Origin of the sequence: Shumkonia mesophila (assembly GCF_026163695.1) — a bacterium.
GTDB classification, from domain to species: domain Bacteria; phylum Pseudomonadota; class Alphaproteobacteria; order Rhodospirillales; family Shumkoniaceae; genus Shumkonia; species Shumkonia mesophila.
This window is the reverse complement of the sequence record NZ_JAOTID010000004.1, coordinates 284,095-340,126: the sequence shown is the minus strand read 5'-3', so window position 1 is coordinate 340,126 and position 56,032 is coordinate 284,095. Positions and strand designations below refer to the sequence as shown.

The 56,032-nt window shown below is 65.9% G+C and carries 54 protein-coding genes and 1 pseudogene (1 of these 55 cut by a window edge); 31 read left to right on the top strand and 24 right to left on the bottom strand.

Translation table 11 applies throughout. The annotated features are described in order from the left end of the window. The 6 genes from ODR01_RS09830 to rpsF form a co-directional block, all read right to left on the bottom strand. A protein-coding gene (locus tag ODR01_RS09830) for a replicative DNA helicase (RefSeq protein WP_394356818.1) crosses the window boundary here: on the bottom strand, nt 1–308 show its beginning. 1,198 nt of this gene lie to the left of the window's left edge; 308 of the gene's 1,506 nt are visible here — the first part of the coding sequence; its start codon is at nt 306–308; its stop codon lies off the left edge, out of view. 99 nt (nt 309–407) lie between these two features. Continuing rightward, nucleotides 408–1,646 (bottom strand): cyclopropane-fatty-acyl-phospholipid synthase family protein, encoded by a 1,239-nt coding sequence (locus tag ODR01_RS09825; RefSeq protein WP_316977459.1) that lies wholly within the window; start codon nt 1,644–1,646, stop codon nt 408–410. A 210-nt stretch (nt 1,647–1,856) separates the two neighbouring features. Next, on the bottom strand, nt 1,857–2,462 hold the full coding sequence (gene rplI / locus ODR01_RS09820) for a 50S ribosomal protein L9 (RefSeq protein WP_316977471.1): 606 nt from the start codon (nt 2,460–2,462) through the stop codon (nt 1,857–1,859). Next, the gene (locus ODR01_RS09815; protein ID WP_316977458.1) at nt 2,462–3,400 is read right to left on the bottom strand and encodes a DUF2232 domain-containing protein; all 939 of its coding nucleotides are present in this window, start codon (nt 3,398–3,400) and stop codon (nt 2,462–2,464) included. Before ODR01_RS09815 ends, rplI begins: the two co-directional genes overlap by 1 nt. 104 nt (nt 3,401–3,504) lie before the next feature. Continuing rightward, entirely contained in the window at nt 3,505–3,786 is a 282-nt protein-coding gene (rpsR, locus tag ODR01_RS09810; protein WP_316977470.1) for a 30S ribosomal protein S18, read from the bottom strand. Nucleotides 3,787–3,788: 2 nt separating this feature from the next. After that, nucleotides 3,789–4,247, bottom strand: coding sequence for a 30S ribosomal protein S6 (rpsF, locus tag ODR01_RS09805; protein ID WP_316977469.1), 459 nt, complete (start codon nt 4,245–4,247; stop codon nt 3,789–3,791). 288 nt (nt 4,248–4,535) lie between these two features. Between rpsF and fabD the strand changes: the two genes are divergently transcribed. The 5 genes from fabD to mltG all read left to right on the top strand — a co-directional run bounded on the left by fabD (nt 4,536) and on the right by mltG (nt 8,984). Further along, on the top strand, nt 4,536–5,477 hold the full coding sequence (gene fabD, locus ODR01_RS09800) for an ACP S-malonyltransferase (protein WP_316977457.1): 942 nt from the start codon (nt 4,536–4,538) through the stop codon (nt 5,475–5,477). 26 nt (nt 5,478–5,503) lie between these two features. Then, nucleotides 5,504–6,241 (top strand): 3-oxoacyl-[acyl-carrier-protein] reductase, encoded by a 738-nt coding sequence (gene fabG / locus ODR01_RS09795; RefSeq protein WP_316977456.1) that lies wholly within the window; start codon nt 5,504–5,506, stop codon nt 6,239–6,241. A 147-nt stretch (nt 6,242–6,388) separates the two neighbouring features. Next, nucleotides 6,389–6,622 (top strand): acyl carrier protein, encoded by a 234-nt coding sequence (locus ODR01_RS09790; RefSeq protein ID WP_316977455.1) that lies wholly within the window; start codon nt 6,389–6,391, stop codon nt 6,620–6,622. A gap of 84 nt (nt 6,623–6,706) precedes the next feature. Beyond that, nucleotides 6,707–7,969: a beta-ketoacyl-ACP synthase II gene (fabF, locus tag ODR01_RS09785; RefSeq protein ID WP_316977454.1), complete on the top strand. Its 1,263-nt coding sequence runs from the start codon at nt 6,707–6,709 to the stop codon at nt 7,967–7,969. Nucleotides 7,970–7,982: 13 nt separating this feature from the next. Further along, complete coding sequence (gene mltG / locus ODR01_RS09780) at nt 7,983–8,984, top strand: endolytic transglycosylase MltG (protein WP_316977453.1); 1,002 nt, start codon at nt 7,983–7,985, stop codon at nt 8,982–8,984. A 198-nt stretch (nt 8,985–9,182) separates the two neighbouring features. On the opposite strand, the gene ODR01_RS09775 is transcribed toward mltG, so the two are convergent. Further along, a complete protein-coding gene (locus tag ODR01_RS09775) occupies nt 9,183–9,956 on the bottom strand; it encodes an SDR family NAD(P)-dependent oxidoreductase (protein WP_316977452.1) in 774 nt (257 codons plus the stop codon). A gap of 213 nt (nt 9,957–10,169) precedes the next feature. Between ODR01_RS09775 and ODR01_RS09770 the strand changes: the two genes are divergently transcribed. The 10 genes from ODR01_RS09770 to ODR01_RS09725 all read left to right on the top strand — a co-directional run bounded on the left by ODR01_RS09770 (nt 10,170) and on the right by ODR01_RS09725 (nt 20,276). After that, on the top strand, nt 10,170–11,756 hold the full coding sequence (locus ODR01_RS09770; RefSeq protein WP_316977451.1) for a sensor histidine kinase: 1,587 nt from the start codon (nt 10,170–10,172) through the stop codon (nt 11,754–11,756). Nucleotides 11,757–11,811: 55 nt separating this feature from the next. After that, on the top strand, nt 11,812–12,702 hold the full coding sequence (locus tag ODR01_RS09765; protein WP_316977450.1) for a YicC/YloC family endoribonuclease: 891 nt from the start codon (nt 11,812–11,814) through the stop codon (nt 12,700–12,702). Nucleotides 12,703–12,745: 43 nt separating this feature from the next. After that, nucleotides 12,746–13,369, top strand: a complete 624-nt coding sequence (gmk, locus tag ODR01_RS09760) for a guanylate kinase (protein WP_316977449.1) — start codon at nt 12,746–12,748, stop codon at nt 13,367–13,369. A gap of 45 nt (nt 13,370–13,414) precedes the next feature. Next, a complete protein-coding gene (locus ODR01_RS09755; RefSeq protein WP_316977448.1) occupies nt 13,415–14,320 on the top strand; it encodes a LysR family transcriptional regulator in 906 nt (301 codons plus the stop codon). Between the two features lie 100 nt (nt 14,321–14,420). Further along, a complete protein-coding gene (locus ODR01_RS09750) occupies nt 14,421–15,749 on the top strand; it encodes an extracellular solute-binding protein (RefSeq protein ID WP_316977447.1) in 1,329 nt (442 codons plus the stop codon). A 32-nt stretch (nt 15,750–15,781) separates the two neighbouring features. Beyond that, entirely contained in the window at nt 15,782–16,723 is a 942-nt protein-coding gene (locus tag ODR01_RS09745; protein WP_316977446.1) for a carbohydrate ABC transporter permease, read from the top strand. Further along, the gene (locus ODR01_RS09740; RefSeq protein WP_316977445.1) at nt 16,720–17,547 is read left to right on the top strand and encodes a carbohydrate ABC transporter permease; all 828 of its coding nucleotides are present in this window, start codon (nt 16,720–16,722) and stop codon (nt 17,545–17,547) included. The genes ODR01_RS09745 and ODR01_RS09740 overlap by 4 nt, the downstream gene beginning before the upstream one ends. 16 nt (nt 17,548–17,563) lie before the next feature. Further along, nucleotides 17,564–19,093 carry a sulfatase-like hydrolase/transferase gene (locus ODR01_RS09735; RefSeq protein ID WP_316977444.1) on the top strand — a complete coding sequence of 510 codons (1,530 nt, stop codon included), beginning with the start codon at nt 17,564–17,566 and terminating at the stop codon, nt 19,091–19,093. 62 nt (nt 19,094–19,155) lie between these two features. After that, on the top strand, nt 19,156–20,097 hold the full coding sequence (locus ODR01_RS09730; RefSeq protein ID WP_316977443.1) for a DUF4432 family protein: 942 nt from the start codon (nt 19,156–19,158) through the stop codon (nt 20,095–20,097). Then, complete coding sequence (locus tag ODR01_RS09725; RefSeq protein ID WP_316977442.1) at nt 20,094–20,276, top strand: hypothetical protein; 183 nt, start codon at nt 20,094–20,096, stop codon at nt 20,274–20,276. Before ODR01_RS09730 ends, ODR01_RS09725 begins: the two co-directional genes overlap by 4 nt. A 10-nt stretch (nt 20,277–20,286) precedes the next feature. Here the strand turns inward: ODR01_RS09725 and ODR01_RS09720 are convergent, their stop codons facing one another. Then, entirely contained in the window at nt 20,287–21,060 is a 774-nt protein-coding gene (locus tag ODR01_RS09720) for a LamB/YcsF family protein (RefSeq protein ID WP_316977441.1), read from the bottom strand. A 145-nt stretch (nt 21,061–21,205) separates the two neighbouring features. On the opposite strand from ODR01_RS09720, the gene pxpB reads away from it, so the two are divergent. Continuing rightward, nucleotides 21,206–21,961: a 5-oxoprolinase subunit PxpB gene (gene pxpB, locus ODR01_RS09715; protein WP_316977440.1), complete on the top strand. Its 756-nt coding sequence runs from the start codon at nt 21,206–21,208 to the stop codon at nt 21,959–21,961. After that, entirely contained in the window at nt 21,961–22,992 is a 1,032-nt protein-coding gene (locus ODR01_RS09710; RefSeq protein ID WP_316977439.1) for a 5-oxoprolinase subunit C family protein, read from the top strand. The genes pxpB and ODR01_RS09710 overlap by 1 nt, the downstream gene beginning before the upstream one ends. Nucleotides 22,993–23,052: 60 nt before the next feature. Here ODR01_RS09710 and rsmA read toward each other — a convergent pair whose 3' ends face one another. From rsmA to ODR01_RS09665, 9 genes and pseudogenes are all read right to left on the bottom strand, one after another. Beyond that, entirely contained in the window at nt 23,053–23,889 is an 837-nt protein-coding gene (gene rsmA, locus ODR01_RS09705) for a 16S rRNA (adenine(1518)-N(6)/adenine(1519)-N(6))-dimethyltransferase RsmA (protein ID WP_316977438.1), read from the bottom strand. After that, a complete protein-coding gene (pdxA, locus tag ODR01_RS09700) occupies nt 23,886–24,917 on the bottom strand; it encodes a 4-hydroxythreonine-4-phosphate dehydrogenase PdxA (RefSeq protein ID WP_316977437.1) in 1,032 nt (343 codons plus the stop codon). The genes rsmA and pdxA overlap by 4 nt, the downstream gene beginning before the upstream one ends. Further along, nucleotides 24,917–26,179, bottom strand: coding sequence for a peptidylprolyl isomerase (locus ODR01_RS09695; RefSeq protein ID WP_316977436.1), 1,263 nt, complete (start codon nt 26,177–26,179; stop codon nt 24,917–24,919). The genes pdxA and ODR01_RS09695 overlap by 1 nt, the downstream gene beginning before the upstream one ends. Nucleotides 26,180–26,292: 113 nt before the next feature. Continuing rightward, nucleotides 26,293–28,443: an LPS-assembly protein LptD gene (locus ODR01_RS09690; protein WP_316977435.1), complete on the bottom strand. Its 2,151-nt coding sequence runs from the start codon at nt 28,441–28,443 to the stop codon at nt 26,293–26,295. Between the two features lie 3 nt (nt 28,444–28,446). Beyond that, nucleotides 28,447–29,553 (bottom strand): LPS export ABC transporter permease LptG, encoded by a 1,107-nt coding sequence (gene lptG / locus ODR01_RS09685; protein ID WP_316977434.1) that lies wholly within the window; start codon nt 29,551–29,553, stop codon nt 28,447–28,449. A 14-nt stretch (nt 29,554–29,567) separates the two neighbouring features. After that, nucleotides 29,568–30,692 carry an LPS export ABC transporter permease LptF gene (gene lptF / locus ODR01_RS09680; protein WP_316977433.1) on the bottom strand — a complete coding sequence of 375 codons (1,125 nt, stop codon included), beginning with the start codon at nt 30,690–30,692 and terminating at the stop codon, nt 29,568–29,570. A 424-nt stretch (nt 30,693–31,116) separates the two neighbouring features. Beyond that, nucleotides 31,117–32,541: an FAD-binding oxidoreductase gene (locus ODR01_RS09675; protein WP_316977432.1), complete on the bottom strand. Its 1,425-nt coding sequence runs from the start codon at nt 32,539–32,541 to the stop codon at nt 31,117–31,119. Further along, complete coding sequence (locus tag ODR01_RS09670; RefSeq protein ID WP_316977431.1) at nt 32,538–33,521, bottom strand: L-threonylcarbamoyladenylate synthase; 984 nt, start codon at nt 33,519–33,521, stop codon at nt 32,538–32,540. Before ODR01_RS09670 ends, ODR01_RS09675 begins: the two co-directional genes overlap by 4 nt. Before the next feature lie 249 nt (nt 33,522–33,770). Beyond that, nucleotides 33,771–33,977 (bottom strand): annotated as a pseudogene (locus tag ODR01_RS09665) (inositol monophosphatase family protein); the annotation flags it as partial. A gap of 341 nt (nt 33,978–34,318) precedes the next feature. On the opposite strand from ODR01_RS09665, the gene ODR01_RS09660 reads away from it, so the two are divergent. The 7 genes from ODR01_RS09660 to ODR01_RS09630 all read left to right on the top strand — a co-directional run bounded on the left by ODR01_RS09660 (nt 34,319) and on the right by ODR01_RS09630 (nt 41,017). Further along, the gene (locus ODR01_RS09660; RefSeq protein WP_316977430.1) at nt 34,319–35,029 is read left to right on the top strand and encodes a GntR family transcriptional regulator; all 711 of its coding nucleotides are present in this window, start codon (nt 34,319–34,321) and stop codon (nt 35,027–35,029) included. 117 nt (nt 35,030–35,146) lie between these two features. Further along, nucleotides 35,147–36,100 carry a uroporphyrinogen decarboxylase family protein gene (locus tag ODR01_RS09655; RefSeq protein ID WP_316977429.1) on the top strand — a complete coding sequence of 318 codons (954 nt, stop codon included), beginning with the start codon at nt 35,147–35,149 and terminating at the stop codon, nt 36,098–36,100. Between the two features lie 79 nt (nt 36,101–36,179). Next, complete coding sequence (locus ODR01_RS09650; RefSeq protein ID WP_316977428.1) at nt 36,180–37,175, top strand: TRAP transporter substrate-binding protein; 996 nt, start codon at nt 36,180–36,182, stop codon at nt 37,173–37,175. Between the two features lie 116 nt (nt 37,176–37,291). Further along, complete coding sequence (locus ODR01_RS09645; protein ID WP_316977427.1) at nt 37,292–37,777, top strand: TRAP transporter small permease; 486 nt, start codon at nt 37,292–37,294, stop codon at nt 37,775–37,777. 3 nt (nt 37,778–37,780) lie between these two features. Continuing rightward, nucleotides 37,781–39,073, top strand: coding sequence for a TRAP transporter large permease (locus tag ODR01_RS09640; protein ID WP_316977426.1), 1,293 nt, complete (start codon nt 37,781–37,783; stop codon nt 39,071–39,073). Between the two features lie 275 nt (nt 39,074–39,348). Beyond that, complete coding sequence (locus tag ODR01_RS09635) at nt 39,349–40,608, top strand: L-serine ammonia-lyase, iron-sulfur-dependent, subunit alpha (RefSeq protein WP_316977425.1); 1,260 nt, start codon at nt 39,349–39,351, stop codon at nt 40,606–40,608. A 19-nt stretch (nt 40,609–40,627) separates the two neighbouring features. Beyond that, a complete protein-coding gene (locus ODR01_RS09630; RefSeq protein ID WP_316977424.1) occupies nt 40,628–41,017 on the top strand; it encodes a Rid family detoxifying hydrolase in 390 nt (129 codons plus the stop codon). Between the two features lie 160 nt (nt 41,018–41,177). Here ODR01_RS09630 and cysQ read toward each other — a convergent pair whose 3' ends face one another. Together cysQ and amrB are read right to left on the bottom strand one after the other, a co-directional pair. Next, a complete protein-coding gene (cysQ, locus tag ODR01_RS09625; protein ID WP_316977423.1) occupies nt 41,178–41,954 on the bottom strand; it encodes a 3'(2'),5'-bisphosphate nucleotidase CysQ in 777 nt (258 codons plus the stop codon). Between the two features lie 203 nt (nt 41,955–42,157). Next, entirely contained in the window at nt 42,158–43,630 is a 1,473-nt protein-coding gene (gene amrB, locus ODR01_RS09620) for an AmmeMemoRadiSam system protein B (protein WP_316977422.1), read from the bottom strand. Between the two features lie 228 nt (nt 43,631–43,858). On the opposite strand from amrB, the gene amrS reads away from it, so the two are divergent. The 4 genes from amrS (at nt 43,859) to ODR01_RS09600 (ending at nt 48,349) form a co-directional block, all read left to right on the top strand. Next, nucleotides 43,859–44,968, top strand: coding sequence for an AmmeMemoRadiSam system radical SAM enzyme (amrS, locus tag ODR01_RS09615; RefSeq protein WP_316977421.1), 1,110 nt, complete (start codon nt 43,859–43,861; stop codon nt 44,966–44,968). A gap of 247 nt (nt 44,969–45,215) precedes the next feature. Beyond that, a complete protein-coding gene (locus tag ODR01_RS09610) occupies nt 45,216–46,211 on the top strand; it encodes a lysylphosphatidylglycerol synthase transmembrane domain-containing protein (RefSeq protein WP_316977420.1) in 996 nt (331 codons plus the stop codon). A 130-nt stretch (nt 46,212–46,341) separates the two neighbouring features. Further along, nucleotides 46,342–47,868: a leucyl aminopeptidase gene (locus ODR01_RS09605; protein ID WP_316977419.1), complete on the top strand. Its 1,527-nt coding sequence runs from the start codon at nt 46,342–46,344 to the stop codon at nt 47,866–47,868. Nucleotides 47,869–47,902: 34 nt separating this feature from the next. Next, a complete protein-coding gene (locus tag ODR01_RS09600; protein WP_316977418.1) occupies nt 47,903–48,349 on the top strand; it encodes a DNA polymerase III subunit chi in 447 nt (148 codons plus the stop codon). Between the two features lie 145 nt (nt 48,350–48,494). On the opposite strand, the gene ODR01_RS09595 is transcribed toward ODR01_RS09600, so the two are convergent. After that, nucleotides 48,495–49,667 (bottom strand): 3-phenylpropionate MFS transporter, encoded by a 1,173-nt coding sequence (locus ODR01_RS09595; RefSeq protein WP_316977417.1) that lies wholly within the window; start codon nt 49,665–49,667, stop codon nt 48,495–48,497. Between the two features lie 117 nt (nt 49,668–49,784). On the opposite strand from ODR01_RS09595, the gene ODR01_RS09590 reads away from it, so the two are divergent. Further along, the gene (locus ODR01_RS09590) at nt 49,785–50,639 is read left to right on the top strand and encodes a carbohydrate kinase family protein (RefSeq protein ID WP_316977416.1); all 855 of its coding nucleotides are present in this window, start codon (nt 49,785–49,787) and stop codon (nt 50,637–50,639) included. Nucleotides 50,640–50,645: 6 nt separating this feature from the next. Here ODR01_RS09590 and ODR01_RS09585 read toward each other — a convergent pair whose 3' ends face one another. Beyond that, entirely contained in the window at nt 50,646–51,245 is a 600-nt protein-coding gene (locus tag ODR01_RS09585; protein WP_316977415.1) for a hypothetical protein, read from the bottom strand. A gap of 85 nt (nt 51,246–51,330) precedes the next feature. On the opposite strand from ODR01_RS09585, the gene ODR01_RS09580 reads away from it, so the two are divergent. Next, nucleotides 51,331–52,020, top strand: a complete 690-nt coding sequence (locus tag ODR01_RS09580; protein ID WP_316977414.1) for a hypothetical protein — start codon at nt 51,331–51,333, stop codon at nt 52,018–52,020. A gap of 87 nt (nt 52,021–52,107) precedes the next feature. Further along, on the top strand, nt 52,108–52,761 hold the full coding sequence (upp, locus tag ODR01_RS09575) for a uracil phosphoribosyltransferase (RefSeq protein WP_316977413.1): 654 nt from the start codon (nt 52,108–52,110) through the stop codon (nt 52,759–52,761). Nucleotides 52,762–52,987: 226 nt separating this feature from the next. On the opposite strand, the gene ODR01_RS09570 is transcribed toward upp, so the two are convergent. The 3 genes from ODR01_RS09570 to ODR01_RS09560 form a co-directional block, all read right to left on the bottom strand. Continuing rightward, the gene (locus ODR01_RS09570) at nt 52,988–54,301 is read right to left on the bottom strand and encodes a uracil-xanthine permease family protein (RefSeq protein WP_316977412.1); all 1,314 of its coding nucleotides are present in this window, start codon (nt 54,299–54,301) and stop codon (nt 52,988–52,990) included. 242 nt (nt 54,302–54,543) lie between these two features. Beyond that, on the bottom strand, nt 54,544–55,695 hold the full coding sequence (locus tag ODR01_RS09565) for a metallophosphoesterase (protein WP_316977468.1): 1,152 nt from the start codon (nt 55,693–55,695) through the stop codon (nt 54,544–54,546). Between the two features lie 204 nt (nt 55,696–55,899). After that, nucleotides 55,900–56,025 carry a hypothetical protein gene (locus tag ODR01_RS09560; RefSeq protein WP_316977411.1) on the bottom strand — a complete coding sequence of 42 codons (126 nt, stop codon included), beginning with the start codon at nt 56,023–56,025 and terminating at the stop codon, nt 55,900–55,902. Nucleotides 56,026–56,032: the final 7 nt, after the last annotated feature.

Here is a 56,032-nt window from a genome sequence, read left to right as displayed (position 1 = left end):
GCCGGGCCGCCGACCTCGGCCAGCGACTGGTCCTGCTCGAAGAAGTTCTTGAGCGTCACCGGGTCGGCAATCTGGCCGCGCTCCACCAGCTTGGCGCAGGCTTCGAAGATGCGGCCGTTCTGCCCGATGGCGAAATGGTCGGACCTCAGGAACTCGGAAACCGCCTCGTAGGCGCGGTTGTTGGCGAAGATGGCGCCCAGCAGCGCTTTCTCGGCGTCGATATTGTGGGGCGGCGTGCGAAAGGCCGACAGCCGGGCGTCGGCATCGGCGAGTTGTTGGGGCAGCGAGGTGGAGACTTGCATCGTCATGGGACGCCAACCTAGTGGCTCGGCACCACTCTGCAAAGAGGGGACGTTTCCCACCCCCCTGTGTAAAAGTGGATGACACGTGGATGACCGGTGGAAAACCTACGCCGCGACTTGGCGGCCGGCGCCGGGCTGCCGTTCCATCCGGCGACTTTCGTCGGTCAGGTAGGTCCGGGTCAGTGGCACGGCGTCCTGGCGACGGGCCAACTGGACCTGGAAGACGACCAGGCCCAGGTGGCGGAAGGCCACCTCGCTGGCCGCCAGATAGAATTCCCACATCCGGCAGAACCGCTCGTCATAAATGGTCTTGGCTTCGTCCCAGTTGGCGACGAACCGCTCCCGCCAGTGACGCAGGGTTTCGGCGTAGTGAAGCCGGAGCACCTCGACGTCGGTGATGAAAAGCCGGCTGCGTTCGATGGCCGCCGTCACTTCCGAGAGGGCCGGGATATAGCCGCCGGGGAAGATGTACTTGCGAATCCACGGGCTGGTGGCGCCGGGGCCGTCGGCGCGGCCGATGGTATGGATGAGCGCCACGCCGTCGTCGGTCAGCAGGTCGTGGATCTTGCCGAAGAAGGTCTTGTAGTAGCCGACCCCGACGTGCTCGAACATGCCCACCGAAACGATGCGATCGAAGCGGCCCTGCTGATGGCGATAGTCGCGCAGGTGGAAGTGGACCCGCTTGGCCAGCCCGGCTTCCTCGGCCCGCTGGCCGGCCAGGTGGAACTGTTCGGTGGAAAGCGTCATGCCGGTCACCTCGACCTTGGCCCGCCGGGCCAGGGTGAGCGCCAGGCCGCCCCAGCCGCATCCGATGTCCAGCACCTTCTGCCCTTCGCGCAGCAGCAGTTTGGCGGCGATATGGTTTTTCTTGTTCTCCTGGGCGGTTTCCAGGTCGTCGTCCGGCCGCACGAAATAGGCGCACGAATACTGGCGGTCGGCATCGAGGAAGAGGTCGTAGATGGCGCCGGAAATGTCGTAATGATGGGCCACGTTGGCCTGCGCCCGGGGGAGGATGTTGAACTGGTGCAGACGCCGGAGGGCGCGTTGCAGCAAGTTGCCAAGGGCGAAGAACGGATGGCGCTCCAGCGACGGCAGATTGATCGCCGCCAGGTTCAGCAGGTCGAAGACGGAGCCGTCCTCGACCGTCAGCGTTCCGTCCATGTAGGCTTCGCCGGCCGTCAGTTGCACGTTGAGCGGCAGGCGCCAGTGAAGGGCCTTGTCGTGCAGGCGAACCCTGACCTCGGGCCCGGGCTCACCGCGGTACACACGGGTCCGGCCTTCGGCATCGACGAGTGTCAGGGTGCCAACCCTAACCAGGCGTGTCAGCAGCCAATCCAGCAACATCGCGCCATTCCCGAAACGGCGCCATAACGGCGCCTATGACTGAGCATCCCGTTATGCGGGTGCCCCCTCCTGGGACTCCCGAGAAAAAGCGTACCACAGAAATGGGATGTTTGGGTAGGCGCGACAAGAGGAGGCCGTTGGCGGCGCAGCAAAAAAGGCGCGCCGGCAACCCGGCGCGCCTTTTCGATCGGATCGCGGCGACAACCCGTCTTAAGCGTCTTCCTCGTCGGCGGGCTTCGCCTCGTCGCCGGCTTCGGCCTCGGCCTCGGCCTCGGCCTCCTCCTCGGGGGCTTCCTCCTCGGCGATCAGGACCGGCCGCTCTTCCTCGCGGACGACGGCCTCGCCGGTCTTGGCCTGGATTTCGGCCTCCTCGGGCGAGCGGGCGATATTGGCCTTGACTGTCACCGCCACCTCGGCGTGAAGGTCGACCCGTACGTCATGGATGCCGACCGTCTTGATCGGCGGCGCCAGCTTGACCTGCTTGCGGCTGACCTCGAAGCCGGCCGCCAGCATGGCGTCGGCGATGTCGCGGGCGCCGACCGAGCCATACAGCTGGCCGGCTTCGCCGGCCTGGCGGATCAGCGTCACGGACAGGCCCGTCATCTTGGCGGCGACCGCCTGGGCCTCCTCGCGGCGTTCGAGGTTGACGGCCTCGAGCTGGACCCGCTGCTTGGCGAAATAGCGACGGTTTTCTTCGGTCGCCCGCATCGCCTTCTTCTCGGGCAACAGATAGTTCCGGGCGTAGCCGGGTTTGACGTTGACCACGTCGCCCATCTGCCCCAACTTTTCGATCCGCTCCAACAAAATCACTTGCATCATTCGTCCTCCCGCACCGGGTCCGGTCCAGCGACACGGCGCCGCACGCCAACCCACTGCTCGATCAACCCAAGTCCGACCACGGCCATGCGGGCCCAACCGGACATGAACAAAACCACATAGAACACCACCAGAAGCGGCTGACGGGCGCGAACCCGGCGGGCCAGTCCATGAACCACGGCCGTTCCCAGAATGAAGAAGGGCACCGCCATGATCATGACCAGGTTACGCCCGATATACTCCACGTCGCCCGATCCCAGCAAGGACACGACGGCGGCCGCCACCATCAGCCACGACACCCAGTCCGGCAACACCATGTCCTTGGCCGTCGGGCCCGGACGCACGTTGCGCCCCGAGCGGGTCAGGATGGCCAGGGCCAGCAGCCCGTTGCCGACGACGACCGCGAGCCACATGACCGCGGCGGCACCCGGAAAGAAGGGGACCATTTCGGCGAGGATCTCGTTTCGATCCGTCTCGGCCAGCACCGGCCAGACGACCCGCAGCACCATCTCCAGATAGGAAGATACCGATTGCCGGAGACCTTCGCCTTGTTCGTACCTGACCAGGGCCACCACCACCAGAAGGGCGCCGGCAAAGGCGGCCAACCAGCAGAGGACGGCCCCCAGCGGATACCATGTCGCCTGGCCCTTGTCGTCGGTTCGCTGCAACAGGGCCTGGCGGAAGGCCAGCCCGCTGGGCAGGGCATGAACCAACCCGTACATGCCGGCGGCCACCAGGCCGCCCATCCCCGCCGACAGGGTCAACCCGACGGCTCCCGCCAGGAATCCCGCCTTGGCCCCATAGCCGAGGCCGACCAGGAACAGCGGCAAAGGCGCGAGATTGGCCAGCATGATCATGCTGGGCTTTCCCGTCGCGAAAGCGATCGACAGGACCGCGCTCGCGATTCCGCCCAGGGCGATGAAGAGGTGCCTGGACATGGGTTCTCGGGCCTCTATTCCTGGGGCTGCACGGAGCGCCGACCGGCGGCACCATCCCCTCGACGTCGAGGGGCGGGGCCGGCGGTTCGGCTTCCGGGGCGTCCCTACTTCAGCACGTAGGGCAGCAACGCCAGGTAACGGGCCCGCTTGATGGCCCGCGACAACTCGCGCTGCTTCTTGGCGGAGACGGCGGTGATCCGGCTCGGCACCATCTTGCCGCGCTCGGACACATAGCGCGTCAGCAGCCGGATGTCCTTGTAGTCGATCTTCGGCGCGCCGCGGCCGGAGAACGGACACGTCTTGCGCCGACGGACAAACGGCCGGCGTCCGCCGCCAGCGGCCCCGCGGGCGCCACCGGTTCTCTCTCTCTTGTCGTCGTCATCCATCATCATCGGGCGTCTCCCTCGATCACGTCGCCGCTAACCTCGACCTCGGCCGCCGGAGCATCGGCATCGACGGCGTCGTCGTCGCCAAAGCGCGGCGAGGAGCCGCGATCGCCACGACGGTGCCGCTCTTCACGGCCGCCGCGGCCCTGGACCATGGCCGACGGGCCTTCTTCCAACTCGTCGACGCGAATCGTCAGGTAACGCAGGATGTCTTCGTTGATCCGCATCAGCCGCTCCATCTCGTGGACGGCCTCGGCGGGGGCGTCCAGGTTGAGCAGCACGTAGTGGCCTTTGCGATTCTTCTTCACCTTGTACGCCAGGTTGCGCAGCCCCCAGTACTCGCGCTTGGCGACCTTGCCGCCCAGACCTTCGATGGTGGCGGTAAAGGCGTCGGCGAGGGAATCGACCTGGGTGGCAGAGATGTCCTGACGTGCGATAAACACGTTTTCGTAATACGGCATCTTCTTCTCCGTCTGGCTTTTCTCAACCCATCGGCCGGTGGTTTTCGCGGATCCGACGAGCATAGCCGGGCCCTTCCCGGCACAGAGATATGAGGCGCGGCACTATACACATTTGAAATCCATGTGCAAGCGCGCTTGACACCTACGGCCGAGACGCTATCACTGGCCGCCATTTCCGTTGCTATTTCGGTGACAGTGCACTTAATTCGGCGCGACGCGGGCGGCAGCCGGGGGAGCGGAGTGAATTAAGTGCACTGTCACCGAAATTAAATCCGAAGGAACGACCGCATGACCCGCGCTTTCGTTTTTCCCGGCCAGGGTTCGCAAGCCGTTGGCATGGGCCGAGAACTCGCCGCCGCTTTTCCCGCCGCGCGCCACCTCTTCCAGGAGGTGGACGACGCTTTGGGCCAGCACCTGGCCAAGCTGATGTTCGAAGGTCCGGCCGACGAGCTGACCCTGACGGAGAACGCGCAACCGGCGCTGATGGCGGTCAGCCTGGCGGTCATCCGGGTGTTGCGCCAGGAAGGCGGCATGGACGTGGCGAAGGCCTGCGCCTTCGTCGCCGGCCATTCGCTGGGCGAATATTCGGCGCTGGCCGCCGCCGAGGCGCTCAGCGTGCCGGTGGCGGCCCGGCTGCTCAGGACGCGCGGCCGCGCCATGCAACAGGCCGTGCCGGTCGGCGTCGGCGGCATGGCGGCCCTGATCGGCGTCGACTTCGCGGCGGCGCAGGCGATCGCCAAGGAGGCCTCGGAGGTGGGCGTGTGCGAGACGGCCAACGACAACGCCCCCGGGCAGGTCGTGGTCAGCGGCGCCTTGGCCGCCGTCGAGCGGGCCGTCGCCATCGCCGGCGGGAAGGGCGCCCGCAAGTGCGTGATGCTGCCGGTCAGCGCGCCGTTCCATTGCTCGCTGCTGGCGCCGGCCGCCGAGATCATGGAAGAGGCCCTGGCGGGGGCCGACATCGAATCCCCGGTGGTGCCGCTGATCGCCAACGTCACCGCCGCGCCGGTCGAGGAAGCCGCCGAGATCCGCCGCCTGCTGGTCAAGCAGGTGACGTCGACGGTGCGCTGGCGCGAGAGCGTTCTGGCCATGAAGGCGCTGGGCGTGGATACTCTGGTCGAGGTGGGGGCGGGCAGGGTGCTGAGCGGGCTGGCCCGGCGCATCGACCGCGATCTGGCGGCGATGGCGGTCGGCACGCCCGAGGACATCGAGACACTGGTCAAGACCCTGTGACGAACGGACGAGGGGAGAGGGAAGCCATGTTCGACTTTTCCGGAAAATGCGCGTTGATCACCGGGGCCTCCGGCGGCATCGGCGGGGCCATCGCCCGCCTGCTGCACGGGCAGGGGGCGACGCTGGGCCTGACCGACATGCGCCGCGAGGGCATGGAGGCGCTGGCCAAGGAGTTGGGCGGACGGACCCATCTGTTCGAGGCGAACCTAAGCGATCCCGAGGCCCCGGCCAAGCTGGTGGCCGACGCCGAAAAGGCGATGGGGCGCATCGACATCCTTATCAACAACGCCGGCCTGACCCGCGACAACCTGGCCATGCGCATGAAGGACGAGGACTGGCAACTGGTGCTCGACGTCAACCTGACGGCGGCGTTCCGGCTGTCGCGGGCCTGCCTTCGCCCGATGATGAAGCAGCGCTCGGGGCGCATCGTCGGCATCGCCTCCATCGTTGGGGTGACGGGCAACGCCGGCCAGGTCAACTACGCGGCCTCGAAGGGCGGCATGATCGCCATGTCGAAGTCGATGGCCCAGGAAGTGGCCTCGCGCGGCATCACGGTCAACTGCGTGGCCCCCGGCTTCATTGCCACCCCGATGACCGATGCCCTGTCCGACGAGCAGAAGCAGCGTTTGGTGGCCAGCATCCCGGGCGGCCGTCTGGGCACGCCCCAGGATGTCGCCGCCGCCGTGGCGTTCCTGGCCAGCGACGAGGCCGCCTACGTCACCGGGCAAACCGTGCATGTCAACGGCGGCATGGCCATGATCTAGGAATACCGCGCCTTTGCTGGGTGTTGGCAAAGGCGGAAAAAGTGTGTTACGAGAGGGGCCGTCGCCGGCGCCCAAGGGGTCTGTGGGGACTTTGCGGGAAGCGGCCGGGTCATTGCATTCAATGAGGAACAGGCAAGGAATTTACCGATGAGTGATGTTGGTGATCGCGTGAAGAAAATCGTCGTGGAGCATCTCGGGGTCGAAGAGACGAAGGTGACCGAGAATGCCAGCTTCATCGATGATCTCGGGGCCGACAGCCTGGACACGGTTGAGCTCGTCATGGCGTTCGAGGAGGAATTCAACTGCGAAATCCCCGACGACGCCGCCGAAAAGATCCTGACCATCAAGGACGCCATCGACTTCATCGAGGCGCACAAGTAGATCCTTCCTAGGGAGGCGCGAAGCCCGGCCTTGCCGGGCATGTCCTTTTCGCCACTCCCCCACAATAACGGAACCGCAACCGTCATGAGACGTGTCGTCGTCACCGGAATTGGGCTCCTGACATCCCTTGGGTGCGGGGTGAAACCCTGTTGGGATCGTTTGCTTCAAGGGCAGTCGGGCATTCGGACCATCGAGAATTTCGACGTTTCGGACCTTCCGGCCAAGGTCGCCGGCCAGGTTCCCGAGGGACCGACGGCCGAGGGCCTGTTCACCTCCGACGACTGGATGGAGCCAAAGGACGCCCGCCGGGTCGACAAGTTCATCCTCTATGGGATGGCGGCGGCGACGCAGGCGATCGAGGATTCCGGGTGGAAGCCCGAAACCGACGAGGACCGCTGTCGAACCGGCGTGTCGATCGGCTCGGGGATCGGCGGCCTGGCCGAGATCGCCAAGGGGGCGGTCATCGTCGAGAGCAACGTCCGGCGGTTGAGCCCGTTCTTCATCCCGGCCAGCCTGATCAACCTGGTGTCCGGGCAGGTTTCGATCAAATACGGCCTCAAGGGGCCGAACCACGCGGTCGTCACCGCCTGTTCGACCGGCGCCCATTCGATCGGCGATGCGGCCCGCATGATCATGTGGGAAGACGCCGACGTCATGATCGCCGGCGGGGCGGAAGCCGCCATCTGCCGCCTGGGCGTGGCCGGCTTCTCGCGGGCCAACGCGTTGTCGACCCATTTCAACGACGCGCCAACGCGCGCCTCGCGGCCGTGGGACCGCGACCGCGACGGTTTCGTGATGGGGGACGGCGCCGGCGTCGTCGTTCTCGAGGAACTCGAGCACGCCAAGAAGCGGGGCGCCAACATCTATGCCGAGTTCGTCGGCTACGGCCTGACCGGCGACGCCCACCACATCACGGCGCCGGCCGAGGACGGCAACGGCGCCTATCGGTGCATGGCCATGGCCTTGAAAAGGGCCGGCATGACGCCCGACGACATCGATTACGTCAACGCCCACGGGACCTCGACGCCATTGGGCGACGAAATCGAGCTGGGCGCCGCCAAGCGCCTGTTCGGCGAGGCCATGAAGAAGGTTTCCATGTCGTCGACGAAATCGGCGGTCGGCCACTGCCTGGGCGCGGCGGGATCGGTCGAGGCGATCTTCTCGATCCTCGCCATGCGCGACAGCATCGCGCCGCCGACGCTGAACCTCGACAATCCCAGCGACGCCGCTGCCGGAGTCGACCTGGTGCCCCACAAGGCCCGGGAACGCAAGATCAACGCCGTGCTGTCCAATTCCTTCGGCTTCGGCGGAACCAATGCGTCGATCATCTTCAAGGCATTCAGCTAGAATGTAAGGCGGCATGCGCCGCATCGCGTTCCTCCTGGTTTCCCTGGTTCTTCTGGCCTTGCTGGCCGGCGGCGGCGTGCTCGCCTGGGGCTATGCCCAGTTCGTGCGGCCGGGACCGCTGGCGGCGCCGGCCACGCTGGTGATCCCGAAAGGGGCCGGCCTCGGCGCCATCGCCGCCCAATTGGCCGCAGCCGGCGTCATCAGACACCCCACGGTCTTCGAGGCGGGGGCCAACATCACCGGTGCCGACGGCCGCCTCAAGGCCGGCGAATACGCGTTTCCGGCGGCGATCAGCGTTCGCGACGCCATCGCGCTCCTTGAAAGCGGTCGAACGGTGGTGCGGCGCCTGACCCTGGTCGAAGGGGCGACGGTGGCCCAGGTGGCGGCGCAACTGACTGCCGCCGACGGTCTCGTCGGCGACATCGCCGGGGCACTTGCCGAGGGAACGCTGTTGCCCGAGACGTATCACTATTCCCATGGCGACAGCCGCCAGGAGATGGTCGGACGCATGGCCCGCGCCATGGACGACATCCTGGCCCGCGCGTGGGTGGAACGCCGGCCGGACCTGCCGCTTTCCTCGCCGCGCGAGGCGGTCATCCTGGCTTCCATCATCGAAAAGGAAACCGCCGTGCCGGCAGAACGTTCGCGGGTGGCGGCGGTCTTCGTCAACCGCCTGAAGAAGGGTATGCGGCTGCAGTCCGACCCGACGGTAGTCTACGCGCTCACCGGCGGCAAAGAGGCCCTGGGGCGCCCCCTGATGCGCCAGGACCTGAAGACGCCCTCTCCGTTCAACACCTATGCGCAAGACGGCCTGCCGCCGGCGCCGATCTGCAATCCGGGCCGGGCCTCGGTGGTGGCCGCCCTCAATCCGGCCGACACCGACGACCTTTATTTCGTGGCCGACGGCAACGGCGGGCACGCGTTCGCCAGGACACTGGACGAACACAACCGCAACGTCGCCCGCTGGCGCAAACTGCGCGACCAGGAAACGCCCGGGCCGGCCGATCCCCGCTGACGCGGCTCAGGGGCTGCGCGGCAGGCGCCGGCGGGTATTTCGGGGGTATTTCGGCGGGTATTTTGGGGACACCATACTTAATTCGCGAAAAGACATTGCCATTCCGGGCAATGAGCGGTGAAATCGAATTAAGTATGGTGTCCCCAAAATACGAAGTATGGTGTCCCCAAAATACGAGATGCCGAAATACACCCGGTTTTACGGGTTGCGCGGCAGGCGCCGGAACAGCGGATCGGTCCAGGCCGGGGGCAGGACACTCATCAGCCAGACGACGACGTACATCGGCCACGGAAAGGCGATGCGGGCCTTGTCGCGGGCAAGGCCACGCCGGATGATGCCGGCCGCCTTGTCGGCCCCCATGATGAACGGCATGCGAAAGGGATTCACCGCCGTCATGCCGGAAACGACGAAGCCCGGGCAGATGACCGACACCCCGATGCCGTCCTCCCACAGCGAGCCCCGCAGGCCTTCGCCGTAGCTTCTGACGGCGGCCTTGCTGGCGGCGTAGGCGGTGGTGCCGGGCAGGCCGCGGAAACCGGCAATGGAACTGACCACGGCCAATTGTCCCCGGCGGCGCGGGCGCATGCGGGCGATGGCGGGATCGAGGGTGTTGAGCAGCCCGTCCACGTTGACCGCGAAGATCTCGCGGACCTTTTCCACGGGGTCGGTCGAGCGCGCGGTTCCGGCCGAAATTCCGGCATTGGCGATGACGAGGTCCAGCGGATGAGCGTCGTCGACGCCCTCGATCCAGGCGGCCATGGCGGCACGATCGACCACCTCGATGGCCTTGACCGCCACATCCGTGCCCCGCTCCCGGCACTGCCGGGCCACCGCCTCCAGGCGGTCGGCGTTGCGTCCGGCGAGCGCCAGGAAGACGCCGGGGGCGGCGTAGCCGGTGGCCAGCGCGGCGCCGATGCCATTCGAGGCGCCGGTGATCAGGATGGATCGCGGAGACGAAAAATTTCTCACCATGGCCCTTTCGTTGCGGCGGGGATGCCGTCAGGATAAAAGATCCGGGGGCCGGAAACGACGAAGAAAACATCGACAAGGGGCGGCCGAAGGCGGACCGGTATCGACAGTGGGGAAAATCCGGGGTGTCGGCCGGCGCACGGTCGGGGATAGGATGTCGCGCTTGCGAACGGCAAGACCCGGCGGTTCAACCCTGCCGGCAACGGAATAAGGTGAATGATCGTTCGCCTCCATACGCGCGTCACGATGGCGATCATCGGCCTGATCGCCGCCCTGGTTGTTGTGCTGTCGGCTTTGCTCTTCGTGCAGTTCCGCCAAACGATGGACGAGACGCGCGAGTCGAACTCGGCGGCGATGGCGGCGGCGCTGTTGAAGCAGGCCGAACGGCGCGCCCAGGGCGTGGCCGTCTTCCTTTCGGAATCCCTGACCGACCCCCTTTCCCGCCAGCAATGGGATGCCGTGCGCGATCTCGTTCTGTCCGCCCGCGGCCGGCGGGGCGTCGACCATGTCCGCGTTTTCAACGCCTCCCGGGGCATCGTCGTGGATGGCTCAGACACGGTCGTCGCCGATTTCCCGGGGGTGCCCGACAATAAGATGACCGCGGTGCTGTCCTTCGGCCACAGCGTCACCTTGATCGAGGGCGACCGCCTCAGCGTCTCGGTCCCCGTCGCGGAGGGTGCGCGGATTCTGGGCGGTGTGACCGTCGGCCTTTTATTGACCGACGTGCAATCGGACATTGCGACGACCCAAGCCTTGGTCGAAGGAATTCATCAAAAAGGAACGACCCGGCTGCTGACGGTCAGCGGCATCGCGGCATTTGTCTTCGCCGCCTTGGGGATTCTGTTCAGCGTGGCGGTGGCACGTGGAATCAGCGGCCCGATCGAGAAGCTGGTGGTGCTGACCCGCCAGATCGGTCGCGGCGCCTTCGACGTGTCGTTGCCGGAACAGCGCGGCGACGAAATCGGCGAGCTCGGCATCGCCCTGGTGACCATGGCGCGCCAACGCCGCGAGGCGGACGAAAAAGCGCGGCGGTTGCAGGCGGAACTCGCCCACGTTTCCAGGGTCAGCACGATGGGGGAGATGGCGACCGGCCTTGCCCACGAGCTGAACCAGCCGCTGACCGCCATTTCCAACTACGTGCGGGGGAGCATCGCGCGGCTCAGGAAAACCAATACGGTGACCCAGGAGGTGCTGGACGCCATGGAGAGGGCGGCGGCCGAGGCACTTCGCGCCGGCGAGGTCATCCGCCGGGTTCGCTCCTTCGTCCAGAAGGTGGAACCCGAGAAGGCGCCGGTCGACATCAACGCCACCATTCGCGAGACGGTCGATCTTCTGCAGGCCGAGGCGCAATGCCATGGCGTCGCCGTCGCTCTCGATCTGGCGACAGCGCTTGACCCGGTGACCGCCGACAAGATCCAGATCCAGCAGGTCATTCTCAACCTCGCGCGCAATGGCGTCGAGGCGGCCCGGGAAAACGCGCCATCGTCCCGCCGGGTGATCATCTCGACCGCCCGGTGCGGCGACGATCTGGTACGGGTGACCGTTCGCGATTCCGGACGCGGGGTTCCGTCCGACCTCCGCCAGTCCATCTTCGAGCCGTTCGTCACCACCAAGGGCGACGGGCTCGGCATGGGATTGGCCATTTGCCGGTCCATCGTCGAGGCCCACAACGGCCGTCTGGAATTGGTCGAGGGCGTGGACGCGGGCACCGCCTTCCAATTCACCCTTGCGGTCTCGGGAGAGACCGGGAACAAGGCCGACGAGGCCCATCCCGCCCCCGCCGTTCCCACGGCCGCTTGTTGATCCCGGTGGCGGACGATATAACGGGGGCCGCAGGGGCCGGTGCTGGAGAGGTTGTGTGGCCATTTCATCGATGACGGGCTTCGCCCGCGCCCAAGGGCAGAACGACCGCTGCTCGTGGATCTGGGAAGTCAAAAGCGTCAACGGCCGCGGCCTCGATGTGCGAAGCCGGCTGCCGAATGGTTTCGACCGCCTCGACCCGCCCATTCGCGAGCGGGTCGTCGCCCGTTTCCGCCGGGGCAACGTCTCGCTGTCGTTGTCGCTGCAATGGAACGTCCGCGGCGCGGGGTTCCGCATCAACCACACCGCCCTGGACGAGGTCATCGGCCTTCTCGCCGAGGTTCAGCGGCGGATTCCCAACGCCGCGCCGCCCCGTCCGGAAGGGGTTCTCGCGTTGCGCGGCGTCATCGAGACGGCCGAGGAGGAGGTGGACGAGCAGGCCCAGCAGGCGATGGATGCCGAACTTCTGGCCTCCCTCGACGCCGCGCTCGATTCGCTGCACGCGGCCCGTCGCGACGAGGGTCGCCACCTGGCCGAGATCGTCGGCGGCCAGTTCGACGAGGTCGAGGCGCTGTGCCGCGAAGCCGAGGCGGTGGTTGCCGCCCAGCCCAAAGCCATCCGCGAACGCCTGGTCAGCCAGGTGAAGGCCCTTCTGGAGGATCTGCCCGCCCTTTCCGAGGAGCGGCTGGCGCAGGAGGCGGCACTGTTGATGACCAAGGCCGATCCGCGCGAGGAACTGGACCGGCTGAGGGGGCATCTGGCGGCCGGCCGGTCGCTCTTGCGCGAGACGGACGCGGTGGGGCGGCGGCTGGACTTCCTGTGCCAGGAATTCAACCGCGAGACCAACACGCTGTGCTCGAAGTCTCCGGACATGGATCTCAGCCGCTGCGGGCTGGCCTTGAAGGCGGTCATCGACCAGATGCGCGAACAGGTGCAAAACATTGAATAGCCCCAGCCCCGCCGGTCTCGGCGACGCGGCGCCGAAAGAGCCCATGGCCCGGCGCGGCCTGATGCTGGTGCTGTCCTCGCCCTCCGGCGCCGGCAAAACCACGATCTCGCGCCTGTTGCTGGAGCGCGAGGGCAACCTGATCCTGTCGATTTCGGCGACCACGCGCTCGCCGCGTCCGGGAGAGGTCGACGGGCGCGACTACATTTTTGTTTCCGACAGCCGGTTCGAAGAGATGGTCGAGGCCGGCGAGTTCCTGGAATACGCCGAGGTCTTCGACCACCGCTACGGCACGCCCAGGGCCCCGGTCGAGAGGGCGCTCCGCGAGGGAACGGACGTGCTGTTCGACGTCGATTGGCAGGGCGCCCAGCAGTTGGCCCACAATGCCGGTACCGACCTCGTCAGTGTGTTCATCCTGCCGCCGTCGCACGCCGAGCTCGAAAAACGGCTCAAGACCCGGGCCCAGGATTCCGACGAGGTGGTGCGCCGGAGGATGGCCAAGGCGGCCTCCGAAATGAGCCACTGGGAAGCCTACGACTACATCGTCATCAATCGGGTGGTGGAAGAGAGCGTGGCCGGCGTGCAGGCCATCCTGGCCGCCGAACGGCTGCGGCGCAAACGCCAGTTGGACCTGCCGGCCTTCGTTTCGCATCTGTGCCGCGACGCCTGAGTTCGCTCCGATCCGTCGCGGTCTCAGGACGATGGGGGGACTCGGATGAACCTTCGTCAGCTCGAGTATTTCCTGGCGGTCGCCAAATCGCTCAACATCACGGGCGCGGCCGCCGATCTTGGCGTCGCCCAGCCCACCCTGACGAAGAGCATCCGGGCACTCGAAGAGGAGCTTGGCGTGCAGCTGTTCGACCGGCTGCCGCGCGGGGTCCAGTTGACCGAATTCGGCCAGAGCCTGCTTCGGCATGCCGAGACGGTGAACGTCCAGGTGCAGGACGCCATGAGCGAGATCGACTGGCTGCGCCGCGGCGCCGTCGGCACGGTGTCGATCGGCGCCGGGCCGGCCTGGCTGCGCCGTCATCTGCCGGTCAGCCTCGCGCGCACGGTCATGGCCAATCCGGCGGTCCGGGCCCGCGTCGTCGGCGGATATGACGACGTCCTGCTGCGGGCGCTGCGCCGCGGCGAACTGGACTTCGTCGTCGCAGAACTGCCGTTGCGGGAGCTCTCCCAGGACCTGGCGATCGAGCGGCTGACGGCCGACGAGTTGGGCCCTTGTTGCCGGGCGGACCATCCGCTGGCCCGGCAGAACGAGCCGGAGCCCTGCCAGCTGCTCGAGTTTCCCTGGATCCTGCCGCCCCGGAACACCCGGTCCCACCGCCGGCTGCAGGCGCTTTTCGTGGCCCTCGACCTGCCGCTGCCGCAGATCGTCGTCGAGACGGAATCCATGGCCTTCATCCTGAACATGCTCCGCGAGTCCGACGCGCTCAGCTTCCTGGGCTCGACGACCATGCAGTGGAGCGAGGGGCAAGACATTGCGATGCTCAAGGTGCCAAGGATCTCCGCGGTAAGGGAGGCGGGGCTCATCAGCCGCAAGGATGGCTGGCTGTCGCCGGCCGCGACGGCGATCATCGCCGAGTTGCGGATCGTCTGCGCCGCGCGTCCCAAGAATTGATGCCATAACTTTCAGCTATCGCAATTACCAAACAAATCATTTGAATGCATGGCAAAAGGGTGCCACGTCTTCTCCCAAAAATGCACCAGGGAGAATTCACATGGACACCTTCAGATTGACGCGCCGCCAGACGCTTGCGGGTGCCGGCGCCACCGCCATGGCCTTCGCCTGCCGTCCGCTGTGGGCCGCTTCCGCCGCTCCCATCACCATCGTCATCAACCAGTCCCCGTGGTTCGACAGCTTCCGCAAGACGGTCGTGCGCTACGAGGCGGAGACCGGCAACAAGGTCGAACTGGACGTCAACCCGTTTGCCGGATCGCTGGAAAAGCAGCGCAATTCGGTACGCGCCACCACCGGCTCGTACGACCTTCTGATCATGAACTCCGGCTGGTTCGCCGAAATGTATGCGGGCGGTTTCGTCGAGGCGATTTCCGACATCGACCCCGGCTTCAAGCTGGACCCCGACGTCTACACGCTTGGCAACACCATCTATTTCGATCCCAAGACCCGGGCCATGACGCCGGCCGGCAAGCTGATGTCCATTCCGGTCCAGCCGAACGTGCCCATGCTCTACTACCGGGGCGACCTGTACAAGGAGGCCGGCCTGAAGGAGCCGGAGACCTTCGCCGAGCTGGAGGCCAACGCCAAGGCCCTGCACCGTCCGCCCAGCCGCTATGGCATGGTGCAGCGCGGGGCACGCGGCACGCACACGGTGTCCTACGACTTCTATCCGTACCTTTACGGCCACGGCGGCGACATCTTCCGCGACCAGAACGCCGGCGACTACACGGTCACGCTGGCCAATGACGTTGGTGTCGCGGCGTTGGAATACTACATCCATCTCGCCAAGGAGGCGGGGCACCCGCAGACGGCGTCTATGGATCAGGCGGAAGTCATCCAGAACGTGCTGACCGGCAAAGCCGCCCACGTCATGGTGGTGATCGCCGCGGCTTCGCAGATGGACGACAAGAACAAGTCTGCGGTGGTCGACAAGATCGAGTTCGCGCCGCCGCCCCATCTGCCGGGACTGCCGACCGCGCCAGCCCTCGGCCACTGGTTGGGCGGCGTCTCGAAGAACGTGACCGACGACCGCAAGCGCGCCACCGTCGAGTTCCTGCGCTGGTTCCAGACCAAGGATGCCCAGCTTCACTACGCCAAGTCCGGTGGCATTCCGATCAGCGCCGCGCCTTATAGCGACCCCATGGCCGAAGAGCGCGTCAACCGCTGGATGAAGCCGCTGTCCAAGGCCTTGCCCCACGCGGTGAACATCTACCAGTTCCCGGAAGCCAGCGAGGTGATCGCCGTGCTTGACCTCGGGCTGAACCGGGCGATCAGCGGCGAAGTCGCGCCGGCCGCAGCGTTGAACGGCATGGCGGACGAGATTCAGGCGATCATGGCCAAGCACGGCTACAAGACCGGCCGGGCTTGAATCAGGCCATCGCGGCCGATGGAACGCGAGCCATGAAGGCAACGACGATGCCGATCGGCGAGCCGCGTGCGGTGGCGAGGAGCGGGAAGCGCGGCTCGCTTCTCGACGATCGGGCGTGGCGCTGGGCGACCTTCGCGCCCGCCCTGCTGTTCATGCTGGGCTTAAGCGTGTTGCCGCTGGTGAACCTGGTGGCGACGAGTTTCCACGAAGTCAGCTGGGTCGGTGCGTCGGCCGTCTGGCAGCCGGTCGGAACGGACCACTACGAGGCGCTTCCGAATGATCCGCTGTTTCGGGCCGGGCTCGTCAACACCATCATCTTCGCGGTCTCGGCGGTGGCCGGCCAGATGGTGCTGGGCTTCGCCCTCGCGCTTTTGTGCAGCCGCCTCGGCAGCGGCCGGGTCGTCTACCGTACCATCTTCATCCTGCCGATCCTGATCCCCGGCATCGTCATCGGGGCCATCTGGAAGCTGATGCTGAACTTCGACTTCGGCCCGGTGAACCAGCTCATCGGGATGTTCGGCCTCATGCCGCACGACTGGCTGGGGTCGTCGGCCACGGCACTTCTGTCGGTCATCGTCGTCGACATCTGGCACTGGACGCCGTTCTGTTTCCTGCTGTTCCTGGCCGGCCTGGAATCGCTGCCGCAGGACGTCTACGAGGCCGCCCAGATCGACGGCGCCAGCCGCTGGCAGGAATTGCGCTACGTCACCATCCCGCTGATGGTGCCGACCATCGTGGTCACGTTCGCGTTTCGCCTGGTGCTGGCCTTCAAGGTGTTCGACGAGGTCTACCTCTTGACCGGCGGCGGGCCCGGCACGGCGACCGAGGTCATCAGCTTCACGCTCTACCAGCGCTTCTTCACCGAAGACCGCGTCGGCTACGGCTCGGCGATGGGGGTGGCCGTCATCTTCCTGGTCTCGCTGCTGCTTGTGGTGGCGCTGAATGCCCGCCGGAAGCGGGAGGGCATGGCATGAGGCGCCTGAGCCTTCCCCGGCTGACCGGTCACGCGGTACTGGTGGCCGCCGCCGTCGTCGTGCTGTTCCCGGTGGCCTGGGTGGTGGCGGCGGGCTTCCGCACCCAGATTTCGCTGCTGATGGGCGAATTCGCCTTTTCCCCGGTGTTGATGAACTTCACCGAGGTGCTGTTTTCCAAGACCTCGGACTTCCTGCTGAACTACCGCAACTCCCTGCTGGTGGGGATCGTCTCGACGGCGCTTTGCCTGCTGATCGGCACCACGGCCGCGTGGTCGTTGTACCGCATGCGTTGGCATCCGTGGGTGCTGCATTCCTTCCTAGGCTGGACGATCGTCTTCCACATGATTCCGCCGATCGCGCTGGCCGGCGCCTGGTACACGATGGCGCGCAGCGTCGGCCTGGACAACACCTTCACCGGCCTGATCCTCGCCCACACCACGCTCAACCTGCCGATGGCCCTATGGCTGATGGGCGTCTTCGTACGCGACGTGCCCCAGGAGCTGATCGAGGCGGCCCGCATCGACGGCGCCTCGACGCCGGTCGTGCTCAGCAGGATCGTGGTGCCGATCATCCGTCCCGGGCTGGCCGCCACCGGCGTGCTGACGTTCGTGTTCTCGTGGAATGAATTCGCCGTCGCCCTGAACTTGACCATGAAGCAGACGGCCACCGTCCCGGTCGCCATCGCCAAGTTCGCCCAGGAGTACGAGATCCAGTACACGCAAATGGCTGCCAGCGCCGCGCTGTCGATCGTCCCGGCCCTGGTGCTGCTGGTGATCGGGCAGCGGTTCATCGTCTCGGGCCTGACCAAAGGCGCCATCAAATAGGAGCGGGGTTGCCTTCATGAAAGCCGTCTTCGTCCTGTTCGATTCCCTCAACCGACATCTGCTGGGCTGTTACGGCGGCGGGCGCGTGCCGACACCGAATTTCGACCGCCTGTCGCAGCGCTCGGTGGCTTTCGAGCGCCATTACGTCGGCAGCCTGCCCTGCATGCCGGCCCGCCGCGACATGCTGACCGGCCGCCTCAATTTCCTGCACCGCAGCTGGGGGCCGCTGGAGCCGTTCGACGACGCCTTCCCCGCACTGCTGCACCGCGGCGCCGGCGTCTACAGCCACCTCGTCACCGACCACTTCCACTACTGGGAAGACGGCGGCGCCACCTACCATAACCGCTACGATTCCTACGAGTTCGTGCGCGGCCAGGAGGGCGACGCCTGGAAGGCAATGGTACAGCCGCACTGGGAGAGGCTGCGCGAGATGTACCATGCCCGCCAGTTCGCGGCGGGTCGGCGGACGTACTTCGCCAGGAACGCCGTCAATCGCGAGTTCATCAAGGAGGAGAAGGACTTTCCCTCGGTGAAGTGCTTCGCCCACGGCTTCGATTTCCTGGACCGCAACCGCGAGGCCGACGGTTGGCTGTTGCAGATCGAATGCTTCGACCCCCACGAGCCGTTCCATGCGCCGGCCCGCTTCAAGAAGCCGTTCGAGACCGGTTGGAACGGGCCGGTACGCGACTGGCCCCGCTACGGCCGCGTCGACGAATTGCCGGCCGAATGCGAGGAGTTGAGGGCCAACTACTACGCCATCATGTCGATGTGCGATTTCCTGATGGGCCAGCTGCTCGACTATTTCGACCGCCATGACCTGTGGAAGGACACCGCGCTCGTCGTCACCACCGACCACGGCTTCCTGCTGGGGGAGCACGACTTCTGGGCCAAGAACCGGATGAACATGTACGAGGAAATCGTCCACATCCCGCTGTTCATTCACGATCCCCGCGCGCCGGAACTGGCCGGAACGCGCACATCCGCGCTCAGCCAGACGATCGATATCGCGCCCACCTTCCTCGACCTGTTCGGCCTCGCCCCCGAGCCGGACATGGAGGGCTTCTCGCTGCTCGGCATGCGGCGCAACGAGGTACGGCGGGAAGGCGCCCTGTTCGGCTATTTCGGCGGTGCCGTCAACGTCACCGACGGCCGCTACACCTACCATCGCTATCCGGCCGACCTGGCGGCGCAGGAGATCTACCAGTATACGGTGATGCCCACCCACATCTTCTCGTTCTTCACGCCCGAGGAGTTGTCGCTGGCCAGCCTTTCCGACGGCTTCGCCTTCACCAAGGGGGCCAAACTGCTGAAGGTGCCGGTCATCGAGCGCTCGCCGATGTACAACAACTATGGCCCGGGCGCCCTGCTGGAAAGCGATACCCGGCTCTATGACCTGAAAACCGACCCCGGACAGCAGAACCCGCTCCGCAACGGCCCCGAGGAGCAACGGCTCCTCGACCTGATGACCCGCCTGATGCGCGCCAACGACGCGCCGGCCGAGGCGTTCGCCCGCCTGGACCTGCCGCGGGCCACGGCGATGGCGTGAGCGGCATGCCGGCGCTCAGCCCCCTCGTCGGTACGCTCCGCCAATTGGCGAGCGTGCGGTCCATGACCCTGAACGACGGGGTCGAGAACGGGGTGCGCGTCCTCGCCTTTTCGACGGGCGGCGGCCTCGACTTCGTCGTGCTCGTCGACCGCTCGCTGGACATCGGGCTGGCGTCGTGGCGCGGCGTGCCGCTTGCCTGGCAGGCGCCGTCGGGCTTTCGCCATCCCTCCGTGAAAGATTCCCCAGCCGACGGCCGCGCCGGATTGGGCGGAGGACTCTCCGGCTTCCTCATGACCTGCGGCCTCGACTCGATCCGCCGCTCGGCGGACGAGGCGCCGTTGCACGGGGACCTGCCCGTCACCCCGGCGCGGCTCACCGCCCATGGCGAGGACTGGGCGGTCTCGCCACCGCTTCTCTTCTGCGAGGGGGAAATCGTCCAGGGCCGCTACGGCGGCAGCCTGCTCAGGCTCTCCCGCCGCATCGAGGCGGAGGCGGGGGGCAGCGGCTTCGCCATCATCGATACGGTCGAGAATTGCGGTCCGGAGCCCGCGCCCCACCAGGTCCTCTATCATTTCAATCTCGGCTATCCCGCCATTTCCAACGGCACCACCGTCGCCTCGGCCGGCCGCCGCATTCTGGGGCCGCTGAGCCTGGCGGCGGAGAGCGGGCCGGAAGTGCCGCAGTGTCACCCCGCCGGCGAGGGCGAGGCCACGTGGACCGTCACGACGCCCGGGGACCGGGCGGGGGCGGACGATTCCCTTCGCATCACCTTCACGTTCGATCCCACGGCCCTGCCGGTGATGCAGTTGTGGGGCGATTTGCGCGCCCGCTGCGGCGTGCTCTCCATCGAGCCGTGCACCAGCCGGCGGACCCCCGACGGCCGCAGCGAGCCCGGACGCCTTCTTCAGCCGGGGGAACGGCAGAGATACCGCCTCGAGGTTTCCGTCGCCGGAAGCCCACCGACGATTCCGTTCAACATGCCTGAAAACCGAGCGCAGCCATGACCTTCTCGATCCATGACGGAAGCAAGATCCTCAGCAAAATCCGCGACGTCCTGAAGCGCCGCCTCGAACATCTCGACCGGGCGCTTCGCCTTAAACCCTACCACCCGGAGCGCCGCTACATGCGCCGCGACAAGACCGGCGGGGACGGCAACGCGGCCAATGCCTCCGGCCCAGGTTGATCGCGAGTACCTAGGCGACGATTTCGGTCATCGGGGCGATGGCGATTCCTTCGGCCTTCAGCGCTTCGCGAATCCGGGTTGCCGTGGCGACGGCGGCCGGGTTGTCGCCGTGGACGCAAACGGTATCGACCCTGACCGGCACGCGCTTGCCGGTGATGCTGACGACTTCCTGGTCCTCGACCATGCGCACCACGCGGCGCGCCGCCACGTCGGGATCGTGGATCATCGAGCCCTCGATCTTGCGCGAAACCAGGTGCCCCTCGTCGGTGTAGGCGCGATCCGCGAACACTTCGCGGGCCACCCGCAGGCCCAGCTTCTCGCCGGCCTTTTCCATTTCGGTGCCGGGCATGGCGACCAGGATGAGGTTCCAGTCGGCGGTGCGGGCCGCCTTTGCGCAGGCCATGGCGAGTCCGGCGTCGACGCAGGCCATGTTGTTCAAGGACCCGTGCGGCTTCAAATGGGTGACGGCATGGCCGACGTGGGCGGCCATCGCCACCAGGGCGCCGATCTGGTAGACGAGGATCTTCTCGATGTCCTCGGGGCGCTCGCCGTGGATCGGCCGGCGGCCGAATCCCCACTGGTCGATGAAGCTGGGATGGGCGCCGGCACCGACGCCGTTGGCCTTGGCGTGGCGCAGCGTCGTGTCCATGACCAGCGGATCGCCGCCGTGGAAGCCGCAGGCGATGTTGGCGGAACTGACGATCTTCAGCATCGCCGCGTCGTCGCCCATGGTATAGGCGCCGAAGCTTTCCCCCATGTCGCTGTTCAGATCCACCCGTGCCATCGCCCTTCTCCTTTCCATTGTCTTGTGACGATATCGCCCATTATGCGCGCAGCCGAGGGCGCTTTGCCAAGAACCGATTGCCAGCGCCATCGTGAAGCGGCAGGGTAGGGCGCCCAGCCTGGAACGGGCGCCTGCGGAGAGTGCAATGTCCGTCAGCATGCCGCCAAGCCAGAAGCCCGCGGACCCGCCCCGCTTTCTGCCGGCCGGGGACGGCGCCGTCGTCGTCGAGTTCGGCAGTGCGGTGGACGAGGCCTTGAGCGACCGCGTCATGGCCATGGACGCGAGAATCGCCGAAGCGGGCATCGAGGGCGTCGTCGAAACCGTGCCCACCTACCGCTCGCTGCTGGTCGTCTATGACCCTCTGGCGATCCGCGCCCGCCAGTTGATTCCCCGCCTGGCGGAACTTGCGGCGAACGCCGGCGAGGCGACGACGGTGGGCCGGCGATGGGTGATCCCGGTGTGCTACGGCGGCGATCATGGCGAAGATCTGGAATGGGTGGCCAAGGTTCACGACATGACGCCGGAAGAGGTGATCGCCCTTCATTCGGAGGCGATCTACCGGGTCTACATGATCGGCTTCACGCCCGGCTTCGCCTATCTGGGGGGACTTCCCGAAATCCTTCACACGCCGAGGCGCGAGACGCCGCGCACCCTGGTTCCGGCCGGCAGCGTGGCGATCGGCGGCCAGCAGGCGGCGGTGTTCTCGGTGGCGGCGCCCAGCGGCTGGCACATGCTGGGACGAACGCCGGTGCGCACCTTCGATCTTAAGCGCGACGATCCCTTCCTGATCGCGCCCGGCGATCGCATCCGCTTCTCGCCGGTCGCCGCCGCCGAGTTCGCCGCCCTGGCGGCGCGCGCGGAGGCCGGCGATATCGTTGCCTGGCACGAGGAGGAGGCGTGATGGCGGCGCTGCTTGTCGTCGATCCCGGCCCGCTCGCCACCCTTCAGGATCTCGGCCGCGTCGGCTATCAGCGGTTCGGCGTCACGGTTTCCGGCGCCCTCGACGAACGCGCGCTGCGCCTCGCCAACCGGCTGGCGGGTAACGAGGCGGGCGAGGCCGCCATCGAATTCACCCTGGCCGGCGGAACCTATGCGGTGGAGGCGGCGGCCTGCCGGATCGCCGTTGCCGGGGGCGATTTCCCACTCTCGATCAACGGCCGGCGAGCCGGCGCCTATGCCAGCCACACGCTGAAGCGGGGCGACCGGCTGGCCATCGGGCGGGCCCAATCCGGCACGCGGGGCTATCTGGCGGTGGCGGGCGGCTTCGACCTGCCCAGGGTGCTGGGCAGCCGTTCGACCCATGTGCGGTCGGGATTGGGCGGGATGGACGGCCAGCCGCTGAAGGCGGGAAGCCGCCTCCCGCTGGCCGATGCCGAACGCTTCGACGGTCCCGACCGCTGGCTGAAAACGAGCCTGTGGCCAAAGGCCCGCGATGTCGTGCGCGTCGTCCTCGGCCCGCAGGACGACCTGTTCACCGAGGAGGGCAAGACGACCTTCCTGTCTTCCGCCTACCGCATCCTGTCCCAGTCCGACCGCATGGGGTATCGCTTCGAGGGACCGCCCATCCGGCATGCGGCGGACTACAACATCGTGTCGGACGGCATCGCGCCGGGCAGCGTACAGGTGATCGGCAGCGGCCAGCCGATCATCATGCTGGCCGACCGTCAGACGACCGGCGGATACGCCAAGATCGCCACCGTCATTTCCGCCGATCTGCCGGTGCTGGCGCAGTGCCGGCCTGGCAACGCGGTGCGGTTCCGGGCGGTGGGCGTGGAGGAGGCCGAGGACCTTCGCGCCGCCATGCTGGACGGCATCGAAAGACTGGCGGCGGCGTTCTATCGCGCCGGCAGCGCCGCCGACGACACGGCGAACTTGCTGGGCGTCAACCTGATCGACGGCATCGTCAGTCCCGAGGAGGCGCCGCCGCGCTAGGCGTGGTATTTCGGGGACACCATACTTAATTCGCCAGGAATTAAGTATGGTGTCCCCGAATTAACCGGACTTCTCCTCCAGGGCTCTCGCCAGCGCGCAGAAGGCGGGCACCTCCAACTCCTCGGCGCGGGCCGACGGATCGATTCCCAGCCCGGCAAGGTCGAGATCCAGCCGGCGCAGGCTGGCCCGCAGCATCTTGCGGCGTTGGCCGAAGGCCGCCGCCGTCACCGCTTCCAGCGCCTTGAACGACGCCGGGGCCAAGGGCTGCGGTCGCGGGGTGAGAACGACGACGCTGCTTGTCACCTTGGGCGGCGGCGTGAAGGCCCGGCGGTCGACGGTGAAGGCGGGGCGCACCTCACACAGCCATTGGGTGATCACCGACAGCCGCCCATAGGCCTTGGTGCGGGGCGTGGCGAGAAGGCGGTCGGCGACCTCCTTCTGGAACATCAGGGTCAGGCTTTCGAAGGCCTGCGCCTGGCGGAGCCATTGCAGCAGAAGGGGCGTCGCCACGTTGTAGGGTAGGTTGGCGACGATGCGCCGCGGCGGCGGGCCGAGCCCGGCGACGTCGACCTCCAGGGCGTCCCCCTCGATCAATTCGAAGCGCCCGGCAAACGGGCCGGCCAGTTCCTGAAGGGCGGCGATGCAGCGCGCATCCTTCTCGATGGCGACGACGCGCCGTGCCCCGGCCAGCAGCAGGGCGCGCGTCAGGCCCCCCGGCCCGGGGCCGATCTCGATGACCGTGCTCTCGCCAAGATCGCCGGCCGTCAGCGCGATGCGCCGGCACAGGTTGGCGTCGAGAAGGAAATGCTGCCCCAGCGAATGGCGGGCGATGAGATCGTGGCGGGCGATGACCTCGCGCAGGGGCGGAAGAGCCGCCGCCGTCGGGGCGCCGGTCATGAACGCGCCCGGTTGGCCGTCATGTCGGCGGCGACGCGCAGGGCCGCCATCAGGCTGCCCGGCTCGGCCTTCCCGGTTCCCGCGATATCCAGCGCCGTTCCGTGGTCGGGCGAGGTGCGCACGAAGGGCAGGCCCAGCGTGGCGTTGACGCCGCCGTCGAAATCGAGCGCCTTGATCGGGATGAGGGCCTGGTCGTGATACATGCAGATGGCCGCGTCATAGGTGCGCCGGGCGCGCGGCGTGAACAGGGTGTCGGGAGGGAAGGGGCCGGTGGCGTCGATTCCCTTTTCCCGCAAGGCGGCGATCGCGGGGCCGATGATCGTCTGCTCCTCGGTACCCATGCTGCCGCCTTCCCCGGCGTGCGGGTTGAGCCCGGCGACGGCCAGCCGGGGACGCGCGATCCCGAAATCCGAGCGCAGGGCGGCGGCGGTGATTTCGGCGGCGACGACGATGGACTCCGTCGTCAGGGTCCGGAGCGCGTCGGCGAGGCTGACGTGGATGGTGACCGGAATTACCCGCAACTCGGGGCAGAGTAGCATCATGATGGGAGGCGTCGCGATTCCCGCCAGGGCGGCCAGGAATTCGGTGTGGCCGGGAAAGGCGAACCCGGCGGCATAGAGGACTTCCTTGTGGATCGGATTGGTGACGACGGCTCCGGCCCGGCCCTGCTGGACCAAGGCCACCGCCGTTTCGATGGACCGGCGAACCGCCTCCGCCGCGGCGGGGGCGGGCTTGCCGGGAAGGATCTCGATACCGAGCGGCCGGTCGAGAACGGGAAGGGCGGCGGGGAAGATCCGCACCGCCTCCTCGGGAGCATCGATGCGCTCGATGGGCACCTTAAGGCCAAGCCGCGCCGACAGCGATTGCAGGCGGGCGGCATCGTCGATCACGAAAAAACATGGCATCGCGGCATCGCGGCGAAGCCACGCGCCCAGCGTAACCTCGCCGCCCACCCCCGCGGGCTCTCCCATGGTGAGGGCCAGGGGAAGGGGGGCCGGTCGGCGGGCCGGGGTCGATGTCGGGGCCATCACAGACGGATGTCGATGAAGGCCGCCCGGCGCATGTCGCGAAGATAGCGCTGGGCGGCGGCGTCCAGGCGTTGCAGGGTGATCATGCGCTCGATCTGCTGACGCTGATCCTGCTCGGCGTTCTGGCCGCCCTGGCGGTCGCACACCATCAGCACCGCCAGGCCATTTTCGGTACGCACGGGGGGGCTGGGACGCCCGACTTCGAGATTGCGAATGGCGTTCTGGACAACGGCCGGCAGGGCGCTGGTCTTCAGCTTGCCCAGGCTTCCCGACATCGGCGTGGCCAATTCCCGGGCCAGGGATTCCATGTCGCCACAGCTTTTCGCCCGGGCGGCCATCGACTGGGCCTTGGCGGTGGCGTCCCGGACCTGGGGTTCCGGGGCGTTGGCGGGCAGCGGGAAGAACAGCTGCTGCAACTGCACTTCGGCGTCCCCGCCGGACAGCCCGGCGGCGAGGCGGCGCTCGCGCAACATGACAATCTGGAAGCCGCTGAGTGTGCGGACCGGCCCCATGACCTGGCCCGGCTGCATCTGGGAAACCGGGGCCGCCAGCTCGTCTCCCAGCTCTTCGGCCCGCACCCAACCCAAATTCCCGCCCTCCGTCGCCGAGGCGGCCTGCGAGAAATTCCTCGCCACGGCGGCGAAGTTGGCGCCCTGCTGCAGCTGCTGTATGATCCGCTGGGCGACTTGGCGGATTTGCGCCTCGTTTTCCGGCTCGTCGACGCGCAGGAAGATCTCCGCCAGCAGGTACTCCGGCTTGCCGACGCCGGCCTTGATCCGGGCCAGGGTCTCGCTCACTTCCTCGGGCGGCACCTGGATCTGGGGCCGAATGCGGCGGCCGATGACCTTGCCCCACGCGATCTGCGGCTCGAGCTGGCCCGCCAGGATCGATTTGTCGAGGCCGCGGCTCGCCAGGAACGCGCTTAGGCCGCCCTTTGGCATGCCGTTCTGGCGTTCGATGGTGGCCATGGCCTGTTCGACCTCGGCACCGGCGACGGTGACGCCCAGCCGCTTCGCTTCCTGGAGCTGGAGAACCTCGTCGATCATCCGGCGAAGGACCTCGGGCGCCAGACGACGCCGGGTTTCCGGACTGTCCCTGGTATCCGATCCGGCGATGACCAGCGACAGCCGGGCCTGAAGGTCGAAAAGGGAGATGACCTCGTCGTTGACGACGGCGGCGATCTTTTGGGCTTCCTGCGCAACGGCGGGATGGCCGATGATTGCGAAACCGCATGCCAGGAAGATCAGAAGGAATTTTCTCATCGTACGCGGTGCAACCCGATCCGATTGGCCAACTGAAGGCGGGACCCATCATATGCCGTCGCCCCGCCCCACGGCAACTCGCGCCGCTCTTTTTTAAGCGGCCGGCGCTTTCGTCAGTAGGCGGTGGTGGTGAACTCGCCGAGGGTCTTGAACATTATGCGGAAGATGATGCTGTCGCTGGGCACGAGGTCGCGGTCCGAATAGAACGTGCGGGCAAGCCGGGTATCGAAGATCAGGCATTCATCTTCATAGATGAGGCTCATGTCGTACGAGCGGCTTTCTTTCTCTTCGGCGTCGTAGACGACCGACGTGGTGGTCCGCCAGTAGCGGTTGATTTGGGCGCTAACGGCGGAGCGCCATTCCTCGCGCGAGTCGGTGAATTCGCTCTCCTGCTGGCGGTCGAAGAAGACATAGCCGGCGCTCAGACGCAGCGACCGCGGCCCTGTCGACACCGTGAATTCGTTCCTTCGGGGCGCGAAATCTTCCTTGTCCAGGCGGGTTCGGTAGAGCAGGTCGAGATATTGGTTTGGCGATACCTGGGCGCGGGCGACGATGTCGGAGAGGTTGTCCTCGAGGCCGGAGCCCTCGGCGAAGGTATCGTCCTTCTTGAGGCGATAGCTCTGGCCGACGAGAACCGAGGTGTGTCCACCGCCCGCCCCGTAGGCGGCCCACCGGACCCCATAGTTCACCCGCGGGCCGCTTTCCACCCGGTCCAATCCGGAAAACCGGCTGGAATCGAAAAGATTGGTGTCGTCGAATTCGATTTCCTGGCTGTCCTCGTTGGGAATGGTATTCGGATTGCCGCCGTAGGGGCTGACGAACATCGAGGTGATCGGCTCGAAAATTTGCACGATGCGGCCCTCGGAGCGAACGAAGGGAAAGCGCCAGTTGAGCCCGATCTCGGGAATCAGCCGTTCGGATACGCCGTTATAGGTGTCTTCGCCGTCGCCGCCTTCCAGGTCGTTGACTTGGTAGATGTCGCCGCGCAACGATGTCGACAGGGTGTAGACGTCGCCTAGGGGACCGGTGTACGGGATGTCATAGCCGGCATCGACCGAAAACCGGCGCGTGTCGGTGCCCTCGCTGCGGGCCAGCGAGAGCACGTTGACGTCCATGCGGGTGCGCCCGCCGAACTTCCCGGGTTCGCCGACGTGGCGGTAGTCGAGCATAGGCAGGACGACAGGGGTGGTGCCAGGGTCGTCATCCGCTTGGAGTCCCTGGAAGGCGTAAGTGTTGGCCGCGAAGTAGTTGCGCTTGCGGAACGCTTCCGTATAGAGGCGGCTGGTCAAACTCTGCGGAGATCCGAATCCATAACGGCGCATGTAGGTGTCATCGGTCGCCCGCTCGGCGTCGAAGCCCCACCGCCAGGTGTTGTCGATGTCGAACCGCCCTTGGCTGTCGATATGCCCGCGGACGTCGCTTTCGGAATCCTGCGTGATGCTCGCGGTAACATCGGCCTTGCCTTTCTGAAAGTGCCGGCGGTAGTCGCCGATCAGGCCAGGGCCTTCGTCCGACGCTATGAACGGCGTCAGCGTGACGTCCTCGGAGGGGCTGATATTGTAGAAATAGGGGACCCGCACGACCATCCCCAGGTCCGACGACGATCCAAAGCTGGGCGGCAGGAGTCCGCTGCGCTTTTTGACCGTCGGGTCGGGATGGGAAAAGTAGGGTGTATAGGCGACCGGCACGCCCTTGATTTCCAGCCACGCGTCCTCGTAGCTGACGTCGTGGGTCTGATTGTCCTGGGTCAGTTTGACGGCCTTGACCTGCCACAACGGCGGCCGCGTGGGATCGTCGGAGCAGAGATTGCAGGGCGAATAGACCCCTTTGGTCATTTCGTGGACGGTGCCATCCGTCCGTTCGCCGCCGTTGGCGGCGATGCGGGCGCCGTCGGTCAGGATGATGCGGATGTCGCGGACGATTCCGTTTTTCAGATCGCCGGTCAGTTCCACGTAGTCGGCGAAGAAGACGTTGCCCTCGGGCTCGAGAAGACTGACGTTGCCGGTCGCCGTCACCAGGTCGTCGCGCTGGTTGTAGATAAGATGGTCGGTCAGCAGGACCTGGTTGTTGCGCGAAACTTCGACATGGCCGCTCGCGGTCACCACGCCCAGTTCGCGGTCGTAGCTCATGGAATCGGCCCTGAGCAGGACCGGGGGTTCTTCGGCTCCGGCCGGCTGCTGCGCGCGCGCCAGCGCCGGCAACAGCAAGGCTGCGGCAACGATCCCGGCGGCGGCCAGGAGACTGGGAAGCAACCTTGCCATCATGGATCAACCATCTTCGAGATGAAGCAACATGGCAAGCCCCAGCAGCGTGGCGATGCTGGCGGGAGCCCACGCCGCCAGCGCGACCGGGATGCTGTTCGACAGGCCGAGCGCGAAAACGATGTCCTGGAAGAAATAGACGACGAACCCGGCCAGGATGCCGCCGGCCACGACAACCGTGTTTCCGCTGCGCCGGGAATGGCGCAGGGTGAAGGTGGCGGCAATCAGGATCATCGCGCAGATCATCAGCGGCGCGGCCAGCAGCGAGTTCCAGTACAGGCGGTGGCGGACCGCCGAAAACCCGGATTTCTCGAGCGTTTCGATGAACTCCGGCAGCGCCCAGAACGACATGGTTTCGGGGGTGGCGAAGCTGTCCTGGATCTTGTCCAACGTCAGGTCCGTCGCCAGCCAGTATTCCTTGTCGAATTGGGTGGGCTGCTCGGGCGCGGAAATGCGGGCGTTCTTCATGTGCCAGAAGCCGTCCTCGAGACGGGCGGAATCGGCGTCGATGCGCCCCAGGAACTTGCTGTCGCCCTCGTAGATGAAAACCAGGACGTTCTTCAATTCGACCAGGGTGCGTTCCTGGAAGACGTGGGTGGCGAAGATGACGGACTGCCCGTTTTGGTTCGCCTGGCGCAACCATAGGCCGCTTTTCGACAACGCCAGGAAGCTGACCTCGCCCTTGAATTCCGTCGACTCCAGGCGCTCGTAGCGGGTCAGCAGCACAGCCGCCAGCGGGTTCAGCGTGGTGATCTTCAGCACGCCCAGCAGAAGCGCGATCGTCACCACCGGAAACAGGAACTGCCAAGCCGACACCCCGGCCGCCCGGGTCACCACCAACTCGTGATACCGGGTCAGTCGCCAGAAAACGGCCATGGCCCCGAACAGGGCGGCGAACGGGAAAAGCTGCTGACCCATGTGGGGCAGCTTCAGCAGCGCCATTTCCAGGACAAGGGTGAAGGTGATGTGGGATTTCGACGATGCCCGCCGCATCAGTTCGATGACGTCGAACATCAGGATGATCATCAGGAAAATCCCGAACAGCATCAGGAAGCCGACCAGGAAATTGCGGCCGATGTAGAAAGAGAGCGTCGAGGAAAGACGGATCGCCACGGCCCAGCTCCCGGTTACGGTGTTGCCACGGCCGGGCGGTTCCGGCGGCGGTGCCAGTCCCTGGCGTGTAGCAGCGCCATGTAGCCGAAGATGGATGGAGCCACGGCAGAGGCGTAGAGAACGGGAATCCAGGCCAAATCGCGTGCGCTGTAATATTGGATGGCAAGGACGCCGGCCTGGACGACGATCAGGAACGCGATGGCCAGAATCACCCGATGGCTTTGGGATCGCCGGCTGAACGTCCCGGACAGCATGCAGGCCAGGGCGATGATGTTGAACCCCATGGCGAGAAGGGGCGACGACAGCCTCTTGTGCGCCTCGACGGTGAACTTGCCGTGGTCCTGTGGCGGCACCGTCGGGTCGTTGGAGACGTTCAAGAGTTCGTCCAGCGTCCGTTCGCTGGCTTCCCGGTATCGGGCCTCGGGGCTCTCCAGCACGTCTTCCAGGTCGAAGGCCGAGCGGTCGAAATAGAGGAGCGACAGGCGGCCGGTTTTGCGGTCCATCTCCTGGCGATTGCCTTCGAAAAGGACCAGGCGGGCTCCGGCGCCGCTTTCGACCAGGGCCCCGCGTTCGGCCATGTAGGTGGTCGGCTTTTCCTTGTCTCGGTTGTCGTGCACCAGGAGGCCGCGCAATTGGCCGTCCTTGCTGCGCTCGCGGACATAGACCGTGATGTCGCTGCTGAGCGCGTTGAAGGCCCCTTCCTGGAGGACGACATGCGCGAAGCTGTGGCGAAAGGCCCATTGCATCTCGCGGAACTTGCGCCACGATTCCGGCATGATGAAAAGGTTGATCGCGTAGATCAGGAGAACGACGATCATGCCGAGCAGGATGGCCGGCTTGGCCAGGGCCCATTGGCTCAATCCCGCGCCCCGCATGACGATCAGTTCGCGGTCGGTGCTCAATTTGCTGTAGATGAACACGACCACCGTGAACAGCGCGATCGGCAGCACGATCGGCAGGAAGTTGGGCAGCATGAGCATGGTCATGTAAAGGAAGGTGCCGACGGTCAGGCCGCGGTTGACGATCATTTCGACGAAGCGCAGCGACTGCATCAGCCAGATGACGCAGGTCAGGCCGGCCGTAACCATGATCATGCCGACGACAAGCTGTCGGAACATGTACAGGCCCATTCTGGTCATGAGGCCGTATCCCGGCTGCAGAGCATGCGCCAAATTGTGGGAAAAACGCCTGGGAATCAAGGAATAACCATAAAAAGTTCGCGTTCCCCGCTCGCCGGTGGCGGCGACACCGTTCTGCGACACATCGTCTTCGAACTGTTACAAAATGAAACAAAAAACACGCGCTTTGACATACTCGCGAAACGAATGGGGGCTAGTGTCTACATCGTGGTTCGTTGCACGGGTGCTGATCACCGGGTCTTACAACCGATCAAAGATCAGTAAAAATACGGTGGCTGTCCGCCCCTCCCAGTCTCCCCCCTCCCCCTCAAGGCCGGACAGCCATCGTCTCCCTCTCGAACGATGAAGCCTCCCTGTTAAACTTGCCGGACCCCCAAAAGGGCCCGGCAAATCTTTTTTGGGGCTGGCCGGTGCCTCGGGCCCGTCATCGCTTGTCTTGCGGGAGGATGACCTTTCCGGGATTCATGATGTTGCCGGCGTCGAGCGCGGCCTTGATCTTGCGCATCATGGCGATTTCCGGCTCCGGCTTGAATTCGCGCAGCTGGTTCACCTTCAGGCGGCCGATCCCGTGTTCGGCGCTGATGCTGCCGCCAAGGTCGGCGACCATGGCGTTGACGATGCGGTTGATCGGTTGCCAGCGGTCCAGGAACGCCTGGCGGTCGGCGCCGATCGGCTGGCTCAGGTTGAAGTGGATGTTGCCGTCGCCGACGTGCCCGAAGGCGCACACCCGTACCCCCGGAATTTCCCGCTCCATCCTGGGAATGGCCAAGTTCATGAAATCGGCGATGCGCGACACCGGCACCGAGATGTCGTGCTTGATGCTGCCGCCCTCGTGCTTCTGGGCTTCCGGGATGGCTTCCCTGATTCTCCACAGGGCGTCGGCCTGCGACAGGCTGGCGGCGACCACGGCGTCGGCGATGAGGCCGCCTTCCAGGGCCTGGGCGAGTTCGTTCTGCAGGACGTCGCGCAGCGGATCGCCCGGGCGCGAACTGGTCAGTTCGATCAGCGCGTAGTAGCGATGCGGCTCCCCGAACGGGTCGGCCACCCCCGGCATGTGCCGGCAGCCGAATTCGACTGCGATGCGCGGCATCATCTCGAAGCCGGTCAGGGTGTCGCCGGCGGCGTCGCGGACCCGCGCGAAGAGATCCAGCACGGCTTCCACGCTGGTCATGCCGGCCAGCGCCGTTTCCCGTACCTTGGGGCGGGGGTAGAGCTTGACGACGGCCGCCGTGATGATGCCCAGCGTCCCCTCGGCGCCGATGAACAGGTGCTTCAAGTCGTAGCCGGTGTTGTCCTTGCGCAGGCCGCGCAGCCCGTTCCACACCTGGCCGTCCGGCAACACCACCTCAAGGCCCATGACCTGTTCGCGGGCGTTGCCATAGCGCAGCACGGCGATGCCGCCGGCGTTGGTCGACAGGTTGCCGCCGATCTGGCAGCTGCCTTCCGAGGCCATGCTCAGCGGAAACAGGCAGCCGATATTCTCGGCGGCGCGCTGGATCTCCGCCAGGATGCACCCGGCTTCCACCGTCATCGTGTGGTTCAAGGGGTCGATGGTGCGGATGCGGTTCATGCGCCCGACGGAAAGGATGATGCCGCCCTCCGGCACGCCGCCGCCGACATGGCCGGTGTTGCCGCCCTGGGGCGTGATCGGCAGGCCGACGGCGGCGCACAGCCGCACCACCTCGGCGGTTTCCGCGGTCGAGGCCGGGCGCACGACGGCGGCGCAATGCCCGCGGTAAAGGCCGCGGCTTTCCTTGAGGTAGGGCTCCATCGTGGACGCATCGTCGATCCATCCCTTCGGCCCGACGGCGGTGCGGATGGCGGCCAGGGCCTGGCCCGCCGTCATCATGGCGCCGAAATCCCGTTCATGTCGTCTGCTCCCTGCGGGGTGGCCGCGCGGTTCAGGCGGTCGTTGATGGCGCGCCCCAGGCCCGTCTGCGGAATGGGCGAGACGGCGATGGCGGCGAACTCGCCGCGGTCCAGTTCGCGCATCATGGCGAAGAAGTTGGCGGCGGCCTCCGCAAGGTTGCCGCGCGGGCTCAGGTTGAGGGTGGCGCCGGGAACATGCGGGCCGAAGCCGAGCAGGGCCTCGTCGGGGCCGGCCTCGGCGGCGTTCAGGCGGACCGGCCGGCCGGGCGCGTAGTGGCGGCTCAACATGCCCGGCGACTTCGGCCGGCCGCCGGTGGGGGGGGCCAGCGGCCCGATGACGGCCTCGATGTCCTCGACTGGAAGGCCGCCCAGGCGCAGCAGCGTGGAGGCTTTCGTGCTGAGGTCGACGACCGTCGATTCCAGGCCAAGCCGGCACGGGCCGTCATCCAGGATGAGATCGATGCGCCCATCGAGGTCGGCGGCGACGTGCGATGCCGTCGTCGGGCTGACCGAGAACGAGCGGTTGGCGCTGGGCGCGGCGACGGGAAGGCCGGCCTCGACAAGCAGCGCCCGCGCCACCGGCTGGCTGGGAACGCGCACGGCCACGGTGTCGAGCCCGGCGCTGACCAGGAGCGAGATGCCGTTGGCGGCGCGCCTGGGCAGCACCAGGGTCAGGGGCCCCGGCCAAAAGGCTTGGGCCATCGTGCGGGCCCGTTCGTCGAAGGCGACGGCCGCCGCCGCCCTTTCGGCATCGGCGAAATGGACGATCAGCGGATTGAACTGGGGCCGGTTCTTGGCGGCGAAGATGGCGGCGACCGCCGCGTCGCTGGTGGCGTCCGCCCCCAGGCCGTACACCGTCTCGGTTGGAAAGGCGACCAGGCCGCCGCGCCGAAGCGCTTGCGCGGCCTCGTGGATGGCCTCCGGGGAGGCCTTGAGGATCGAGGTCTGGCGATGGGTCAACGTGGAATCCGGTCCGTCGTGTGTTCGTGTGGTGGGCAACAGGTGAAGCATACACAACAAAGAGCCGTCGGACATACCAACGGCTCTTTTTACTCTCGTAGATTGTCTGCGGTCAGCCTAGACCACCCGCGGTAATGATCTGGCTCGGCAGTCACCGCATCGAGTGCGGCGGCTATAACGGTACCCGATTTGGATACCGCGATCAGTATGCGCGCTGAGGCCGAAAAAATCAAGGGCGATGGGCCGATTTCAGGGATGGACAAGGGGGGCGCGGGCCACGAAATAGGGGTTCTCGAACCCCGGTTTTCCATAGGAAAGCCCGTGCCCCTCCAGGGTGCGCACGGTTCCGCCTGCGAAGCGCAGGATGGCGTGGCCGGCGGCGGTGTCCCATTCCATGGTGCGGCCCATGCGCGGGTAGAGGTCGGCCTCGCCGGCGGCGACGCGGCACCATGATGCTTGCCCATGCCGATGATCATCATCTCGCGTGAGCCACCCTTGTCGCTGGTATGGGGATTGCGGTTGTTGATCACCACGATGATGTCGGCACCGTGGGTGTGCCTATCGCAGTAGAGGGAGCCGTCGTTTTGCTTGTCGGCGACGGCTGGTTTCCGGGGCAGGGCGGCCAAGCATTTTCGGGGTCCGTGCGCCCGGAAGGGGGGCGGGGTGCCGCGCCGTTCGCGAATGGGGCGTCGGGGCTCCTTTTTAAATTTATGACATGTTAACAGCGGAAAATATTTTGTAATTGACATGTCAGAATGAGCTCAATATGCTCCTCTGGCATTTCAACGGAGACTGCCGTGCACCGCCAAACCCCAGATACACCGGATTCGCCGAAACGGCTGATCGATACGGCGTACGAGTTGTTGCGGTCGGACATCGTTCAGTGCCGTCTGAAGCCGGGCGAGCAGGTTTCCGAGGCGCATCTCGCGCAGCGCTACGGGCTTGGAAAGGCTCCCATCCGCAGCGCGCTGTCCCGCCTTTGCCAGGAAAGATTGGTCGAGCCCCTTGCGCGGCGCGGCCATCGGGTCGCGCGGTTGACCATCCGGGATGTCATCGACGTCTTCGAGATGCGGATCATTCTCGAACCCAAGGCAGCCCGTATGGCGGCGGGACGAATCGGCGGCAGTGTCCTGGATCGGTTGGCGGAGATCTGCCGCCAGGAGTATCGACCGGGAGATCCGGTAAGCCGGGCGATCTACTTGCAGGCGACCTACGAACTCCACGCGACCATCGCGAACGCCTCCGGGAACTGGCGTTTGGCGGTGGCCATAATCCAGCATCTCGACGAAAGTCAGCGCATTCGCCACCTCGGACTGGCCGGCACCGACATAAACCGCACAGCGCGCGCACAGCACTTGGCGCTGCTCGCTGCGATCCGCGAAGGAGACGGAGATCGAGCCGAAGCCATCAGCCACGAGCATCTCCAGACGGCGCGGAAACTTTTCGTCGATGAGTTGATAAATCACCCGTCGATTCTGGATCGCGACGCGAAGCTTGGTGCTGCATGAAGATACTGTACAAATAAACGCTAAAACAAAAACAACAATAAACTACACGTACGACTCCCCGAAGCGGTAATTCGCCCCGTATCTTAAGTAGTTCACAATCTGATACGGAGTGAAACAATGAAGAAAGTAGAACGACTTCACGCCGCCGTGAATGGCGAGAAGGTGGATCGCATTCCCGGCATCATGTGGATTCATTTCGGGACGGATATCGTCGATGGCGCCGAGACGGCCCGGCTTCATGCGCGTTATTTGAGGTACTACGATTGGGATCTGGCCAAGGTCGTCAACGACTATCGCTATCCCCTGCCGGAAGGTCTCGAGACCCTCGAAACGCCGCAGGACATGCTGAAATTCCGGCCACAATCGATGGAGCATCGGACCTATACCGAGCAGTTCCGTTGCTTGAAATGCCTGCGTGCGGACCTCGGACCCGATTGGCCCATCATCGACACCTTGTTCGACCCCTTCCAGCAGATCATGCGCAAGGTGGGCTTCGAGAAGGCACAGATGGTTTTCGACAATCCCAAAGAAGCGAAGCCGATGCTGGAAGCGGCCACCGAGACCATGCTGGCCTACGTCCGCGAGATCAAGCGGATCGGCGTTGACGGCGTTCTCTATTCGGTGAACGGCGCCATCTGTCCGCCGCATCCGAAGGGCGTTACCGAAGAAATCTTCCGCGAGTTCATGCGACCCTACGAGGTGCGCGTTCTGGAAGAGATGAAGGGCATGGTGCGGATTCTCCACGTTTGCCAGTCGCAGTTGGATTTCTCGCGGGTTCTCGACTATCCGTGCGAAGTCTTCAGTTGGTGGGATCGCAACGATACCTGCCCGTCGCTCGCCGAGTTGCGCAGGCGGACCGACAAGTGCCTGATGGGTGGCGTCGACCATACGAAACTGATCGAGAAAACCCGCACGGCCATTCGCGCCGAAATCCACGACGCGATCTCGCAGGTCGGGCGAAAGAAGTTCATCCTGGCTCCAGGTTGCACGGTGATGACCCACGCGCCCGAGCATATCCTGCAGTGCGTACGTGACACGCTGAACGAAGAAGCGCTGGCCGTAGCGGCGTGATTCGATGGGGCGCGGCGGTCGTGGGGTCGCCGCGCCCGCTTTTGGCCGGCACAAAATTTAAACGCATAGGAGGCAAACGATGAAGAGGCTATTTGGGTTATTGTTGGTTGCCGCTGCGATCGGCATCGTGTCTTCCGGCAGTGCCCAGGCGAAGTACGATCTTCGGCTGGCGACGGTGGTGACCAAGCCTCACCCCTGGATCGACGCCGGCGAATACATGGCCGCTGAGATCGCGAAGCGGACGAAGGGCGAAGTCAAGATCAACGTTTTCCCCGGGGGCGCCCTGGGCACGGACCAGTCGTCTATCGACGAGATGCGCATGGGCACCGTCGATTTCGTGATTGGATCGACCCAGAACGCAGCCCCCTTCATTCCCGAGTATCAGATCTTCAGTCTCAACTACCTGTTCGATAACGTCGCCGCATTCAGCCGCGCGACGGCGAATGGCGGTGCGCTGTTCGCGAAGTTCGCGAAAATCCATGGCGACCGCGACCTCGGATTCAAGCTGCTCGCCTTCACCAGTGGCGGCGTGCGGAACATGAGCAACAACACGCGGCCCATCACGACGCCGGACGACCTCAAGGGCATGAAGATGCGGGTTACCGCGGCGAAGATCGAGGCGGACATCTGGAAGGCCCTCGGCACCCTGCCGACGACTTTGCCGTGGTCCGAGATATACACGGCCGTCCAGACCGGGGTCGTGCAGGGCTTCGAGAGCACCATCAGCGGCTATAAGGGCAGCAAGCTTTACGAGGTCGGGCCCTACCATGCCAAGACCGAGCATCAGGTCATGGTTAGCCACATTTCGATGAGTACCGCGACCTACAACCGGCTGCCGAAGGAATTCCAGAAGATCGTCGAAGACGTCGCGGTCGAGGCCGCCGCCCTCTGCACGAAGAACGGTGACAAATATGACGCCGCCTTCCTCGATGAACTTCAGGCGAAATACGGCGTCAAGGTCAGCGAGGTCGACAAGCGGGCGTTCATGGCGCTCGTCGTGCCGCTGCAGGACGAGTTCGCTTCGCAGAAGAAGATGAAGGACGTTCTCGAGTTGATTCGAGTGGGGCAGAAGTAGCCGCTCCATCGGGGAGGGGAAGGGGGCGCGTCCTCCTTCCCCATTTTTAGGTCACGCCGTGCTGCCAAGGCAGCATGATGAGCGAATCCAAATAAAAAATGATCTTGGAGGCGTCCGTGATAACAAAAATCAACAACGTTGCTGAAAGATTCATCTTAAGTATAGTTGGCCCTGTCTTTATGATTTATATCGTGGCAATATTTTCTCAGGTAGTGGCCCGCAATTACATTCAAATTTCGATCATTTGGTTGGATGAGGTGGCTCGCATGTGTTTCATGTGGACACTGATGCTTGGTGCCGCGGTCGCCGTGCGTCGTCAGGCCCACTATGTGGTCGAAATCGTACCGAAAAGGCTTTTCTGGGCGGCCACGGCCCTGAAGTTTTTCGCGCAGGCGGCGATGCTGCTGTTCATCTGGGTGATGATCTTCCCCGGATCGACCTTCGCTTGGATGGGGTTGCACAGGCTTTCGTCGGCCCTCGAGATTCCGTGGTTCTACATCTACATCTCCTTGCCGATCGCCGGCATCGTGATGGCGATGTTCCTTGTGGAAATCATCGTTGCCGACATTAAGCAGGTGACTATTCGAGTTCAGGGGAAGTAGATCATGTTTCCGGCCATTCTTTTGATTGTGAGCTTTCTTGTCCTGATTTTCGTCGGCGTACCGATTGCCTTCGCCATCGGAATCGCGTGTCTCTTGACGATCTGGGAACTCGGACTTCCGATGCTGTGCGTCGCGAACCAGATGTTCACCAGCATCGATTCCTTCCCGCTGCTGGCGGTGCCCTTCTTCCTGTTTCTGGGCCGGCTGATGAACGACGGGGGGATTACCGACCGTCTGTTGAAGGTCGCCGACGCGTTCGTCGGGAGTGTCCGAGGCGGCCTCGGCCACGTCAATGTCGCCGTCAGCATGCTGTTTGCCAGCATCTCCGGGTCGGCGGCCGCCGACACCGCGAGTATTGGTGCCGTGCTGATTCCGGCGATGAAGAAGGCCGGCTATCCGGTTCCCTACTCGGTGGCGATCACGGCCTGCTCGTCGATCCTTGGCATGATCATCCCGCCAAGCATCCTGATGATCCTTTACGGGGCGTTCGGCAACGTCTCGATCGGCGCCTTGTTTCTCGGCGGGATCGTTCCGGGCGTCCTCATCGGCTTCGGCCAGATGGCCTATACCTATGTCCTGGCGGTAAGGTACGGCTTTCCCGCCAAGCCGCGGACGCCGTTCGGCGAGAAGTGCCGCATCACCGTGCGCGCGCTGCCGGTGCTCCTGCTTCCGGTGATCATCCTGGGCGGCATCACCGGCGGTGTCTTCACCGCCACCGAAGCCGCGGCCATCGCGGTGGCCTACGGACTTGTGCTGGCCCTGGGGTTCTATCGGAATGTTCGTCTCGCCGAGCTGCCCGGCATGCTGAGCGAGGCCGTGGTGACCTATGCCCTGCCGCTGTTCTGCGTGGCGACGGCGGGCGTGATGGGATACCTGATCGCCTATCTCAATATCGCCGAGGACGTCGCCCAGCTGATCCTCTCGATCACCGACAACCCGATCGGCGTCTACCTGATGATCGTCGTATTCCTCCTGATCGTCGGCACGGTTCTGAGCCCGATCACCGCAGTCATCATCTTCCTGCCCATTCTCCAGCACCTCGGTGACGTGATCGGGACCAACCCGATCCAGTTGGGGCTTGTCGTGGTGATCTGCCTGACCATGGGGCAGGTGACCCCGCCCTATGGGATCTGCCTGTTGATCGCCGCCCAGATCGGCGAGGTGCCCGCGATCAAGGCTTTCGCCGCTGCGGCGCCGATCCTGCTGATCGTCCTGGCGGTAGTCCTGATCGGCATCCTCGTGCCGGACATCTACCTGTTCCTGCCGCGGACGTTTCTGCCCGATGCCTTGATCTGAAGCCAATTGTATTGGGCGTCGGGCCTGTATCCGGCGCCCAATGTTAAAGTATATTATACATTATCTGAATCTAATTTGATCTGAGAAAACATATTCAGTGTGAGCCGCAAGACAATTCTTGCGGGAGGGTGGTTTTGTGTAAAATTTCTATATTTTATTTCGATTTCTTTAAATATTGCAGGGCTTTTATTATGATAACAAGAGGAGTAATCGCTGTGAATATTACTACACCTTTGAAGGCTGGGACGGATCTTGGCGCTATCCTGATCCGCGAAATGGAAGCTGAGATCCAGCCGGCGACCGGCTGTACCGAGGTGGCGGCCGCTGCGCTGGTCGTCGCCCGGGCGGTCGAGGCGCTGGGTGCGGCACCGGTGCGGGTGGCCGTCACCGTCAGCGCCAACGTCTACAAGAATGGCCTTCTCGTTGGAATTCCGGGAACCGATTTGCAGGGGATCCAGGTGGCTGCCGCGCTCGGTGCGGTCATCCAGCGCAGCGACGCCAGCCTGGCCATCCTCGACTTCGTCGACGACAAGGCAATTGCGGCGGCGAACGCGATGGTGGCAGCAAACGCGATTACCGTGAAGTTTGACGGGCGCGCTCCGGACGTCGTCTATTTCCGGGCCGATGTCGAGGCGGGGCTGGATCGCGCATCGGCGACGATCCAGGGCACGCATGCCCATTTCATCGAGGTCTCGAAGAACGAGACGGTCGTGTACTCCGCTCCAAAGACGTCGTCCGGAAAAGGTGAGGAAGCGGACCTCGGCGTCTATAGCGTCGCCGAGGTTATCGACGCCGTCATCCGACTGAGCCCCGCGTCGCTGGACTGGCTGATCGAGGCCGCCGAAGTGAACCTCGCTGCCGCCAGGGCCGGCATCGCGAAGCATCAGCCGCTGGGCCGGGCCCTCGCCGGCTGGAAGAACCCGGCGACGGGGGTAGACGCCGGCGCGGCGCGCGTCCAGCTCCTTTCTGGCGCGGCCAGCGAGGCGCGGATGCGCGGCCTGCCGGTTCGGGTGATGTCGCTGTCGGGCAGCGGCAACCACGGCATTGCCAACTTCCTCGGGGTGTACGGTTTCGCGCAAGAGATCGGGGCCGACCGCAAACAACTGGCGCACGCCCTCGCCATTGCATCCGCCATTACGATCTACATCAAGGGGTTCACGGGTCGCCTGACGGCCTTCTGCGGATGCACCATCGCGCCGGCGACCGGAGTGGCCGCGGCAGCGGTCTATCTTTTGGGTGGCGACACCACGCTGATGATCAAGGCGATGCAGTCGGTCATCGGTACGTTCGCGGGTATGCTGTGCGACGGGGCCAAGCTGTCGTGCGCCTACAAGGTGAGCTCGACGGTGATGTCGGCGATTCACTTCGCTCGCCTCGCCATGGAGGGCGCATACTGCCCGGCTGGCGAGGGCATCGTCGGTCGCACCATCGAGGAGACCTTCGAGAATCTGGGCGTGCTCAACCATCGCGGCATGCAGCAGACGGACTCGGTCGTCATCCAGTTGATCGAGAAGAATGCGGGCATGTTGGACTGATGCGAAGGAGCCTGGAGTCATGAGCCGAAGCAAGATCCATAGCGACCGCGCCCCAGCCGCCGTCGGTCCTTATTCGCAGGGAATTAGGGTGGGCAACCTGTTGTTCGTCTCGGGCCAACTGCCCCTCGACCCCGATACCGGAAAGATCGTGTCCGGCGGCCCATCCGCCCAGGCGGAACGCAGCCTTCGCAATCTCGCCGCGGTGGCGGAGGCGGCCGGTGCGGCGCTTGCCGACGCGGTCAAGGTCTCGGTGTTTCTGACCGACATGGCCGACTTCCCGGCCGTGAACGAGGTCTATGGACGGTGGTTCACCGAGCCGTTTCCCGGCCGAAGCACCGTGGCGGTCGCCGAACTGCCCCTTGGCGCGGCGGTCGAAATCGACGCCGTCATCGCGGTTGCTTCACCCTAGCCCGAGACCGGTTCGGGAGGGCGCTCATATCCTCATCGGAGGGGGAGGCTTCGGCCTCCCCCTCCGGGCGCTTTTTCCACACCGGTTTTCACGCTTCACCCACCGGCATGTGATTCGTCCTGGCGCGCGTGATCGCCCATCGATGTCGCGAACGGCAGGGCTATGACGGGAGCCCCGTGGCCACGAAATAGGGGTTCTCGAACCCCGGTTTTCCATAGGAAAGCTCGTGCCCCTCCAGGGTGCGCACGGTTCCGCCTGCGAAGCGCAGGATGGCGTGGCCGGCGGCGGTGTCCCATTCCATGGTGCGGCCCATGCGCGGGTAGAGGTCGGCCTCGCCGGCGGCGACGCGGCAGAATTTCAGCGAACTGCCGACGCTGATTTCCCGGGCGATGGCGAATCCCTTCAGGTAATCGTCGGTTTCCTTCGTGCGATGCGAGCGGCTGACGATGGCGACGACGCCGTCCTCGGGCCGCGGGCGGCAGGAAATTTGGCGCGGCGCGCCTCCGCCCGTGCTGGCGAAGGCGCCGTGTCGGCTGCCCCAAAAGGTGTCGCCGGTGACCGGCACGTGGATGACGCCCAGGACCGGCCGGCCCCCCTCGATCAGCGCGATGTTCACCGTGAAGTCGGTGCCCCTTTTCACGAATTCCTTGGTCCCGTCCAAGGGATCGATCAACCAGAAGGACTGGCCCTTCACCTCCGGCGCGAAGCCGGCGGAGGCCGCCTCTTCGCCGACGATCGGGATGGCATCGGTGATGTCGTTGCGGATCGCGTTGGTGATCAGGGTTTCGGCCCGGCGGTCGGCCTCGGTCACCGGCGAGCGGTCTTCCTTCGAATCCACCGCGAAGTCGCTGTTGTAAACCGCCATGACCTCGATGCCGGCCCGCTCGGCGAGGGCGCGGAGTTGGTCGATGAGGCGCAATCCGATGTCGAGGGCCACGGGCGGTCTTCCTTTTTTGGGGAATTGCGGGATCGGCGGCGGCAAAAATTCACCTTCGCCGCCGCCCTGTCAATGGCCGGAGAATTTCGCGTAAATTCGGTAATTTCGGGGACACCATACTTAATTCGACTTCACCACTTGTCGCGCACTGACGGCAACGTCTTTTGCGAATTAAGTATGGTGTCCCCGAAATTACTCCGAAACTACTGTCCCCGTAATTTCCAGAGGACCGACGGGTCGGCCAGATCCTGATCGGCGATCTCTTCGGCGACGAAGCGCCACGCCTTGAAGCCGCCCGACCAGTGTTCGGCCTTGAGCCCGGCCTTGATCTTCAGGTGGCCCAGGAAGGTCTTGGGATCGGGCAACGTCTCCCACACGGCGGGCAGGAACAGGGCCTTGCGCCCGGCGTCCTCGATGATCAGCCCGTCGACGTGCGGCCGAAGGCTGGCCAGCAGATCGCCCTCATCGGCGACGGCCAGCGGCGACGGGGCGCTGAGCACGGAAACCGACAGCGACAGACCGTCGATCTCGGCGGCGGTCAGCTTCGCAAACCTCGGGTCGCGGAAGGCGGCGGCGAAGGCGTGCTCGGCGACGTCGAGGGCGAGCGGCCGATAGGCCGTCGAGGTGCCGATGCAGCCGCGCAGCTTGCCCTGGCGCTTCAGGGTCACGAACGAGGCGCCGGGCAGCCCGAGATCGGGCGCATAGTCGGCCAGCCGGACCGTGAGCGGACGCCCGTGGGCGAGGCCGTGCTCGACCGAGGCGGCGGCGAGGTGCAGCAACGTCTCGCCATGACGCGCGAGCAGGGCCCGGGTGCGGTCCGCGAAGGCGTCACCTTCCGCCTTTGTGCCGGTGGCCGGCCCCTCCGCCTTGGCGGCGTGACCCGCGGGTTCCAGGAAAAGCCAGCTGCCGTACCCGACCACGCGGTCGCGCGGCCCGGCGGTATCCCCGGAATTGCGCAGATCGACGGTAACCACGGAAAGCCCGCGTCGGCGGGCGAGATTGAGAAGGCCGCCGACCGGGATGCGCCCGCAGGCCTGATCCTGGCCGATGGCGCCGGCATCCAGGCTTTCGATGGCCCGGCTCGTCGCCTGATCCAGCCGGCGGGCGGCGTCGTAGCCGAGATAATGGCTGAGGTCGGAACTGACGACGATCAGCGTTTCCGGGCCGCCCCAGACGGCGTCCAGGACTTCCGCCACCTCGTCGGCGGTGGCCTCGCCCACCACCAGGGGCACCAGCGTGAAATCGCCCAGGATGACCTGCAGGAAGGGCAGGTGGACTTCCAGGCTGTGTTCCTGGAAATGGGTGTCGTCGAAGACATGCACTTGCGGCAGCTGCAACAGGCGCTCGGCCGCTTCGCCATCCACGCGGACATTGCCCAAGGGGGTGGCGAAGGCGGTGGCGCTGCTCAAAGCGAGGCCGCGCACCGCCACCCGGTGACAGGGGCCGAGCAGGACGACGCGGCGGATGTGACCGGCGGCCGGCCGCAGGCGGGCATAGGCGCTGGCCGCCACCGGCCCGGAATAGACGTAGCCGGCGTGCGGCGCGATGATCGCCTTGGGCAGCGGGCCGGCGGGGGGTGTCGCCAGCGAAAGATAGCGCTCGACGGCGTCGGTCAGTTCCCTGGCCGTGCCCGGATAGAACTGCCCGGCGACCGCCGCCTGTCTGATCGAGGTCATGTCCTGTCCCCGCGAATGCCGTTGAATGGACGGATGCCGTTCCGGCATGCCTTCGCATGATTACTATAATATAATTCCGAGGGCGGCGCGCCAGGATTGACGCTCCGCGAAGACGTGATTAACTAAGGACGGAACGCGATTGATGTCGCGCCCCGGATGCTCCGGGATGATGCCTCCGAAGACACGGACAACCTTTGGATCGATACCGGCTCCTCTGCCGGTGAATGCATGACCATGGGCGAAACCACCCACACACTGTCGCCGTCCGACCTCTTTCCAGGCCGCTATTGGCACGCCCTCGATGACGGGCGCGTGCAGTGCGACCTGTGCCCGCGTCTCTGCAAGCTCAACGAGGGCCAGCGCGGCCTGTGCTTCGTGCGCGCCCGCCACGGCGACGGCATGGTGCTGACCACCTATGGGCGCTCCAGCGGCTTCTGCATCGACCCCATCGAAAAGAAGCCGCTGAACCACTTCCTGCCGGGCACGCCGATCCTGTCGTTCGGCACGGCGGGATGCAACCTGACCTGCAAGTTCTGCCAGAACTGGGACATCAGCAAGTCGCGCCAGTTCGACAGGCTGTCCGATCTGGCGAGCCCCGAGGCGATCGCCGAGGCGGCGGTCCGCACGGGGTGTCGCAGCGTCGCCTTTACCTACAACGATCCGGTGATCTTCCTGGAATACGCCGTCGACGTCGCGGCGGCCTGCCGCGAGCGCGGCATCAAGACGGTGGCGGTGACGGCCGGCTACATCTCGAAGGAGCCGCGGGTCGAGTTCTACCGCCACATGGATGCCGCCAACGTCGACCTCAAGGGCTTCACCGAGGACTTCTACGGGCGGCTGTGCACGGCCCGCCTGGAGCCGGTGCTGGACACGCTGAAGTACCTCAAGCACGAAACCGACGTGTGGTTCGAGATCACCACCCTTTTGATCCCCGGCGAGAACGACTCGACGGAGGAACTCGAACGGATGGTGGCCTGGGTGGTCGAGAACCTGGGCCCCGACGTGCCGCTGCATTTCTCGGCCTTCCATCCCGACTGGAAGATGCTGGACACCCCGGCGACACCGGCCGCCACCCTGACCCGGGCCCGCAAGATCGCGACCAACGGCGGGGTTCGCTACGCCTACGTCGGCAACGTCCACGACCCGGCGGCCGACAGCACCTATTGCCACGGGTGCGGGGAAATGCTGATCGGGCGCGACTGGTACGAGCTTTCCACCTGGAACCTGACGGCGGACGGCCGCTGCGGTTCGTGCGGCACGCCGTGCGCCGGCGTCTTCGACGGCCCGCCCGGCACCTGGGGCCGCAAACGCCAGCCGGTCCGCCTCACGGCCGCCTGAGGCCACTGAATATTCTCCCCCTCTCCGCCTTTGGGGGGGAGAGGGCGGGGGTGAGGTGGGGAACGCCGAGGCTCCGCCCACCTCACCCGGCGCTGCGCGCCACCCTCTCCCCCCTCGCGGGCGGAGAGGGTTCTGGCCGTTGTGTCCGCAAAAATCACGATGGACCGAACGACGGATTGCCCTGCAACGGAACCGGATTTGTGGTAAACACGGCCGGCTTTCCCGCTTCCCCACCATGGCGTCCCCGATGTCCAAGAAATGGCTGCTGCTGATTCCGAAGATCCTCATCTCGGCGGCGCTGATCGTGTTCGTGCTCTCGAAGGTCGACCTGGCGGCGGTGAAGGCCCGCGCCTTGCAGGTGGCGCCCGAGATGCTGGTGCTGGCGGCGGCCGTCTTCCTGCTGCAATACGTCGCCTGCGCCTTTCGCTGGCGCTCCGCCCTTGTTCCGCTGGGCGCCCAAGTCCGTTTTCCCCGCCTGCTCCACCTTTTCTACATCGGAAACTTCTTCCACCAGACGCTGCCGGCCTCGGTGGGGGGCGATGCCGTTCGCACCTATCTGGTTTACCGCGACGGTGTCAGCCTGCGCACCGCCATTAGCGCCATCATGCTCGAAAGGGTGGCTACCGTCGCCGCCCTGGTCTTCATGGTGGCGGCGATCCAGCCGGTCTTCATGGGCCGGGTCGGCGAGGCGGCGGGAGCGTGGATCGTGCCGGTGGCCGGCGTCGGGGTGGCGGCGGTTATCGGCGGCATTGTCTTCATCGCCCTCCTCGATCGCATCCCCGAGACCTTCCGGCGGGGCAAGATCATGGCGGCGCTGGCCAACCTGGCCGTCGACACCCGCACCATCTTCTTCTCGCCGCGTCGCGCGCTTACGGCGATCGGCTCGGCGGCGCTCGGCCACGCCACCTTGGCCATGGCGGTATTCGTGCTGGCCCGGGGCTTGAACCTTGCCGTCGGCCCGATCGATGTCCTGGCGCTGTTCCTGCCGGTGTTGTTGATCTCGGCGTTGCCCATCTCGGTCGCCGGCTGGGGGGTCCGCGAGGGCAGCATGGTCTATGCCTTCGGGCTGATCGGCGTGGCCCCCGCCGACGCCCTGGTGATGTCGGTTCTTTATGGCTTCTTCACCCTGGCCGTGGCGTTGCCGGGCGGCCTGGTCTGGCTGGCCAGCGGGACCCGCGCCAAGGACGTCGCCGCCGGCCTGGGCAAGGCCGAAACGCCGGGCATGGCGCACCCCGGCGACTAGTTTTTCCGCCACGGCCCTTCCTTTTGGCGCCATCACTGCTAAATTCAGGGGACCGGGTTCGCCGGGTCGCGTGTTGCGGCCGGCGGAAAACCCGCAGTGATGGCGGTCTGGCCCACCCAGCGGAGGGATAATGAAGATTTCGTTCTCCAAGCCTCAGTTGCCCGAATCGGGCGTTGTCGTGGTCTCTGTCCTGGAGGGGGGCAAGCTGACGCCTTCCGCCGCCGCGCTGGACAAGCAGCTCAAGGGGGCCATCGGGCGCGCCATCAAGGCGGCGCCGCGCTTCAAGGGCAAGAAGGACCAGAGCCTGACCCTGCTGGCGCCCGGGGGATCGAAGCTGGATCACGTTCTGGTGGTGGGCCTGGGCAAGGGGGACGAGATCGACGCGACGCGCCTGCAAGGGCTGGGCGGCCAGATCTATGCCGAATTGGGAACGCGCGGCCACGCCACCGTCGAGGTGGCCGTCGACGCCATCGAGGGATGCGCGATGACCGCCCCCGACATGGCGGCCGAGGTGGCCTTCGGGGCGCGCCTGCGCTCGTACCGTTTCGACAAGTACCTGACCAAGGAAGAGAAGGACGACAAGCCGTCGCTCAAGTCGCTGCGCATCCTCACCCCCGACGCCGCCAAGACCAAGGGCCGCTTCGAGGGCTTGAACGCCATCGCCGACGGCGTTTTCCTGACCCGCGACCTGGTTTCCGAGCCCGCCAACGTGCTTTATCCGGCGACGCTGGCCGATCAGGCCAAGACGCTGACCGAGCTTGGCATCGATGTCGAGGTGCTGGGCAAGGCGCAGCTCGAAAAGCTGGGCATGGGCGCGCTGCTGGGCGTCGCCCAGGGCAGCGTGCGCGAGCCCCGCGTGGTGGTCATGCGCTGGCAGGGCCTGCCCAACGGTGCGGGCAAGGGCAAGGCCGCCAAGGATGCCGAGCCGATCGCCTTCATCGGCAAGGGCGTCACCTTCGATACCGGCGGCATCTCGATCAAGCCGGCCGGCGGCATGGAAGACATGAAGTGGGACATGGGCGGCGCCGGCGTCGTCATCGGCCTGATGAAGGCGCTGGCCGGGCGCGGCGCCAAGGTCAACGTCGTCGGGATCATCGGATTGGTCGAGAACATGCCCTCGGGCAGCGCGCAGCGGCCGGGCGACATCGTCAAATCGATGTCGGGCCAGACCATCGAGGTTCTCAACACCGACGCCGAGGGCCGCCTCGTGCTGGCCGACGTGCTGTGGTACTGCAAGGACCGCTTCAAGCCGCGCCTGATGGTCGACCTCGCCACCCTGACGGGGGCCATCATCATCGCGCTGGGCGAGGAATTGGCCGGCCTCTTCTCCAACAACGACGAGCTGGCCCAGCGCCTGTTCGCCGCCGGCGAGGCGGTCGGCGAGCGGGTGTGGCGGATGCCCTTGGACGACGAATACGACAAGATGCTGAAATCCGACGCCGCCGACGTCAAGAACATCAGCGGCGGGCGCTCCGCCGGGTCCATCACCGCCGCCCAGTTCCTGCAACGCTTCGTCGACGGCACGCCGTGGGCCCATCTCGACATCGCCGGCGTCACCTGGGGCAAGAAGGACAAGCCGACCGTGCCCAAGGGCGGCACCGCCTTCGGGGTGCGCCTGCTGGACCGCTTCGTCGCCGACTTCTACGAAAAGAAGTAGGGCGGCCCAAGGGGCCGGAACCGGGAGGAGGGGCATGGGCGAAATCGCCTTCTACCATTTGCAGAAGTCGCCCCTCGAACGGGTGCTGCCGCGCCTGCTGGAAAAGACGCTGGCGGCCGGCAAGCGCGCCGTCGTCATGGCCGGCTCGGAGGAACGGGTCGAGGCCCTGAACCTCTCGCTGTGGACCTACGGGGACAAGTCGTGGCTTCCGCACGGAAGCCACCGGGACGGCAATGCCGACGAGCAGCCGGTGTGGCTGACGGCGGGGGAAGACAACCCCAACGGCGCCGCCTTCCTGTTCCTGACCGACGGCCGCGACGGGCCGATAGACGCCTACGAGCGGTGCTTCAACCTGTTCGACGGCAACGACGCCGCCGCCCTCCAGGCCGCCCGCGAACGCTGGAAGGCCTACAAGGAAGCCGGCCACACCCTCACCTACTGGCAGCAGACCGAAGCCGGCGGGTGGGAGAAGAAGGGATAAGGACAATCAGGAATCACTCCCTCTCCGCCCCAACGGGGGGGAGAGGGCCGGGGTGAGGTGGGGGATTCTCCGGCGGCGGCAAGGCCCACCTCACCCGGCGCTGACGCGCCACCCTCTCCCCCCGTGAAGGGCGGAGAGGGTTGACTCATCGCTCCTCGCCGGTGCGTCGCGCTAGCAGCAGGGCAAGGCCGGCGCCCGCCACCCCGATCCCTGTCATCGCCAGGTAGGCGCCACCGCCGAAGGCGGCGTAGAGCGGCCCCGACAGCAGGATCGAGGCGCCCATGGCCAGCCCGGCCAGCACCGAGCCGTAGAGGCTCATCGCGGTGGCCGAGAGGGCGGGGGGCACCCGCTGCATGATGAAAGTGATGGCCCCCAGGTGGGTGGCGCCGAAGGTGAGGGCGTGCAGGAGCTGCATGAGGGCCACGGCCGGCAGCGCGCCGGTCAGCCCGGTCACCGTCCAGCGCGCCACGGCGGCCAGGGCGCCGATGAGGATGAGGGCCGACGGACTGAACCGTTTCGTGATGCGGCCGCTGAAGGCGAACAGCACCACCTCGGCGATCACCCCCTCGGCCCACAGGGCGCCGATCGCCGCCTCGGAATAGCCGAGCGTCTTCCAGTAGAGTGTGCCGAACCCGTAATAGACCCCGTGGCTGCTCTGGATCAGCCCGGCGGCGGCCAGGAACAGCAGGAACCCGGGGTTGGCCAGGACCGAGCGCAGGGGCGGGCGGCGGCCGCCGTCGTCGTCGGGCGGCGCCTCCGGCAGCAGCCCGCAGGCCGCCGCCGTCGCCGCCACCAGGCCCAGCAGAAGCCAGAAGATGATGTCGTCGGGCCGTCCGACCAGCGCCCGGCCGCCGATGACCGCGGCGACGATGAAGCCCAGGCTGCCCCACAGGCGGATCGGGCCGTATTGCAGGCCGTGCCGGCGGACCGCCAGGTTGACCAACGTCTCGCCCAGCGGCATCAGCGGCGACCACACCACGGTGAAAAGCACGGTGACGGCGAGGATCGGCCAGAAACCGAGGGTCCAGGCGTAAAGCGCGAAAGCTGCCAGGGCGCCGATGGCCAGCGCGGCGATCAGCCGCCGGCGCCGGCCGGAGCGGTCGCCGACGCCGGCGATCAGCGGCGCCGCGAACAGGCGCACCCCGGCGGCGATGCCGAGCAGGAGGCCGATTTCGGTGGGCTCCAGCCCGCGCGAGACCAGCCATACCGGCCAGAACGGCATGTAGACGCCGATCATGCCGAAGAAGGCCACGTAGAACAGCGACAGCCGGACGGCGATGCCGTATCCGCGCTTCGACCCTGGAGTGCCGTCTGCCATGGTTCGCCGTCCGCTTCGCTGGGGTATCGCGATAACCCACCCGGCGCCGCCGCGCAAGGGGGGCGGGTTGCCCTGCTCGCCCGCTCTGGCTAGGCTGGGGGCGAAAGGGGGGACGCCATGGCCCGCATCACCGTCGTCGGATCGATCGGCGAGGACACCGTCGTGCGCCTGGACGAGCCCTTGCGCGTCGGCGGCCACCTCGAGGGGCGGGGCCTCAGCGTGCGGCTCGGCGGCGGCGGCGCCAACACGGCGATGCCGCTGGCCCTGGCCGGCCATGCCGTGGCGCTGGTGGCGGCGGTGGGGGACGATGACACCGGCCGGCGTCTGCTGGCCGGCCTCAAGGCGGCCGGGGTGGACGCCGGGGCCGTCAAGGTGATCGAGGGCGCGGCGACGACGCGCTCGGTGATCATGGTCGAGGTCGGCGGCGAGCGCACCATTGTGAATTTGCATCGCACGACCGAGCCCGAGCCGCCGGCCCGTCTCGTCGAGTTACCGGCCGACTGGCTCTACGTGCGCAGCCGGGCCCTGAACCTGGCGCCGCTGTTGGCCGAGAAGGCGAAGCATTGCCGGGTCATCGCCCACATCCCGCCCTGCGCCACGGGCGCCCGGCCGGCCCACGTGGTGGTCGGCTCGGCCTCCGACCTGACGGCCGCCGCGCTGGCCGACCCCTGGCAGGCGGCCAAGGCCGTTGCCGGCGACCTTCTGGAATGGGCGGTGGTGACGCGCGGCGCCTGGGGCGCCGTCGCCTACGGCCGCGACGGCCGCGAGATCGAGCGGCGGGCCCGCCAGGTCACCGCGCTCGACACCACCGGGGCGGGGGATTCGTTCGCCGCCGGCCTCATCCACGGCCTGGCCTCGGGCCGGCCCATGGAGGCGGCGCTCGACGTCGCCATCGCCTGGGGCACCGAGGCGGTGCTCTCCGAAGGCTCGCAGCTGCCCCCCGATGCGGTGAAACGGCTGACGGGGTGTTAGGGGCCACTACTCGACAAATTCCAGGTTGTCGATTTCCGCGAAAACATCATTGACGGCTCGCTCGGCGGCTATTCCTGTGACTTTGCCGCAACCAACGGCGCGAATCTCTGAAGTGCCGCCGCTCCAATGGGACCATCCCAGCCTGCCAAATCGCAAGATCAAAATCATGCAGCTTCCGCTAGTGCCAGACACACTAGCCCAATACGCGGTGCCGTGTTTCGTTTTTCTTTTTGTGATGGAATAGTCGTTTCCCTTGGCGCCATATTCATCAAGATTGTGTTGGAAAGCCTGGGATTCGATGCGATTTTCCAGGCTCTGTTTTGGAGGGTGATTCCAATCCCTTTCCCCATAGAGGCTGCTGTAATAGAATACAGGCATTCCATTTAGTTTAATGGTCTCATATCGAGCATCATTGCTTGATACATACGTTCGCTCTTCTACGGAACGTTGGCCTATATATTTTATCTTTGATTGCTCATCTCCTATTTTTTCAAAGCCGCTGCTGGATATGACCTTCCCCGTGACGTCTTTAACCGTGCCGGGATCGGTCGTGACGCAGCCCGATCCGGCAAAGACAATGGAGCAGATGATGATTGCTAGTCGCATCGACGTTTCCCCCATTGACCCAACTACTATTGAGTTGCATAGTTTTTTCTTTTCAACCACGGTATTTTGACGGGGGGACGCTATATTGGCAAGGAACATCTCCGTTATTGGCGTGGTTGCGCCCGCCCTTCTGGCGATCGGCGCCTGTCAGTTGAGCGGGGGGGCCGGGAGCGGTGGGAGTTTGGCCTACCGGACAGACCTGCAGGTTTGTCGGACGGCGATTGCCACTCGTTCCGGGCCGGCGGCGTGGGAGTCCGTTGACGCCTACCAACCCTCGGTCCGCGAGGCGAAGATCCGTGGGTTGAAGGTCGAGGATTGCGTGACCTTGCTGGCCGCAGCGAGGGAAGGCGCAGGGAAGGCCGAGGCGAACAAGGCCGCTGCCGCACCCGCACCGACGGCAAGGGTAACGTCGGGGCCCAGTCAGCCCAAAAGGGCGGGAAGTTCCCTTGCCGCCAACGAAATGACGGTGGCGCTGCAATGGGAGGGCGTCGTGCCGCTGGCCATCGGCCTCATGCGCACCAGTTCATTGACCGACCGCGGAGAGATCATTCTGTCTTTTGGCGAGCCGAAGGTGGAATGCGTTGGGCAGTGGATGTGGGCGCGCGGCAAGTACAGGACCACGAACCCACCCGAGGGGACTTGGTCGGTGGCCTGTAATAACGGCTTAAGCGCAGCCGGCATCTACACAAGCCACAGGCAATGCAACGGCAACGGTTCCGGCTCCGATCCGCAGGGTCGGCGGATTACCTTCACTTTTTCCAACGACGCTCTATAGGGCGGACCGCGACCGACGCTTTGAAGCGTTGTCGGAGGCCGGCCTTCCCTGCTATTGGTGACAAAACCGCCGAGAGGGGCCGCCAGGATGCAGACGACGCCGGAATTCCCGAACCTTTTCATCCTCGATCATCCGTTGATCCTCCATAAGCTCACCCACATGCGCAAGACGACGACGCCGACGCGGGACTTCCGCGGGCTGTTGAAGGAAATCTCGCTCTTGATGGGCTACGAGATCACGCGCGACCTGCCGATGACTACCGAGGTCATCGAGACGCCGGTGGCGCCGATGGAGGAAGCCCCGGTCATCAAGGGCAAGAAGGTGGCCGTCGTTCCCATCCTTCGGGCCGGTACCGGCATGGCCGATGGGCTGCTGGAGTTGATGCCCTCGGCCCGGGTCGGGCACATCGGGCTTTATCGCGACCCCGAGACCAAGCGGCCGGTGGAATACCTGGTCAAACTGCCGGCGGCGCGCGGGCGCACCTTCATCGTCACCGACCCCATGCTGGCCACCGGCTATTCGGCGGCGCACGCCATCGACGTGCTCAACAATCACGGGGTCAAGGACGCCAACATCCGGCTGATGGCCCTGGTCGCCGCGCCGGAGGGCGTGCAGGTGTTGCTGGATGCCCATCCCGACGTGCCGGTCTACGTCGCCTCGCTCGACGAGCGGCTCAACAAGAAGGCCTACATCGTGCCCGGCCTCGGCGACGCCGGCGACCGCCTGTTCGGCACCAAGTGACGCTCTGTGCTTCGCGACGCCTTTGCCCCGACCTCGGGATCGGGACTAGTGGCCTTTACAATTCGTCATTGCCCGGCGAAGTCCGGGCAATCCGGAGTGCCGAAAGGCTGGATGCCCCGGGCTGAACAGCTGCCGCCGGGGCATGACGGTTTGGAAGCGAGCGGACAAAAAGAACCCCCGCCGGGCTGGCCGCCCGGCGGGGGGGTTGTCTGCGTGTGGAGATTGACTACTCGGCCGGTGCGGCTTCCGGTTCGGGGGCGAACAGCGCCTCGCCGGCGGCGCCCTTCTGGCGGCCCGGCATCACCAGGTTGAGGATGACACCGGAAACGGCGGCCAGCGCCATGCTCGACATCTGGACCGTGTCGGTGACGTGGATCACCGCGCCGCCGACGCCGATGACCAGGATGACCGAGGCGATGATCAGGTTGCGCTTCTCGGCGAAGTTGACCCGCCGGTCGACCATGAGGCGCATGCCCGAGGCGGCGATGATGCCGAACAGCATGATGCACACCCCGCCCATGACGGCGGTCGGGATGCTCTGGATGAAGGCCGAGATGACGCCGACGAAGCCGAAGACGATGGCCAGCACCGCGGCGCCGCCGGTGACGTAGACGCTGAACACCCGGGTGATGGCGACGACGCCGATGTTCTCGCCATAGGTGGTGTTGGGCGGGCCGCCGATCAGGGCGGCCAGGCTGGTGGCCAGGCCGTCGCCCAGGAGCGAGCGATGCAGGCCGGGATTGACCAGGAAGTTGCGCCCGGTCACCTTGCTGATCACCGTCTGGTCGCCGATGTGCTCGGCGATGGTGACCAGGGCGACGGGGGCCACCATCAGGATGATGGACAGCGAAACCACCGGCGAAACGGTGACGCCGGGGATCATGAACTCGGGGATCACGAACAGCGGCGCCGTGGCGACCTTGGCGAGGTCGACCAAGCCGAAGGGGATGGCCACCAGATAGCCGCCCAGCACGCCGAACAGGATGGGGATCAGCCCGAAGATCCCGCGCATGAAGGTGGCGAAGACGACCGCGATGCCGAGCGCCGAGAGGGCGACGATGAACTGCTCGGAGCTGTAGGGGCCGCCGGCCGCCTGGCCGGTCGCCATCTTGATGGCGACGGGGGCTAGCCCTAAGCCGATCACCATGATGACCGGGCCGATCACCACCGGGGGCAGCAGGCGCAGCAGCCAATCGACGCCGTATTTGGCGATGAAGCCGGCGACCACCACGTAGACCAGGCCGGCCACCGCGCAGCCAACCAGGGCGCCGTCCAGGCCACCGATGGTCTTGGCTGCCAGGATGGGGCCGATGAAGGCGAAGGAGGACCCCAGGTAGACCGGGATCTTGCCCTGGGTAATGACGATGTAAAGCAGCGTGCCGAGGCCGCTGGAAACCAGGGCGACGGCGGGATTGAGGCCGGTCAGGAAGGGCACCAGCACGGTGGCGCCGAACATGGCGAAGAGGTGCTGGAGGCTGAACAGCAGCCACGGCCCCGGGGCCGGGCGTTCATTGACGTCGAGAACGCATTTTTCGGGCATTGCGGGATTCCCCCCATTTATGGTCGCAGGACCGCGGCCCGGTGGCACCCCTCATGGCCCGATTCCGAAAGCCCGGTCTCGGAGCAAAGGCTTTCGCATATCGGGGGAACGGGATAAAGCCCAATTTTTCCGATATTTTCCCCTAGTTATCCACAAATGGCGGAATCCCTGGGTGGGGCCGATGTTGGAAGACGACCGTGTCAACGATCTTTCCGGTTGCCCAGGGCGACGGTCCGGCGGGGTCAGCCCTGGCCGGCCGCGCGGGCCCGCAGCACGATCTGGGTGATCTCGGCGGGGCTGCCGAGGCGCAGCGGGAAGCCGGGCCACAGGCCGGTGCCGTTGCTGACGTAAAGCTGCATGCCGCCGACCGCATAGAGGCCGGAGACGAACCCCTCGTTGAAGTGCCGCGCCAGCGCCTTGATGCCCGGGATCTGGCCGCCGTGAGTGTGCCCCGAAAGCTGGAGGTCGACGCCGGCCTCGGCGTGCCGCGCCGCCCCGGGCGGCCGGTGCGCCATCAGGACGACGGGGGCATCCTTGGGCGCCCCGGCCAGCGCCGCGCCGATGTCGGGGGCCGTCAGCGCGAAGCCGAAAGCGGCGGCATCGGTGATGCCGGCCAGTACCAGCGAGCGGCCGTTCTGGCCGATCACCACGTGCTCGTTCATCAGTACGCGCATGCCGAGGTCCTCGAAGGCGGCCATCCAGGCGGCGTGGCCCGAGTAGTATTCGTGGTTGCCGGTGATGGCGAAGACGCCGTGCCGGGCCTTAAGCCCCCTGAGCGGCGCCACGTCGGTGGCGCGCCGGTCGGCCGGGCCGTCGGCCTGATCGCCGGTCAACAGGATGACATCGGGATCGAGCGCGTTGGCCTTCTCCACCACGGCTTCGACCCACGGCGCCGCGAACAGGCGGCTGGCGTGCAGGTCGCTGATCTGCACCAGGTTGAGGCCGTCGAGCTCGGCCGGCAGGCCGGGGATGGCGATGTCGAGGGTGCGCACGTCGGGCACGCGGACGGCCTGCCACACCCCGAACGCCGAGAGGACGAGCGCGGCGACGCCGGCGCCCAAGGCCCAGCCGACGCCGGAAACCGAAATCCCCGCCGAAAGGCCCGCCTTGGCGGCCAGCAGGAGGACGACGGCGGCGAGATCCCTGAGCAGCAGCAACCCCGCCAGCAGAATGAAGGCGCCGAACAGCCAGCCGACGGCGATCAGCACCGGGGCGGGAAGTTCCGGCGAGGCCAAGCTGCCGAAGAACGTGCGCACGACGAGGTGCTGCTGGGAGATCGCCAGCAGGGCCAGCGCCGCCAGCCCCTTCCAGGCCGGACCGACCGGCAGCGGCAGGACGAACCGCCAGGCCACGTAAAGGAAGATGGCGAGGGGAATCACATGGAAGATGATCATGGTGCTCAACGGGACTTTGCGAATGGCCGGTCCCTTCCATCGGTTGGCGGCGGGGGGATGGGCGCGGACAGACGCCCGCCCGAGATAAGCAGATCGGGCGGGGTCTTGTCCATGGCGAGGGTCGGCGCAACGCGCCAACGGCCGGGCACGGAAAAGGGGAGAAGGGGCATCCCCCCGCTCCCTCCGTCCGCGGGAGTCAGGCCGTCAGGCCATTGGGCCGAAGAGGGGACAAGCCCGGATGATGGAGCGGCCAGCCTCGAGGCCGGCGCCGCCGGTGGCCAGCCATTGCACCATCGGACGCGCGCGTTTCGCGTCGCTGGTCGAACGCATCCCAATC

What these genes read in the sequence shown, in the direction of transcription:
- ODR01_RS09735 (WP_316977444.1), top strand. Translation starts at nt 17,564, where the DNA reads ATGAAAGCCGTCTTCGTCCTGTTCGATTCCCTCAACCGACATCTGCTG.
- ODR01_RS09695 (WP_316977436.1), bottom strand. Translation starts at nt 26,179, where the DNA reads ATGAGAAAATTCCTTCTGATCTTCCTGGCATGCGGTTTCGCAATCATC.
- rpsF (WP_316977469.1), bottom strand. Translation starts at nt 4,247, where the DNA reads ATGCCGTATTACGAAAACGTGTTTATCGCACGTCAGGACATCTCTGCC.
- pdxA (WP_316977437.1), bottom strand. Translation starts at nt 24,917, where the DNA reads ATGGCCCCGACATCGACCCCGGCCCGCCGACCGGCCCCCCTTCCCCTG.
- fabG (WP_316977456.1), top strand. Translation starts at nt 5,504, where the DNA reads ATGTTCGACTTTTCCGGAAAATGCGCGTTGATCACCGGGGCCTCCGGC.
- ODR01_RS09600 (WP_316977418.1), top strand. Translation starts at nt 47,903, where the DNA reads ATGGGCGAAATCGCCTTCTACCATTTGCAGAAGTCGCCCCTCGAACGG.
- ODR01_RS09560 (WP_316977411.1), bottom strand. Translation starts at nt 56,025, where the DNA reads ATGCGTTCGACCAGCGACGCGAAACGCGCGCGTCCGATGGTGCAATGG.
- pxpB (WP_316977440.1), top strand. Translation starts at nt 21,206, where the DNA reads ATGTCCGTCAGCATGCCGCCAAGCCAGAAGCCCGCGGACCCGCCCCGC.
- upp (WP_316977413.1), top strand. Translation starts at nt 52,108, where the DNA reads ATGCAGACGACGCCGGAATTCCCGAACCTTTTCATCCTCGATCATCCG.
- mltG (WP_316977453.1), top strand. Translation starts at nt 7,983, where the DNA reads ATGCGCCGCATCGCGTTCCTCCTGGTTTCCCTGGTTCTTCTGGCCTTG.
- ODR01_RS09770 (WP_316977451.1), top strand. Translation starts at nt 10,170, where the DNA reads ATGATCGTTCGCCTCCATACGCGCGTCACGATGGCGATCATCGGCCTG.
- ODR01_RS09740 (WP_316977445.1), top strand. Translation starts at nt 16,720, where the DNA reads ATGAGGCGCCTGAGCCTTCCCCGGCTGACCGGTCACGCGGTACTGGTG.
- ODR01_RS09775 (WP_316977452.1), bottom strand. Translation starts at nt 9,956, where the DNA reads ATGGTGAGAAATTTTTCGTCTCCGCGATCCATCCTGATCACCGGCGCC.
- ODR01_RS09690 (WP_316977435.1), bottom strand. Translation starts at nt 28,443, where the DNA reads ATGATGGCAAGGTTGCTTCCCAGTCTCCTGGCCGCCGCCGGGATCGTT.
- ODR01_RS09650 (WP_316977428.1), top strand. Translation starts at nt 36,180, where the DNA reads ATGAAGAGGCTATTTGGGTTATTGTTGGTTGCCGCTGCGATCGGCATC.
- ODR01_RS09630 (WP_316977424.1), top strand. Translation starts at nt 40,628, where the DNA reads ATGAGCCGAAGCAAGATCCATAGCGACCGCGCCCCAGCCGCCGTCGGT.
- rplI (WP_316977471.1), bottom strand. Translation starts at nt 2,462, where the DNA reads ATGCAAGTGATTTTGTTGGAGCGGATCGAAAAGTTGGGGCAGATGGGC.
- ODR01_RS09635 (WP_316977425.1), top strand. Translation starts at nt 39,349, where the DNA reads ATGGAAGCTGAGATCCAGCCGGCGACCGGCTGTACCGAGGTGGCGGCC.
- ODR01_RS09745 (WP_316977446.1), top strand. Translation starts at nt 15,782, where the DNA reads ATGAAGGCAACGACGATGCCGATCGGCGAGCCGCGTGCGGTGGCGAGG.
- rpsR (WP_316977470.1), bottom strand. Translation starts at nt 3,786, where the DNA reads ATGGATGACGACGACAAGAGAGAGAGAACCGGTGGCGCCCGCGGGGCC.
- ODR01_RS09590 (WP_316977416.1), top strand. Translation starts at nt 49,785, where the DNA reads ATGGCCCGCATCACCGTCGTCGGATCGATCGGCGAGGACACCGTCGTG.
- ODR01_RS09610 (WP_316977420.1), top strand. Translation starts at nt 45,216, where the DNA reads ATGTCCAAGAAATGGCTGCTGCTGATTCCGAAGATCCTCATCTCGGCG.
- gmk (WP_316977449.1), top strand. Translation starts at nt 12,746, where the DNA reads ATGGCCCGGCGCGGCCTGATGCTGGTGCTGTCCTCGCCCTCCGGCGCC.
- ODR01_RS09605 (WP_316977419.1), top strand. Translation starts at nt 46,342, where the DNA reads ATGAAGATTTCGTTCTCCAAGCCTCAGTTGCCCGAATCGGGCGTTGTC.
- fabD (WP_316977457.1), top strand. Translation starts at nt 4,536, where the DNA reads ATGACCCGCGCTTTCGTTTTTCCCGGCCAGGGTTCGCAAGCCGTTGGC.
- ODR01_RS09755 (WP_316977448.1), top strand. Translation starts at nt 13,415, where the DNA reads ATGAACCTTCGTCAGCTCGAGTATTTCCTGGCGGTCGCCAAATCGCTC.
- ODR01_RS09825 (WP_316977459.1), bottom strand. Translation starts at nt 1,646, where the DNA reads ATGTTGCTGGATTGGCTGCTGACACGCCTGGTTAGGGTTGGCACCCTG.
- ODR01_RS09815 (WP_316977458.1), bottom strand. Translation starts at nt 3,400, where the DNA reads ATGTCCAGGCACCTCTTCATCGCCCTGGGCGGAATCGCGAGCGCGGTC.
- ODR01_RS09730 (WP_316977443.1), top strand. Translation starts at nt 19,156, where the DNA reads ATGACCCTGAACGACGGGGTCGAGAACGGGGTGCGCGTCCTCGCCTTT.
- ODR01_RS09595 (WP_316977417.1), bottom strand. Translation starts at nt 49,667, where the DNA reads ATGGCAGACGGCACTCCAGGGTCGAAGCGCGGATACGGCATCGCCGTC.
- lptF (WP_316977433.1), bottom strand. Translation starts at nt 30,692, where the DNA reads ATGACCAGAATGGGCCTGTACATGTTCCGACAGCTTGTCGTCGGCATG.
- ODR01_RS09790 (WP_316977455.1), top strand. Translation starts at nt 6,389, where the DNA reads ATGAGTGATGTTGGTGATCGCGTGAAGAAAATCGTCGTGGAGCATCTC.
- ODR01_RS09710 (WP_316977439.1), top strand. Translation starts at nt 21,961, where the DNA reads ATGGCGGCGCTGCTTGTCGTCGATCCCGGCCCGCTCGCCACCCTTCAG.
- ODR01_RS09725 (WP_316977442.1), top strand. Translation starts at nt 20,094, where the DNA reads ATGACCTTCTCGATCCATGACGGAAGCAAGATCCTCAGCAAAATCCGC.
- ODR01_RS09585 (WP_316977415.1), bottom strand. Translation starts at nt 51,245, where the DNA reads ATGCGACTAGCAATCATCATCTGCTCCATTGTCTTTGCCGGATCGGGC.
- ODR01_RS09750 (WP_316977447.1), top strand. Translation starts at nt 14,421, where the DNA reads ATGGACACCTTCAGATTGACGCGCCGCCAGACGCTTGCGGGTGCCGGC.
- ODR01_RS09720 (WP_316977441.1), bottom strand. Translation starts at nt 21,060, where the DNA reads ATGGCACGGGTGGATCTGAACAGCGACATGGGGGAAAGCTTCGGCGCC.
- amrS (WP_316977421.1), top strand. Translation starts at nt 43,859, where the DNA reads ATGACCATGGGCGAAACCACCCACACACTGTCGCCGTCCGACCTCTTT.
- ODR01_RS09675 (WP_316977432.1), bottom strand. Translation starts at nt 32,541, where the DNA reads ATGATGACGGCGGGCCAGGCCCTGGCCGCCATCCGCACCGCCGTCGGG.
- rsmA (WP_316977438.1), bottom strand. Translation starts at nt 23,889, where the DNA reads ATGACCGGCGCCCCGACGGCGGCGGCTCTTCCGCCCCTGCGCGAGGTC.
- fabF (WP_316977454.1), top strand. Translation starts at nt 6,707, where the DNA reads ATGAGACGTGTCGTCGTCACCGGAATTGGGCTCCTGACATCCCTTGGG.
- amrB (WP_316977422.1), bottom strand. Translation starts at nt 43,630, where the DNA reads ATGACCTCGATCAGACAGGCGGCGGTCGCCGGGCAGTTCTATCCGGGC.
- ODR01_RS09570 (WP_316977412.1), bottom strand. Translation starts at nt 54,301, where the DNA reads ATGCCCGAAAAATGCGTTCTCGACGTCAATGAACGCCCGGCCCCGGGG.
- ODR01_RS09640 (WP_316977426.1), top strand. Translation starts at nt 37,781, where the DNA reads ATGTTTCCGGCCATTCTTTTGATTGTGAGCTTTCTTGTCCTGATTTTC.
- ODR01_RS09565 (WP_316977468.1), bottom strand. Translation starts at nt 55,695, where the DNA reads ATGATCATCTTCCATGTGATTCCCCTCGCCATCTTCCTTTACGTGGCC.
- ODR01_RS09655 (WP_316977429.1), top strand. Translation starts at nt 35,147, where the DNA reads ATGAAGAAAGTAGAACGACTTCACGCCGCCGTGAATGGCGAGAAGGTG.